The following is a 42,111-nucleotide window of genomic DNA, read 5'->3' as shown; positions in this document are numbered from 1 at the left end:
CCGCCCGCCGTGCACTCTCCCGGCCCGGCTGCTGCGCCAGCCGCGTCCCCGCTCACGCCGGCGCCTGCGCCCGCGGCGTCGGCCGCCGCGCCTGTCTCACCCAGGGTGTGGTCCGCGCCTGCGCCGCCCGCCGTGCGGTCCGCGCCGGCCCTGCCCACAGTCCGCTCCGAGGCTGCTCCGCCCGTGGTGTCGCCGATGGCCGGCGCACCGGTCTTGTGCGCGGTGCGGTCCGCAGCTGCGGCGCCCGCGCTGCCTGCCGTGTGGTCTGCAGCCGCGGCGCCCGCGCTACCTGCCGTGCGGCCCGCGTTCGCCCCGCCCGCCCCGTTGCCCGCGGGCATCCCGCCCACCGTGCGGTCCGCGGGCATCCCGCCCACCGTGCGGTCCGCGGGCACCCCGCCCACCGTGCCGCCCGCCGGCACCCCACTCACCCGGCCGCCCGCGGGCACCCCGCCGTCCGCGGGCGCTGGCGCTGGCCCTGGCGGGAACACTTCGCCCGCCAGTACCCGGCGTCCCGTCAGGGTCGATACCGGCAGGGTCGGGGCGAAGGGGCGGAAGCCGCCCGGGCGGAACTTCACGCCGCAGACTCGGCCGCGCCCCTCCAGCTTCTGTGTGAAGAGCCCGAGTGCGACTCCGGCCACCTCGCCGAACCCGGCGGATCCCACCACCCCGGGGAAATCGGGTGTCCCTTCGCTGAAGCGCTGGAAGACCAGATTCACCGAGGGGTGCGGCACGATGTGCGAGGCGTACGGCTCGGACTCGGAGAGGTCCCAGTCGATCAGCCAGTAGTTGTCGACGTATCGCCGCAGGGTCTCGGCCGCCTCGTACCGCCGGAAGCGTACGTGCGCGAACAGCTCGGCGGCATCGACGATGCCGCGGGTGTCACGTCGCGGGCCGGCCATGCGGCGAGTCTACGACCGCCCACCGACACCGGCCCGGCGAGCGGGAATTGGCCCGTCGGGGCAGGTGCCGGGCCCGGCTCGGCGAGGGGTCCGTCGGGTCATGGCCGAAATCCGTGCCCCGCGGCGCCCGTCCGGAACCCGCCGCCCCCCAACCGAAGAAGGCACGCGCCCCGCTCCGCACGCCCGTGCGGCGGCGCGCAAAGCGACTGACGGCCTCTGCGGACATCGCGCCGCTGACCTGCCGGAACGGCCCGTCACACGGGACGCCGTGGGACGCTCCGGGGCGCCCTGTCGCGTTTGTTCAAGCCACCGCCGTACGGACCGCCCTAGCGTCGGCCGTATGACGCACACCGACACAGGGACCCCCGACACGACGGAGCGGACCCACTCGAAGGAACAACAGCCCATCAGCACCTTGCTCCGCACAGCCGCCGCGCACGCCGTCCCCGTCGTCCGCGGCATCCGGGACGACCAGCTGACGATCCCGACACCGTGCACGGAGTACGACGTACGGCAGCTGCTCAATCACCTCGTCCACGTGGTCGTCGAGTTCCAGCAGCTCGCGGCCAAGCAGAACGCCGACTTCACCGGCGAGACCCCCGACCGGATCGCGGAGCCGGGCTGGCGGGACCGTTTCGCCGAGGAGACCGACCGGCTGATCGCGGCCTGGGCGGAGCCGGGCGCCGAGGAGGGCACGGCCGGGCAGATGGACCTGCCGGCCCGCGTGGTCGGCGCGATGGCGCTGCTCGATCTGACCGTGCACGCCTGGGACCTCGCCCGCGCGACGGGCCAGGAGTACGACCGCCACGGCCCGTCGGCGGAGGTGCTCGCCGGCCTGAACGAGTTCGCCACCGAGATGGCACCCACGGCACGCCAGTACGGAGTCATCGGCGAGCCCGCCGAAGTGCCCGAGGGCGCCACGGAGTTCGAGCGCCTCCTCGCCCTGGTGGGCCGCAGCCCGCACTGGAAACCCTGACGCTCGCCAGGGCCTAGGCGGAGGGGCGGGCACGTCACAGCCACCCCCGCTTCCGGAACGTCCGGTACAGGGCGTACGCCGCCACCGCGATCCCGCCCATGACCAGCGGATAGCCGTACGTCCAGTGCCGTTCCGGCAGTACGTCGAAGTTCATCCCGTACACCCCGCACACCATGGTCGGTACGGCGATGATCGCGGCCCAGGCGGTGATCCTGCGCATGTCCTCGTTCTGGGCGACGGTCACCTGGGCCAGGTGCGCCTGCAGGATCGAGTCGAGCAGGGCGTCGAAGGAGGCGATCCGTTCGCCGGCCTCGGTGAGATGGTCCGTCACATCGCGGAAGTACGCCTGTATGCCGGGGTCGACCAGGGCCGACGGCCGTGTCGCGAGGGTGGTGAGCGGCCGGCCGAGCGGCCCGACCGCCCGCTTGAGCGCGAGGAGTTCGCGCTTGAGCTGGTAGATACGGCCCGCATCGGCGCCGCCCGAACGCGAGCCGCCCGAGGGCCTGGCGCCCGAAGCCGCGCCGCCTGATTCCTTCGCGAAAACCTCGGACTCGACGGCGTCGATGTCCTCCTCCAACGCCTCCGTCACCGACAGGTACTCGTCGACGACATGGTCCGCCACGGCGTGCAGCACCGCCGATGGCCCCTTGGCCAGCTACTCCTGCTCCGCCTCCAGCGCCTCACGGACCGGGCCGAGCGACCCATGACTGCCGTGTCGCACGGAGATCACGAAGTCCCGGCCGACGAAGAGCATGATCTCGCCGGTGTCCACCACCTCGCTGCCCGCGGCGAGTTGGTGGGGCCCGGAATGGTCGTGCCCGGAACGGTCGTGCCCGACATGGCAGACCGACTTGAACACGGCGAACAGGGAATCGTCGTACGCCTCCACCTTGGGCCGCTGGTGTGCGTGCGCCGCGTCCTCCACGGCGAGCGGGTGCAGGCCGAACAGCGCAGCCAGCTCGGCGAGTTCATCGACCGAGGGTTCGTGCAGACCGATCCAGACGAACCCCTCGCCGGCCTCGCGCACCTGCCGCAGCGCCCCGGCCGCCGAAGCCGCACCGTCGCCGGGGACGCGCTTGCCGCCCCGGTACACCACACAGTTGACGACCGCGCTGCCGAGCGGCGATCGCGCCGGATGGCTCAGGTCGACCGCCGCCCTGCGTGTGCGGCGCACCATGCCGCGCAGCTTGCGGATCATCGGCACGAGCGGTTCCCCCTCGACTCCCCGTCGGCCCGGTCGTGGTCGCCGGCCAGTCTGTCATCGGCGTGGGGGCGTACGGCAGTCCGCGCGCGCCGACTACAGACCGCAGACCGCAGACCGCAGACCGCAGGCCGCAGGCCGCAGGCCGCAGACCGCAGACCGCAGACCGCCGACAGCAGGCCGGGCAGACCGCCGTCCCCGCCCCCCGGGGTCCCGTGTACCGTCCGCAACCACCGATTACCCGCGGGTAACTCAACGTAGGGTGCTGCCAGTCGACCACCCGGGCCCGCACGCCCGAGCCCGAGCAACAGACAGGACCCACCGCATGGCCGCCACCCGCCGCAAGCTCCGCGCCGCACTGCTCCCGCTGGCCCTGATGATCTCCACGGCCACCCTGACCACCGGATCCGCGGCGGCCGCGCCGCAGGCGGACGCCCCCCGCACCACCGCCGACCAGCAGCGCCCCACCTGGGCCATCGCCCATCGCGTCCTCACCACCGGCGGCGTCACCCGGGCCCTCGAGAACGGCGCCAACGCCCTGGAGATCGACGCCACCGCCTGGCGCGACGGCTGGTGGGCGGACCACGACGGCACCCTCACGAGCTACGGCGATACCATGTCGGACATGTTCGACCAGGTGGCGAAGGAGTACGAGGGCGGGCGCCATGTCTCGTTCGTCTGGCTCGACATGAAGAATCCCGACTGGTGCGACAGCGAGGACCCCGAGTGGCGCCACTGCTCGGTCGCGGCCCTGCGCGACCTGGCGCGCGAGAAGCTGGAGAGCAAGGGCATCCGCGTCCTCTACGGCTTCTACGGCACGGAGGGCGGCAGCGGCTGGCAGGACGCGCTCGGCGACCTCAACTCCAAGGAGGCCGTCAGCTACAGCGGCTCCGCGGCCGACGTCCGCGACGGCTTCGCCGAGCACGCACCGGACCTCGCCGGCAGCCAACGCATCATGGACAACGGCCTGTTCGACATGTCCCTCAAGTTCGGCACGATCCGCGACGAGCTCACGGCCGCCCGCGCGGACCGCGACGACGGCGCGCTCGCCCAGACCGTCGGCTGGACGGTCGCCAAGGGCGACGCCGACCGCACCGCCACCCTCCTCGACACCTCCGCCGGCGCCCCGGCCGTGGACAGCCTCATCTACGGCAACCGCATGTCCTGCTACCCGGACGGCGTCGCCGGCCCCAAGGGCTGCGGCACCGACGACAAGGCCGTCCGCGAGGCCCTCTCGGGCATCACGACCTACGTCGAAGCGCACCGGGACACCCGCCGCATGGCGGGCCCCGAGGACATCCCCTTCGGAGAGTGATCGAGAGCGTGAGTCCTACTCCGCCCGCACCGTGATGTCCCGGTTGTGCGACTTCGCGGACAGTCGGTGCCGGCTGGACTCGTCCTCGGGGACGTCGACCGAGGCCTTGCCGTTCTTCGTCTCGGTGGACACCGCGTAGCTCGTGCCGCGCGGTACGACCAGGTCGATCTCGCCGTTGTGGGTGGACGCCCGCGCCTCGTCAGGGGCTTCGGCGAAGGCGAGCCGTACGCTGCCGTTGGCGCTGTCCGCCGTCACGCGGGAGGACGTGATCTGCTCCGTGGTGAGGCTGCCGTTGTTCGTGCGCAGCTTCACCGGGCCGCTCGACTCCCGTACCGTCACCGCCCCGTTGGCGCTGCGCAGATCCAGGGCCTCGGTGAAGCCGGCGGCCTCCACCGCGCCGTTGCGCGTGTCGAGCTTCACCGCCGAGCCGCGGGGGACCCGGATCTCGTACCGGGCCTCGCAACTGAGCGAGATGCCACCGCACTTGCTGCGCAGGGTGAGTGCGCCGTCCTTCATGGTCCAGTCGGCCTTGGCGCTGCCGCCGATCGAGCGGCCGGTGAACCATCGGGTGACCTCGACCCGGTCCACGTCCGCGGTGCGGATGTCGACGCTGCCGTTGTCGACGTCGACCGTGAGCCGGTCCTGCGGCAGGGCGAACGAGCGCTCCGCGCGCTCCTCCTCCCCGTCCCCCGCGCCGCATCCGGCGAGCGTGACACCGGCGAGCAGCGCGCCCGACACGGCGAAAAGGGTGCGACGAGACGTACGCATGAAAGGCCTCCGGACTGCGCGCTGAACTCTGCCGAACGGCCCGCGACTCCCCACGAACCGCCGCTCCACCCCAAACGCTACGGAGCCGCCACCGTCACCACGATCCAGCAGCCCACCCAACCGAATATCGGGTTAACCCCCGGATCCCACCCCACCCGCAGCCCGACAGCGCGGGTCACAAGGCGGCGCGTGGATCGAAGATCGCGTAGACCGGGATGCCGAGGAGGGAGTGGCGCAGGACGAACTTGTGCTCCGCCTGGACCGCCGCCACCCCACGCCGCCCCAGCTCCCTGCCCAGGAAGCCGCTGGCGCCGATGAGTAGGGTTTTCATCGTGTGCGCGGGGTGCGGGGAGGTGGTGGGGTCAGGGCCAGACCAGGCAGTACGCCTGGTGGCCCGCCTCGTGCAGGCGGTGGCTGAAGTCCTGCCATTCGTGCAGGAGTTGGTAGACGTTGAACGCGTCGCGGGGGCCGCCGCGGTCGGGGACCGTGGACCATATGAAGGCCGCTGCGCCGACCGATTCCTCGCCGATGCCGCGCAGCGGGTCGACGACCGTCATGGGGAGCTTGACGACCGCGTAGTCCGGGTGCAGGACGACCAGTTCGAGCGGGGGGACCTTGTGCAGAGGTATGCCCTCGATGCCGGTGAGGACCATCGCCGCCATCGTCTCCGGCTTGATCTTGGTGAACATGCCGCCCATGCCGAGCTCGTCACCACCGAGCTCTTCGGGGCGCATGGAAATGGGCACACGAGCAGCCGTCGCGCCGTCCGGGGCGCCGAAGTACTTATAGCTCACCCCCACCCGGCCGCTCCTGTTTCCCGCCTGGGCCCCTGCCGGTGCCTGTGCCTGCGTCTCCGCCGCCGCGCGCCGGTGCTTCCCCCGACGGGCACGCCGCGGGCCGAGGCCGTCGGTCCCCTCGCCCAGTCCGCCACCGCGATGCATATCTCCACCCGACTGCTTTTGGGTCGCGCAGCCCGTGCGACCCGATCATCGTGTCAGTGACCTCCCCCACGGCCGCCCGCCGAAACGTGCACTGAAACACCTGTCCGCAGGATGCCGGGCGCCTCTGACACCATGGCTTGTGTGAGCTCTCCCTGTGACGCCCCAGTTTTGCAGACGCGAGGCGCTGATGCCGTGTCGTAACTACTAGGTGACATACGAGGAGACCGCGCGCCCCGCTCACCGGGGAAGAGGCCCGATCCACCCGTGGCTGAGACTGTCCTCACAGGTGGCCGAGAATCTTCGACGTACCGCCCCCGACCACGTATCGCAGATCAGGACCAAAGTGTCGTACTCATACGAAGCCCCCGTTTCACAGACGCTCTTCGACCGCGCGGCCGCCGTGACGCCCGGCGGCGTGAACTCACCGGTGCGCGCCTTCCGCGCCGTGGGCGGCACGCCCCGGTTCATGGTCTCCGGCACCGGCCCGTATCTGACCGATGCCGACGGACGCGACTACGTGGACCTGGTCGGCTCATGGGGCCCGATGATCCTCGGCCATGCGCACCCCGAGGTGACCGCCGCCGTGCAGGAGGCCGTCGCCCGCGGCACCTCCTTCGGCACGCCCGGCGAGGGCGAGGTGGCGCTCGCCGAGGAGATCGTCGCCCGGATCGAGCCGGTGGAGCAGGTCCGTCTGGTCTCCAGCGGCACCGAGGCGACCATGTCCGCGATCCGCCTCGCCCGCGGATTCACCGGCCGCGCCAAGGTGATCAAGTTCGCCGGCTGCTACCACGGGCACGTGGACGCGCTGCTCGCCGCGGCCGGTTCGGGGCTCGCGACCTTCGCGCTGCCGGACACCCCGGGCGTCACCGGTGCGCAGGCCGGCGACACGGTGGTCCTTCCGTACAACGACCTGGAGGCGGTGCGCGCCGCGTTCGCCGCGCACCCGGGCGAGATCGCCTGTGTGATCACCGAGGCCTCGCCGGGGAACATGGGCGTCGTCCCGCCGGCGGACGGCTTCAACGCCGGGCTCAAGGAGCTCTGCGGGGAGCACGGCGCGCTGTACATCTCGGACGAGGTGATGACGGGCTTCCGTACCTCGAAGGCCGGCTGGTACGGCGTCGACGGGGTACGGCCGGATCTGATGACCTTCGGCAAGGTGATGGGCGGCGGCTTCCCGGCCGCGGCCTTCGGCGGCCGCGCCGACGTGATGGCGCACCTGGCACCCGCCGGGCCGGTGTACCAGGCGGGCACCCTGTCCGGAAACCCCGTCGCGACCGCCGCGGGCCTCGCCCAACTGCGGCTCCTGGACGACGCGGTGTACGCACACCTGGACCAGGCCTCCGCCCGCCTGCGGCAGCTGGTGAGCGAGGCGCTCACCAAGGAGGGCGTGGCGCACCGGGTGCAGAACGCCTCCAACATGTTCTCGGTCTTCTTCACGGACGGACCGGTCCGGAACTACGAGGACGCCCGCGCGCAGGAGAGCTTCCGCTTCACCGCGTTCTTCCACTCGATGCTCGCGGACGGTGTGTACCTGCCGCCGTCGGCCTTCGAGTCCTGGTTCCTGTCCGCGGCGCACGACGACCGCACGCTCGAGAAGATCGCCCAGGCGCTGCCCGCCGCCGCCCGTGCCGCCGCCGAGGCCACCGCATGAGCGCCGCGCAGGGCGGCGCAGGCCGCACGACGCCCGAGGGCGAGGAACTGACCGTCGTGCACGTGATGCGCCACGGCGAGGTGCACAACCCGGAGGGTGTGCTCTACGGCCGGCTCCCCGACTACCACCTCTCCGAGCTCGGCCGGCAGATGGCCGACCGGGTCGCCGAGCACCTCGCGAGCCGTGACATCACTCACGTCGTCGCTTCCCCGCTGGAGCGCGCACAGGAGACGGCGACCCCGATCGCCAAGGCACACGGTCTCGACCTGGGCAGTGACGTCCGTCTGATCGAGGCGGCCAACGCCTTCCAGGGCAAGACCTTCGGCGTCGGCGACGGAGCGCTGCGCCGGCCGGAGAACTGGAAGCTGCTCGTCAATCCGTTCAAGCCGTCCTGGGGCGAGCCGTATGTCGAGCAGGCGGTGCGGATGATGAGCGCCCTCGACGCGGCCCGGGACGCGGCGCGCGGTCACGAGGCGGTGTGCGTCTCGCACCAGCTGCCGATCTGGACGCTGCGCAGCTTCGTGGAGCGGCGGCGGCTCTGGCACGACCCGCGCAAGCGGCAGTGCACGCTGGCCTCGCTGACCACCTTCACCTATCGCGGGGACCGGATCGTCTCGGTCGGTTATACGGAGCCGGCCCGGGACCTCGTACCGCCGCATCTGCTCGCCGGTGCGAAGCCCGTGAAAGGCAAGGACAAGGCGTTCGGTGCGTGAACGGCCGGGCGTTCGGCGCGTGAGTGGATTCCGTTTGTGACCGCCACGCGAATCCAGGTCTCGATGCAGTGACGATTGCCACGGGGCTGTACGGCGTTCGGCCGTACGGCCCCGTCGTGCTGTGCGCTTGGCCTGCAGTGTTCACCGCGTGTATCCGGCACGAGTCAGAAAGTATGTACAAGTTACCGGGAACCCGGGGCATCCTGACGCACTCTAAGTATTTGTCGGCCTCCGCAGGAATCGGGCGGCAGGCGGGACGCGAATGCGGGAGGAAACGGGACGCCATGCGCGATATCAGCAGAAGGGGGCTCCTGGGCATCGGACTTGGGGCCGCAGCCGCCTCGGTGGCCGGATGCGGTGCCCTTGACCACGACGGAGGATCCTCCGGCGGATCGGGCGGAAATCCAGGTGGACCAGGGTCTGGTTCGCCGGACCCGAGCAAGTCGGCGAGCGAGGGGCGGCCCATCGGGGACGGCTCCACGGCGTACACGGGCAAGCAGCCGAAGCAGCCGGACAGTCCTGTTCCGCTTGAACGCGGCGAAAAGCCACCGCAGTTCGTGGTCTTCTCCTGGGACGGCGCGGGCGAGGTCGGCAACGGACTGTTTCCGCGTTTCCTGGAACTCGCCGAGCAGCACAACGCGCACATGACGTTCTTCCTCTCCGGCCTCTATCTCCTGCCGGAATCCAAGAAGCGTCTCTACAAGCCGCCGAACAATCCCGTGGGTGCCTCGGACATCGGTTATCTGACCGACGGTCACATCAAGGACACCCTGAAATACGTCCGCCAGGCATGGCTCGACGGCCATGAGATCGGCACCCACTTCAACGGGCATTTCTGCGGGGGCACCGGATCGGTGGCCAACTGGACGCAGGCCCAGTGGCGTGACGAGATCGACCAGGCGAAGTCCTTCGTGACCAAGTGGCGTACGAACAGCGGCTGGGACGATCTGCCCCCGCTGCCGTTCGACTACGACAAGGAGCTCGTCGGCGGCCGCACCCCGTGCCTGCTCGGCCAGGACAATCTGCTGCCCACGGCCCGCGAGCTCGGCTGGCGCTACGACGCCTCATCGGCGGGCGGCGTCCAGCGCTGGCCGGTCAAGCGCAAGGGCGTGTGGGACCTGCCGCTGCAGGCCGTGCCCTTCCCGGGTCACAGCTTCGAGGTCCTCTCGATGGACTACAACATCCTGGCCAATCAGTCGAAGAACTCCACCAAGGCGCCGCCGGCCAACTACCCGGGCTGGCGCACCCAGGCGACCGAGGCCTACGTCGCCGGATTCAACCGGGCGTACGAGTCGAACCGGGCGCCGTTCTTCGTCGGCAATCACTTCGAGGAATGGAACGGCGGTATCTATATGGATGCCGTAGAGGAAACGATCAAGACCATCGCGGACAAAAAGGACGTCCGCATGGTGTCCTTCCGTCAGTTCGTCGACTGGCTCGACGTGCAGAAGCCGGACGTGCTCGCCGAACTCCAGGGACTCGAGGTCGGACAGGCGCCGGCGAACGGCTGGAAGGCCGCCTGAACTGGCCGTTCTGCCCGGATCGGGGGGCGGGCAAGATCCGCGAAACACCCATGCGAAACTTTTCACATGAGTAATGGCCGCGCCCTCCGCCGCGCCCCCCGCCCCACCCTGCTCGCCGCCACCGCAGCGCTCGCCGCGCTCACCCTGACGGCCTGCAGTTCGGACGGCGGCACCCAGGGCGGCTCCGGCGGCACCAACTTCGTGGTCGGCAAGGACGGCGTCTCCACCGCGGAGAAGGGCGAGCGCGCCGAGGCCCCCCGGCTCAAGGGCGAAGGCCTCGACGGCAAGCAGATCGACCTCGGGGACTACAAGGGCAAGGTCGTCGTGCTCAACGTCTGGGGCTCCTGGTGCGCGCCGTGCCGCGCCGAGGCCCCGTACCTCACGAAGGTCGCCAAGGCCACCGCGGACAAGGGCGTGCAGTTCGTCGGGATCAACACCCGCGACCCCAACAAGCAGCCGGCCATCGAGTTCGAGAAGGACTTCGGCGTCGAGTACCCGAGCTTCTTCGACCCGGCCGGCAAGCTCATGCTGCGCTTCCCCAACGGCACGATGAGCCCGAAGGGCATCCCCTCCACCGTGGTCGTCGACCGCGAGGGGAAGATCGCGGCCCGCGCGATGCAGGCCCTGGACGACAAGCAGCTGCACAAGATGATCGACCCGCTGATCGCGGAGAAGTGATTTCGGTGCAGCCCTCCGCAGCCGACGTGGCGACCGTCACGCTCGCAGGACCCGAGCAGACCGTGCTGCACGGCGCGCTGCTGCTCGCCCTCCCCATCGCCCTGCTCGCCGGCCTCGTCTCCTTCTTCTCGCCGTGCGTACTGCCCCTGGTGCCCGGCTATCTCAGCTACGTCACCGGCGTCGGCGGCGCCGACCTCGCGGACGCCAGGCGCGGGCGGATGGCCGCCGGGGCCGGACTCTTCGTGCTCGGCTTCACCGCCGTGTTCGTCTCCACCGGCGCGCTGTTCGGCGGCATCGGCTCGACGCTGCTCGAGCACCGGGACGTCATCAACAAGGTGTTCGGCGCGCTGACCATCCTGCTCGGACTGTTCTTCATGGGCGCCATGCCGTCCGTCACCCGGCGCGAGTTCCGCTTCCACACCAGGCCGGTGAGCGGGCTTGTCGGGGCGCCGATGCTCGGTGCGCTCTTCGGTCTCGGCTGGGTGCCGTGCATCGGGCCGACGCTCGGCGCGGTGCTGACCCTGGCGGCGAACGAGGCCGACGCCGGCCGCGGGGCCATACTGACGGTCGCGTACTGCCTGGGGCTCGGCGTGCCGTTCGTGCTCGCCGCGGTCGCCTTCCGCCGGGCCCTCGGCGCCTTCGCCTGGGTCAAGCGGCACTACGTATGGGTGATGCGCATCGGCGGCGTGATGATGATCGCGACCGGACTGCTGCTCGTCACCGGTGTCTGGGACAGCATCGTGTCCGAGATGCAGGTCTGGACAAGCGGCTTCACCGTAGGGATCTGATCGATGAGCACAACGGAAACCGACGCGACGGGGCCCGCCGGCGTCGACGAGCGCGAGCTCGCCGCGGGCGCCCAGCTGTCGACGGCGCCCAAGGAGGAGCCGCCGAACGTGGCGTCGATAGGGGTGATCGGCTGGCTGCGCTGGATCTGGCGGCAGCTCACCTCGATGCGGGTCGCGCTGATCCTGCTCTTCCTGCTCTCGCTCGGCTCGATCCCCGGCTCGCTGATCCCGCAGAACAGCGTCGACGAACTCAAGGTGCAGGACTTCAAGGCCGCACACGAGACGCTCACCCCGATCTACGAGAAGCTGCAGCTCTTCGACGTCTACAGCTCGGTCTGGTTCTCCGCGATCTACCTGCTGCTCTTCGTCTCCCTGATCGGCTGCATCGTGCCGCGCAGCTGGCAGTTCGTCGGACAGTTGCGCAGCCGGGCGCCGCGCGCCCCCGGGCGCCTGAACCGGATGCCGGCGTACACCACCTGGCGCACCGAGGCGGACCCCGAGGAAGTGCGCGCGGCCGGGCTCGCGATGCTGAAGAAGCGCCGCTTCCGGGCGCACACCGAGGGTGACGCCGTCGCCGCCGAGAAGGGCTATCTGCGCGAGGCCGGGAACCTGCTCTTCCATGTCTCGCTGATCGTGATGCTGGTCGCCTTCGCCGCCGGCACCCTCTTCAAGTCCGAGGGCGGCAAGCTGGTCGTCGAGGGCGATGGCTTCGCCAACCACCTCACGCAGTACGACGACTTCAAGTCCGGCAGTTTCTTCGACACGGGCGACCTCGCCCCGTTCAGCTTCACCCTGGACCGCTTCGAGGGCAGCTACGAGCCGTCCGGACCCGAGCGCGGCACACCCCGCGTGTACAAGGCGCACGTCACCTGGTCCAAGGGCACCGACGGCGCCGAGCGCAAGGCCGCGATCGAGGTGAACCGTCCGCTCGAGGTGGACGGCACGAAGGTCTATCTGATCGGCCACGGCTACGCACCCGTCGTCACCGTCCGGGACGGCAAGGGCAAGGTCGCCTACCAGGGCGCCGTACCGCTGCTCCCGATCGACAGCAACAGCACCTCCACCGGCGCCATCAAGGTCGCCGACGGCTACCGCGACAAGAACGGCAAGAAGGAACAGCTCGGCTTCAACGCCTTCTTCGTGCCGACCTTCGCCGGCGAGGGCAAGGGCGAGATGTTCTCGCAGTTCCCCGCGCCGGACTTCCCGGTGCTCGCGCTCTCCGCGTACCACGGCAGCCTCGGCATCGACTCCGGACTGCCGCAGAACGTGTACCAGCTCGACACCAGCAAGATGAAGAAGTTCGAGGACGCCGACGGCGAACTCCTCAAGGAACGCCTGCTGCCCGGCGAGACGATGAAGCTGCCGAACGGCGCCGGCTCCGTCACCTTCGAGAAGGACCTCAAGGAGTGGGCGTCCTTCCAGGTCTCCCACCAGTCGGGCAACGGCCTCGCGCTCGCGGGCGCGGTCCTCGCCCTCGCCGGCCTGGTCGCCTCGCTGTTCATCCAGCGCCGCCGCGTCTGGATCCGCGCCACCCGGGGCGCCGACGGCATCACCGTCGTCGAGATGGCGGGCCTCGGCCGCAGCGAGTCCGCGAAACTCCCCGAGGAACTCGGCGATCTGGCCGCCACCCTGCACACCGGGGCACCCACCGCACCGGACACCGCCGACGCCCCCGCGTCTGCCGAAGACGCCGAATCTGCCGAAGACCCAGCCGAATCCGCCGCTGCCCAAGAGGCTGCCGACCACCCTGCCGAAGGGGCTGAGAAATGACTCTCGCCGCCGCCACCAACGAAAACCTGGCGAACATCAGCAATGTGCTGGTCTATTCGTCCATGGCCGTCTACACCCTGGCGTTCTTTGCGCACATCGCCGAGTGGGTCTTCGGCAGCCGCAGCAAGGTCGGCCGTACGGCCGCCGCGCTGACCGGCACGGCCGCGGCCGCACCCGCCGTGCAGGTCACCGCCAGGTCCAAGGGCGGCACCGCGGTCCTGGAGCGCCCCAAGGTCGTGACCCGCTCCGCGGCCGGCACCCGGGACGTCCCGGACGGCCCCGGCGCCGACGGTGGCACCGAACAGGGCGACGTCTACGGGCGGATCGCGGTCTCCCTGACCATCCTCGGCTTCCTGGTCGAGGCCGGCGGTGTGGTCGCCCGCGCCATGTCGGTGCAGCGGGCCCCCTGGGGCAACATGTACGAGTTCTCCATCACCTTCTCCACAGTGGCGGTCGGCGCGTATCTGCTGCTCCTCGCGCTGAAGAAGAACGTCCGCTGGATCGGCCTGATCCTGGTCACCACCGTCCTGCTGGACCTCGGCGTCGCCACCACCTGGCTCTACACCGACAGCGACCAGCTGGTCCCGGCGCTCGACTCGTACTGGCTGTGGATCCACGTCTCCACCGCGATCTTCTGCGGCGCGGTCTTCTACCTGGGCGCGGTCGGCACCCTGCTCTACCTCTTCCGCGACTCCTACGAGAGCAAGCTGGCGAGCGGCGGGAAGCCCGGCGCCTTCGCCACCTCGGTCCTGGAGCGGCTGCCCTCGGCCGCCTCGCTCGACAAGCTCTCGTACCGGATCAACGCGGCGGTCTTCCCGCTGTGGACGTTCACGATCATCGCGGGCGCGATCTGGGCCGGCGACGCCTGGGGCCGCTACTGGGGCTGGGACCCCAAGGAGGTCTGGTCGTTCGTCACCTGGGTCGTCTACGCCGCCTATCTGCACGCGCGGGCGACGGCCGGCTGGAAGGGCCGCAAGGCCGCCTATCTGGCGCTCTTCGCCTTCGCCACCTGGCTGTGGAACTACTACGGCGTGAACATCTTCATCACCGGCAAGCACTCCTACGCGGGCGTCTGACCTCCGCGTACGCAGAAAGGCCGGCCCCGCACGCGGCGGGGCCGGCCTATCTGCGGCGTTCAGCCGCGCGGCGGAGTGTCCTCCGGGCCGTCGTCCTTGGGCTTCTCGGAGCGGCTCTCCGGCTTGTCCTCGCCGAGGGACTTCAGGAAGTCCGGGTTGTCGTCCGGCGCGACCCAGCCACCGCCGCCCGCGAGCCGGGGGCGGACCGCGGTGCGCTCCTTGCCGGCGAGCAGCCACGAGATCGAGCCGACCAGCGGGAAGAGCAGCACCAGGATCGCCCAGAGCGGCTTCGGCATGTGGCGGATGTGCTTCTCGTCGGTGCTGATGCAGTCGATGAACGCGTAGATGCTCAGCGCCAGCGGGACCAGGAACATCAGTACGCGCATGGGCATCCCCTGCAGGATCGAGTGTGGTGGCGGCCGTTCGCCCGCCCCGGTGAAGTGTCCAGGGTAGTCGGTGCCCGATACTGGGGCGTATGGCTTACGACGATCTTCGCTCCCTGCTCCGGGCGCTGGAGCGCGAGGGCGACCTCAAGCGCATCAAGGCCGAGGTCGACCCGCACCTGGAGGTCGGCGAGATCGTCGACCGGGTGCAGAAGTCCGGCGGCCCGGCCCTCCTCTTCGAGAACGTCCGCGGCTCCTCGATGCCCCTGGCGATGAACGTCTACGGCACGGACCGCCGCCTCCTCAAGGCCCTCGGCCTGAAGTCGTACGCCGAGATCGGCGAGAAGATCGGCGGCCTGCTCAAGCCCGAACTCCCGCACGGTTTCGTGGGCGTACGGGAGGCCTTCGGCAAGCTCGGCTCGATGGTGCACGTACCGCCGAAGAAGGTGAAGGCCGGCGCGGCCCCCGTGCAGGAGGTGGTGCTGAGCGGCGAGGACGTCGATCTGGACCTGCTGCCGGCGCTGTTCACCTGGCCGAAGGACGGCGGCTCGTTCTTCAATCTGGGCCTCACCCACACCAAGCACCCGGAGACCGGGATCCGCAATCTCGGGCTCTACCGGCTGCAGCGCCACGACCGCCGCACCATCGGCATGCACTGGCAGATCCACAAGGACAGCCGCAACCACTACCAGGTGGCCGCCCGCAGGGGCGAGAAGCTGCCCATCGCGATCGCCTTCGGCTGCCCGCCCGCGGTGACCTACGCGTCCACCGCGCCGCTGCCCGGGGACATCGACGAGTACCTCTTCGCCGGCTTCCTGCAGGGCAGGCGGATCGAGATGGTCGACTGCCGGACCGTGCCGCTGCAGGTGCCGGCGCAGGCCGAAGTGGTCATCGAGGGCTGGCTGGAGCCCGGCGAGATGCTGCCCGAGGGACCGTTCGGCGACCACACCGGTTTCTACACCCCGCAGGAGCCGTTCCCCGCGCTGAAGATCGACTGCATCACGATGCGGAAGCGGCCGCTGCTGCAGTCCATCGTGGTCGGCCGGCCGCCGACGGAGGACGGGCCGCTCGGCCGGGCCACCGAGCAGTTCTTCCTGCCGCTGCTCAAGATCATCGTCCCGGACATCGTGGACTACCACCTGCCGGAGTCCGGCGGCTTCCACAACTGCGCGATCGTCGCGATCGACAAGAAGTACCCGAAGCACGCGCAGAAGGTCATGCACGCCATCTGGGGCGCCCACATGATGTCGCTGACCAAGCTGATCGTGATCGTCGACGCGGACTGCGACGTGCGCAACATGCACGAGGTGTCCTGGCGGGCGCTCGGCAACACGGACTACTCCCGTGACCTGTCGGTCGTGGAGGGCCCGGTCGACCACCTCGACCACTCCTCGTACCAGCAGTTCTGGGGCGGCAAGGCAGGGATCGACGCGACCCGCAAATGGCCCGAGGAGGGCTACACGCGCGACGGCGGCTGGCCGGAGATGGTCGAGTCCGACCCGGACACGGCGGCCCTGGTGGACCGCCGCTGGAAGGAGTACGGACTGTGAGCGCCGCCGAAGGAGTCCTCGGCGCACCGGAGCCCGCGCCGGCGGGCAAGGTACGGGCCTTCCTGCGCCTGGTGATGATCGAGCACTCGGTCTTCGCGCTGCCCTTCGCGTACATCGCGTCCCTGACCGCGATGTTCCAGCTGGACGGGAACATCCACTGGGGCCGGCTGCTCCTGGTGACCGTGGCGATGGTCGGGCTGCGCACCTTCGCGATGGCCTGCAACCGCATCATCGACCGGGAGATCGACGCCAGGAACCCGCGCACCGCGAACCGCGAGATCGTCACCGGTGCGGTGTCGGTCAAGTCGGCCTGGACGGGCGCGCTTGTCGCGCTCGTGGTCTTCCTCGGGGCGGCCGCGCTGCTCAATCCGCTGTGTCTGATCCTCGCGCCGTTCGCCGTGGTGCCGATGGTGGTCTATCCGTACGGCAAGCGGTTCACGAACTTCCCGCACGCGATCCTCGGACTGGCGCAGGCGATCGGCCCGGTCGGTGCTTGGATCGCGGTGACCGGCAGCTGGTCCTGGGACGCGGTGATCCTCGGCCTCGCGGTCGGAGTGTGGATCGGCGGCTTCGACCTGATCTTCGGCAGCCAGGACGTGCAGGCCGACCGGGCGCACGGGGTCAAGTCGGTGCCGGCGCGCTTCGGGATCCCGGCCGCCCTGTACGGGGCGCGGGCCTGTCACGCCGTGACGATGGCGCTCTTCGTCTGGTACGCGCTCGCCACGGACGCCGGTGCGTTCTTCTGGATCGGTCTGGTGATCGTCGGTGCCGCCTTCCTCTACGAGCACTCGATCGTGCGCCCGCACGATCTGTCCCGGCTGAACCGTGCCTTTTTCACCGTCAACGGATTCATCGGCATCGCGCTCTTCGTCTGCGCCCTGCTCGATCTGCTGGTCCGGGGCCTGACGGTCTGACGGCCCGACTCCGACCGGGGCGCTCCGGACCGCTCACGCCGTGACGGTCCTGGGCCTCTCCCGCCGGAACACGAAGGCCGACGCCACCCCGCCGAGCAGCCCGAAGAGATGGCCCTGCCAGCTCACTCCGGTCGCGCTCGGCAGGACGCCCCACAGCAGCGAGCCGTAGACCAGGCCGACCAGGAGGCCTATCAGGATGTCGCCGATCCGCCGGTCCACGAATCCGCGTATCAGCAGATAGCCGAGCAGCCCGAAGACCACCCCGGAGGCTCCCGCCGTCGTCGAGTACGTGGGTGCCGTGAGCCAGACGCCGATGCCGCTGGTCAGCACGATCGTGATGACCACCCAGGCGAAGGTGCGTATCCCGGAGAGTGCGGCGAGGAAGCCGAGGACGAACAGCGGCACGCTGTTCGCCGAGAGGTGGTCGAAGCCGAAGTGCATGAAGGCGGCGGGCACCACGTCCTGCAGCTCGCCCGCCTGCCGCGGGGTGATGCCGAAGGTGTCCAGGGCATGACCGCTGGCCACGTCGATCAGCTCGAGCGCCCAGAGCAGCGCCAGCCAGGCGGTCATCACCACGGCGGCCGTCTTCGCGCGCTCGCGCCGCGACGGCTGCGGCCCCCACGACCCGCCGCCCCATGTCCCGCTGCCCTGTGTCCCGTACGCCATGACGGTCCCCCTTGCTCGGCGCGATGGCGCGGACCACCGCATGCCCCTTCCTGTCCCCTCAACGTCCGGTACGGGCCCCCGGGTTCCGACCGGACGGGACGGATAGGCTCGGACATGTGGAGCGTCAGCATCGGGATGAGGAAGTCCGCCCGCCGGACGGCACCGGGAGCGGTGCCCCACCGGCCCGGCGCCCCTGGGTGGTGGGCGTCTCCGGCGCCTCCGGCACTCCGTACGCGGCCGCCGTGCTGCGCGCGCTGCTCGCGGCGGGGGAGAGCGTCGACCTGGTGGTGAGCAGGGCCGCCCGGCTCACCCTGCTCGACGAGACCGGCATCTCGTTCCGCGACGCGCACTGGCGGGACGACCTGCGCGACTGGCTGGCCCGCGGCGCCGACGGCAAGCCCGGCACCTTCGGCAGCTCGGCGGGGGTCGTACTCGACGGCGTACGCCATTGGGCCGCGGGCGACCTCGCGGCGGGGCCGTCGTCCGGCTCGTACCCGGCGAAGGGCATGCTGATCGTGCCGGCCTCCACGGCCAGTGTGGCGGGGGTGTCGCTCGGCCTCTCCAAGGATCTGCTGCAGCGCGCGGCGAGTGTGACGCTCAAGGAGGGGCGCCCGCTGGTGGTCGCGGTGCGCGAGACCCCGCTGAGCGGCCAGACGCTGAAGGCTCTGGTGGCGCTCGACGAGGCGGGCGCGGTGGTGCTCCCGGCGTCGCCGGCGTTCTACTCGGGCGCCACCCACATCCAGGATCTGGTGGACTTCGTCGCCGGCCGGATCCTGGACGCGGCCGGGGTGCCGCACACGCTGTACCGCCGTTGGGAGGGCGAGCTCGGCGGCTCACGGGGCGGTGGCACGACATAGGCCAGGCCTGCCCGTTATGCAGAGCCCCACGGCACATCAGTGAATGATTGCAGGGTGTTGACCCTGCGCGCCTTAGATTCTATAAGTTAAGTTGCAGCATTGCTGAACAATGGAAGGCTCCAGGCATATGGATGCGGTCGACAGGCAACTCATTCAGGCTCTGCGCGAGAACGGCAGGGCGTCCTACGCCGAGCTCGGACGCCTCGTGGGCCTCTCAGGTCCCTCCGTCACCGATCGCATCAACCGCCTGGAGGCGGCCGGTGTCATCACGGGCTACCGCGCGACGGTCGACTCCGCCTCGCTCGGCCTCGGCGTCACCGCCCTGATCGGCATCTCCCTGTCGGACGCCGCCGACCACGAGGACGTGGCCGTCCGGCTGCGCGAACTGCACGAGATCGAGGACTGCTGGTTCATCGCCGGCGACGACTCGTACATGCTCAAGGTCCGGGTCGGTGACGTGGACGGGCTCGAGCGGACCATCCGGCGGCTCAGCGGCACCAAGGGCGTCTCGCGCACCCGCACCACGATCGTGCTCTCCACCAAGTGGGAGAACCGCGTCGGCGAACTGCCCGACGAGGACTGACCGCACAGCGGCGGCCGCCCCTTACGCCCCGACGGCGGGGGAGTACCGTGGTCGTTGCCCGATTGGCGAAGGATTGCGAGGCCGTACATGGACGCGGGGCTCAAGCGCGAGCTGGAGGACAAGGTCAGGGCCGGTGAGCGGCTGACCCGCGAGGACGGGATCGCCCTCTACGATTCGGACGACCTGGCCTGGCTCGGCGGTCTCGCCCACGAGGTGCGCACGCAGAAGAACGGCGACGTCGTCCACTTCAACGTCAACCGCCACCTCAACATGACCAATGTGTGCACCGCGTCCTGCGCGTACTGCTCGTTCCAGCGCAAGCCGGGCGAGAAGGACGCGTACACCATGCGCATCGAGGAGGCCGTCCGCCTGGCCAANTACACCATGCGCATCGAGGAGGCCGTCCGCCTGGCCAAGGCCATGGAGGGCGAGAACCTCACCGAGCTGCACATCGTCAACGGCCTGCACCCCAACCTGCCGTGGCGCTACTACCCGAAGTCCCTGAGCGAGCTCAAGAAGGCGCTGCCGTCGACGGTCTCCCTGAAGGCCTTCACGGCCACCGAGATCCACCACTTCGAGACCATCTCGGGCATGTCCGCGTCCGACATCCTCGACGAGCTGATCGAGGCCGGCCTGGAGTCGCTCACCGGCGGCGGCGCGGAGATCTTCGACTGGGAGGTCCGCCAGCACATCGTCGACCATCGCACCCACTGGGAGGACTGGTCGCGCATCCACCGCCTCGCGCACGAGAAGGGACTGAAGACCCCGTGCACGATGCTGTACGGCCACATCGAGGAGCCGCGGCACCGCGTGGACCACGTGCTCAGGCTGCGTGAGCTGCAGGACGAGACCGGCGGCTTCCAGGTCTTCATCCCGCTGCGCTACCAGCACGACTTCGTCGACATGCAGGACGGCAAGGTGCGCAACAAGCTCCAGGCGCGCACCACGATGGCCACCGGCGCCGAGGCCCTGAAGACCTTCGCGGTCTCCCGGCTGCTCTTCGACAACATCCCGCACGTCAAGGTCTTCTGGGTGATGCACGGCGTGCAGACCGCCCAACTGGCCCTGCAGCACGGCGCGGACGACATGGACGGCTCGGTCGTCGAGTACAAGATCACGCACGACGCGGACAACTACGGCACGCCCAACAAGCTCACCCGCGACGACCTTCTCGACCTGATCCGCGACGCCGGCTTCCGCCCGGTCGAGCGCAACACCCGGTACGAGATCATCCGCGAGTACGAGGGCCCGGACCCGGACCGGCGCGAGGCGCCGCAGGCCATGCGGGTCTGACCCATGGCGTTGACCTTCCGCCTCGACCCGCCGGTCGACCCCGGTCTGCGGGACGGGCTGCTCACCCTGTGGTCCGACGTGACGAACGCGGACGGTGCGGTCGGCTTCGTACCGCCCGTCACCACCGAGGACGTACGGCCCGAGCTGGTCCGGCACTTCGTGGCGATGGCCGAGGGGCGCGCCCGCCTCCTTGTCGGGTACGACGAGGAGGGCGCCGTGGCCGCCTCGGCCTTCCTCTCGTACAACGGCCACCGTCTGATGCGGCACTGGCTGTGGCTGTACACGGTGATGGTGCACCCGCGGCACCAGGGCAAGGGGTACGGCCGCGATCTGATGGCGGCCGTCGCGGACGCGGCCCGCTCGATGGACGGCATCGAGGCGATACGGCTCACCTGCCGGGGCGGCAGCGGGGCGGACCGCTTCTACGAGGCCTGCGGCTACAAGGAGGTCGGCCGGGCGCCCGGCATGATCCGGGTCGCGCCGGGCGACGACCGCGACGACGTCACGATGCTGCTGCCGCTGGGGTGAGCGGCGGCTGAGGGGCACCTCGAACCCGAGGGCCCGTTGAACCGGACTCCCGCGGACATGCTTCACTGGTCGGACAGGTCAGTCAGGACGAGCAAGAGAGAGAAGGTCGGCCGTGTCATCGAAGGTGAATGCCACCCTCCGCTACACCGCCGCGCGCATCGGCATCTTCGCCGGCTGCTTCCTGGCCATCTGGGGCCTGGTCGCCCTGGGCTGGCTGCCCTCCGGCCTCGGCTCCTCCAACCTCTTCTGGGTGCTCGTCCTCGCCATCGTGGTGTCGGCCCCGCTCAGCTTCGTACTGCTGCGCAGCCAGCGTGACGCGATGTCCGAGCAGATCGCGCCCGGCATCGACCGCGCGCGCGAGAAGGCCCGCACCAAGCTGGCCGCCAACCGCTCGATGGAGGACGACCAGATCGACGCCGCCGAGCGCAGCCGCGCGCAGAGCCGCCCCTCCACCTCGGAGGCCCAGGGCTCCACCTCGTAACCTTCGTCACAGCAGACCCGCCGGACGCCCCGGTGCGAGCACTCCGCTCGCACCGGGGCGTTCCGCGTCTGGTACGGACCTTTGCAGGTCAACGGCGGTATCCCATACGCGAGTTGAGGCATGCCGGCCGTCCGCCGCGCCGGAGGGCGGCCACCCGCCGGACACGCGGCGGCCCGGATCGCCAGAGGTCCGCCTTTGATCTCCAGGAGAGACTCAAAGAACACCTTTGATGTTCTCAAAGTACGAGTGTTAACGTATTCGACGTGATGACATCAGCCGCGCCCCCGATGCCCATGAGCCCTGCGCTCATGGAGCCGAGCGTCCCGCTCGTGGCGCGCCTGCACGTTGATCTCTGCCGCTGTATGTCGGCAATCTGCCGCTGTATGTCCGCACCGTGTCGCAGCGGATCCCGGCCCGCGACCTGTTGCTGCGCCTGACGAAGCGTCAAACTGCAGTGGTGCCCTGAGGGCAAGCGCCGGGCCCCCGTCCGGGCCTCGCGTACGACCGCCTGCGGCCGTCGCTCCACCTGCACCTGCACGCCCTGCACCTGCACCCCCCTGTCCCTGCCCCCGTGCGTTCCTCACCGGAGTGTGTCCGTGTCCGCGAATTCCACCGCCACCACCGAGAAGCCATCCGGCTTCGGGATACCCAAGATCCCGTTCTGGGCCCAGATCGTGGCCGGTCTCGTGCTCGGCGTCCTGCTCGGCTGGCTGGCCCGTAGCCAGGACATCAGCTGGCTGGTCACCACCCTCGACAAAATCGGCAGCATCTTCGTCCAGCTTCTGAAGCTGGCCGTGGCCCCGCTGGTCTTCTTCGCCATCCTGGTGTCGATCACCAATCTGCGTAAGGTCAACAACGCGGCCCGGCTGGCCGGCCAGACGCTGCTCTGGTTCCTGATCACCTCGCTGATCGCGGTGGTCATCGGTATCACCATCGGCCTGCTGACCAACCCGGGCGCCGGCACCGGCCTCAGCGCGAGCGACGGCGAGAAGCCCGACTCCGCCGGCTCCTGGATCGACTTCCTCACCGGGATCATCCCGGAGAACGTCATCACGCCGTTCACCGACCTGAACGTCCTGCAGATCGTCTTCATGGCCGCCGTCGCCGGCGTCGCCGTCCTGAAGATCGGTGAGAAGGCCAAGCCGATCCTCGACATCAGCGAATCGATCCTGACGCTGCTGCAGAAGGCCCTGTGGTGGGTCATCAAGCTCGCCCCGATCGGCACCCTCGGCCTCATCGGCTTCGCCATCGCCACCTACGGCTGGGACCTGATCGGCGAGTACGCGACCTTCACCGCGGACATCTACATCGGCTGCGCGCTCGTCCTCTTCGGCGTCTACCCGCTGCTGCTCTGGACCGTCGCGAAGCTGAACCCGCTGCAGTTCTTCAAGGGCGCCTGGCCCGCGATCCAGCTGGGCTTCGTCTCGCGCTCCTCGGTCGGCACCATGCCGGTCACCCAGCGGGTCACCGAGCGGCTCGGCGTTCCGAAGAACTACACCTCCTTCGCGGTGCCGTTCGGCGCCACCACCAAGATGGACGGCTGCGCCGCGATCTACCCGGCGATCGCCGCGATCTTCGTCGCCGAGATCTTCGATGTGCAGCTGGGCATCAAGGAGTACCTGCTCATCGCGTTCGTCTCGGTCGTCGGCTCGGCGGCCACCGCGGGTCTGACCGGTGCCACGGTCATGCTGACCCTGACCCTGTCGACGCTCGGCCTTCCGCTGGAGGGCGTGGGCCTGCTGCTCGCCGTCGACCCGATCCTGGACATGATGCGCACCGCGACCAACGTCGCCGGTCAGGCCCTGGTCCCGGTGATCGTCGCGGCCCGCGAGAACATCCTCGACAAGGACGCGTACGACTCCGCCACCGCGTCCCCGGTCGACGACTTCGACACCGACTCGGCCACGAGCGACTCGAAGGCGGTCCCCGCTCCCGCCACCGCCTGACCCGTCCGGGTCCGCCCGGATCCGTCCGGCGCTCGACGGCCGCGCTCCTCCCGTCCGGGGAGCGCGGCCGTCCGTCGTTCCCGGCGGCAGCGTCCGGCCGCCGGGGGCCGAGACGTAGGCTTACCACGGAGTAAATGGGCGGATCGGGAGGGCGACCGGCGTGGGGGCTGTGAAGGGCAAGCGGATGCCGCGTGCCGTACGGGAGCAGCAGATGATGGACGCGGCGGTGCGCGTCTTCGGACAGCGCGGGTACCGGGCGGCGTCGATGGACGAGATCGCGGAGCTCGCCGGGGTGTCGAAACCGCTGGTCTATCTGTATCTGAACTCCAAGGAAGAGCTGTTCACCGCCTGCATCAGGCGGGAGGCTGCGGCCCTGGTGGACGCGGTCCGCGGCGGTGTCACGCCGGGCGAGCCGGCCGACCGGCAACTCTGGGCGGGGCTCCGGGCGTTCTTCACCCACACTGCCGAACGGCCCGATGCCTGGGCGGTGTTGCACAGCCAGGCGCGGACGCACGGCGAGCCGTTCGCCGCAGAGATCGCCGTGATGCGCGAGGAGATCGTGGCCTTCGTCACGCTGCTCATCGCCGAGGCGGCGCGCGAGGCGCACGACAATCCGCTGCTCCCCGAGCAGGATGTGGCGGGTCTGGCGGAGGCCCTGGTGGGCGCCGCGGAGGCGCTCGCCGTGTGGGCGAACGCCGCCTCGGGCGTCACCGCCAAGGAGGCCGCGGCGACGCTGATGAACTTCGCCTGGTCGGGTCTCGGCAATCTGATGGACGGGAAGTCCTGGTCGCCTCCTTCGAGGTGAACTCCCGCTGCATTGAGCCGGGTTCGGCCCTCACCCCCGCTCGACCAGGCCCGTGAGATGCAGGCGCTCCGGGCGCCCGGCGGCTGCCGGGGTGCACAGCGCGAAGGCGCCGGCCCCGGCCGCGTAGGTGACGGTGCCGGGCAGCAGGACCGGCGCCCGGAAGCCGGCGCCGATCCGCACCTGCCCGTCGCTGCCGTACTCCGCGAGGCAGCGGGCGACCGTCCACATGCCGTGCGCGATGGCGCGCGGGAAGCCGAGCAGCCGGGCCGTCAGCGGGTGCAGATGGATCGGGTTGCGGTCGCCGGAGGCGGCGCCGTAGCGGCGGCCGAGGTCGGCGGGCAGCTGCCACTCGGTCACGGTGGTGAGGCCGTCGGGCCGGTCCGGGGTGCCGCCTTCCGTGGCCGGGGAGCGGTCGACGCGGTGCCGTGCCAGATAGCGGCTGCGTGACTCCCACACCTTGGTGCCGTCCACCCGGGCCTCGGTGACCAGGATCGCCTCGGTGCCCCGGCGGTGCGGGACGAGCCCGTCGGCGTAGACGGTGATCTCCGGGCGCTCGGCCGGGTCGAGGGAGCGGTGCTGTGTGATGTCGAGCGTGGTGTGCACCAGGCCGAGCACCGGCAGCGGGAAGGCCCGCGCGGCCATCAGGCGCATCGCGAGCGGGAATCCGAGGATGTGCGGATACGTCACGGGCAGCGGACCGTCCGCGGCGAATCCGCAGATCCGGGCGTACGAGGCCAGCCGCCCGCGGTCGATGGCGGCATCCGCGAGGACGAGCCGCCCGCCGGGCACGCCCTCGGCGGCGGCCGGCCGCTTCAGGGGGGACAGGAGTGCGCCGCGGGCGAGCAGCGGGGTGAGCCGGGGCGCCGATCCGAGACGTACGGTCGTCATGCTCAGGCCCCCAGGAGGCTCTGGCCGCAGACCCGGACCACCTGGCCGTTGACCGCGCCCGACCCCGGGGCGGCGAACCAGGCGGTGGTCTCGGCGACGTCGACCGGAAGTCCGCCCTGGGCAAGGGAGTTCATCCGGCGGCCGGCCTCGCGGATGAACAGCGGGACCGCGGCCGTCATCTTCGTCTCGATGAAGCCGGGCGCGACCGCGTTGACCGTGACGCCGTGCTCGGCGAGTGCGCGCGGGGCGAGCGAGTGCACCAGGCCGATGATTCCGGCCTTGCTCGCCGCGTAGTTGGTCTGTCCGGTGTTGCCCGCGATGCCGGCGATGGACGCGGTGGCGACGATACGGCCGCCGCGGCGCAGGGTGCCGGCCTTGAGCAGGGCGTCGGTGGTGCGCAGGACGCTGTCCAGGTTCACCCGCAGCACCGAACTCCAGCGCTCGGCAGGCATGTTGGCGAGTCTGCGGTCGCGGGTGATGCCCGCGTTGTGGACCAGGATGTCGAGGCCGTCGGGGAGCGCGGCGACGATGATCTCGCCGGCGTCGTCGGCGGTGATGTCGAGCGGAAGCGCGGTGCCGCCGAGGCGGTCCGCGAGGCGGTTCAGATCTTCCTCGGCCGCGGGGACGTCGAGCAGCACGAGCCGGGCGCCGTCCCGGGCCAGGGTCTCGGCGACGGCGGCACCGATCCCGCGCGCGGCGCCGGTCACCAGGGCGGTACGGCCGGACAGCGGGCGGTCGTCGGGGGCGCCCGGGTCCTCGGCGGGAAGCTCCCCGCCCGCCACCGAGATCACCTGCCCGCTGAGGTACGCCGACTTGGGCGAGAGCAGGAAGCGCAGCGTCGACTCGGCCGCATCCGCCGAGGTCAGGCGTACCAGGGTCACCGTGCGCCCGCCCCCGATCTCCTTGCCGAGCGACCGGACGAACCCTTCGAGCGCCTGCTGGGCGGCGGCCTGGTGGTGGTCGTCCGCCGACGGAGGGGCACCGAGTACGATCACCCGGCCGCCGCGCGCCACGGACCGCACCACGGGGTGCAGTGCGGCGTGCACGCCGGCGAGTCCTTCGGCGGTCGCGACGGAGACGGCGTCCACCACGACGGCGGCGGGGCGCGGGGCCGCGGCGGGGTCGGTGGTCCGCTGCAGGCCCGTCCGGTCCAGTACGCCGGGCAGGCCGTCGGCCGGCGTGCCGCCCGCGGTGAGATGCAGCAACGGCCCTTCCAGGGAAGGCCGTTCGGCCGACCAGCGGTGCAGGGCGACGGGCTGCGGGAGTCCGAACTTCCCCGTCAGGAAACGGCCGGGTCCTGTGCCGGTGAAGTTCAGATAGCGGTCCGCCATTGTCCGACTCCCTGCGCGGTCGTAGATTTACTTCGGAGTAAGGTTACTCAAGGGTCAGGAGCTGGTCGAGAGATGACGACATCCGGTGGAAAGACGGCGGCAGCGGAACGCCCGGCGGCAACCGTCAAGCGGGTGGCCGTCGTCGGCGGCAGCCGCATCCCCTTCGCGCGCGCCGACGGCCCGTACGCCACCGCGTCCAACCAGGACATGCTGACCGCCGCCCTGGACGGCCTCGCCGACCGCTTCGGGCTGCGCGGGAAGCCGGTGGGCGAGTTCGTGGCCGGCGCCGTGCTCAAGCACAGCCGCGACTTCAATCTGGCCCGCGAGACGGTCCTCGGCTCCGCCCTCGATCCCCGCACGCCGGCCTACGACATCCAACAGGCCTGCGGCACCGGCCTGCAGGCCGTGATCGCCGCCGCCGACAAGATCGCCCTCGGCCGGCTCGACAGTGCGATCGCCGGCGGCGCCGATACCGCGAGCGACGCCCCGCTCGGCATCAACGACGCCCTGCGCCGCATCCTCCTCGAGGCCCGCCGCGCGAAGAGCACGGGCGCCCGGCTCAAGGCGCTCGCCAAGATCCGCCCAGGCCACCTGGTACCGGACATCCCGCGCAACTCCGAGCCCAGGACCGGGCTTTCGATGGGCGAGCACGCCGCGGTCACCGCCCTGAAGTGGGGCGTGACCCGCGAGGAGCAGGACGAGCTGGCCGCCGCGAGCCACCGCCGGCTCTTCGACGCGTACGAGCGAGGCTTCTTCACCGACCTCGTGGTGCCCTTCAACGGCCTCGCACGCGACCACAATCTGCGCCCCGGCTCGACAGTGCAGAAACTCGGCTCCTTGAAGCCGGTGTTCGGCGTCGGCGGCACGAACCCCACGATGACGGCGGGCAATTCGACCCCGCTGACCGACGGCGCCGCCACCGTGCTGCTCGCCAGTGAGGAGTGGGCCGCCGAGCACGGCCACACCCCGCTCGCGTATCTCACCGAGTGCGAGACGGCCGCCGTGGACTTCGTCGAGGGCGATGTACGGGACGGCGAGGACGGGCTGTTGATGGCGCCCGCGTACGCGGTGCCGCGGATGCTGGAGCGGGCCGGGCTCACCCTGGCGGACTTCGATCTGATCGAGGTGCACGAGGCCTTCGCGTCCCAGGTGCTCGCCACCCTCGCGGCCTGGGAGAAGCGCGGGATCGGCACCGTGGACCGCGACCGGCTGAATGTCGCGGGCTCCTCGCTCGCCACCGGACACCCCTTCGCGGCGACCGGCGCCCGCATCGTCGCGACCCTCGCCAAGCTGCTCGCCGAGCGCGAGGGCCCGGCCCGCGGCCTGATCTCCGTCTGCGCGGCCGGCGGCCAGGGGGTGACGGCGATCCTCGAACGCGCCTGAGCCGTACGGCTGTTGCTCACCCGCACCACCCGCGCCGCCGCCCGCACCGCACCCTCATCCCCTGCCCACACGGAGCCGCCATGTCCCGCAGGACGCCCAACCCGCCGCCGCCCTCGCTCGTCGAGCCGCACACGGTCAGGACAGACGGGCAGGTGCGGGAGGTGTCCGTACCGCCGCTCGCCGGGACCGTCGGCCAGGGGTCGCTCGCCGACATCCCGTTCACCAATGCGGCCGAGGCCCCAAACGAGCCCGTACTCAGCCGCAAGGACGCGACCGGCCACTGGCGTGACGTCACCGCGGCGGCCTTCGCGGCCGAAGTCCGCGCCCTCGCCCAGGGGTTGATCGCACAGGGCCTGGAACCCGGCGACCGCCTCGCGATCATGGCCCGTACGACGTACGAGTGGACCCTGGTCGACTTCGCGGCCTGGGCGGCGGGCCTGGTCACCGTCCCGGTGTACCCGACCTCCTCGTCCTTCCAGACCCGCTGGATCCTGCAGAACTCCGGCGCCCGCGCCCTCGTCGTGGAGACCCGCGGCCAGTCCGCGGCCCTCGGCCCGGAGCGCGACCGCATCCCGGACCTGCTGCATCTGTGGACCTTCGAAGACCTGGGCGGTGTCGCCGAATCGGGCGCCGGCACACCGGACGCCGCACTGGACGAGCGCCGCGCAGCCCTCACCCCCGACAGCATCGCCACCCTCATCTACACCTCGGGCACCACCGGCCGCCCCAAGGGCTGTGTGCTCAGCCACGGCAATTTCTTCGCCGAGGTCGACAACGCCATCGAACTCCTGCACCCGGTGTTCAAGTCGCTGTCCAGGGAGCCCGCTTCGACCCTGCTCTTCCTGCCCCTGTCGCACGTCTTCGGACGGATGGTCGCGATCGGCTGTCTGCGCGCCCGGGTACGCCTCGGCCACGCCCCGAGCATCAAGACCGAGGACCTGCTCGCCGATCTCGCCGGCTTCCGCCCGACCTTCCTGCTGGCCATCCCGTACGTCCTGGAGAAGGTCTACAACACCGGCCGCGCCACCGCGGAGAAGCTCGGCCGCGCCGCCTCCTTCGACCGCGCGGCCCGCATCGCCCGCAGCTACGGCGAGGCCGTCGAGGCACGGCAGCACGGCACCGGACCCGGCCCCGGTCTCGCGCTGCGGGCCGCCCGCGCGCTCTACGACCCGCTGGTCTACCGGCGCATCCGGGCCGCACTCGGCGGCCGCGTCCGGTACGCGATCTGCGGCGGCTCACCGCTCGGCCGCCGGCTCGCCGCCTTCTACGCCGGCGCCGGCATCCAGATCTACGAGGGGTACGGACTCACCGAGACCACCGCCGCCGCCACCGTCACCCCGCCGCTGCGGCCCCGGCTCGGCACGGTCGGATGGCCGCTGCCCGGCACCGGCGTACGGATCGGCGCCGACGGCGAGGTGCTGCTCCGCGGCAACCAGGTCTTCAGCGGCTACTGGGACCCGGAGCTCGGCGCCGCGGTCCCCGCGTACGACACCTGGTTCGCGACCGGCGACATCGGAACCCTCGACGAGGACGGCTATCTCAGCATCACCGGCCGCAAGAAGGACATCCTCATCACCACCGGCGGCAAGAACGTCGCACCCGCCCCGCTCGAGGACTGGCTGCGCGCCCACCCGCTGATCGGCCAGTGCATGGTCGTCGGTGACGACCGCCCGTACATCACCGCGCTGCTCACGCTGGAACCCGACGGCATCGACCACTGGCTGCGGATGCGCAAGAAGGACGGGATGCCCGCCGAGGAGCTCGCGCGGGACCCGGAGCTGCGTGAGACCCTGCAGCGGGCGGTCGACGACGCCAACAAGCTGGTCTCGCGCGCCGAGTCGATCCGCGAATTCACCGTCCTGCCCGGGGACTTCACCGAGGAGGGCGGCCACCTCACCCCGTCCCTGAAACTGAAACGCACGGAGATCGAGCGGGACTTCGCCAAGGAGATCGACGCTCTGTACGGTGCGTGACCGCGGGCGGCGCGCACCCGCCCGGTGACCACACAGCGTGAACAGGCGGCACCCGAAGGTCGCCCCTATCGTGATCCGAGGGGCACGTTCCCGTTCCCCAGGGAGAGCTGCCATGCGCGTACGAGGTGCGATAGCGGGAGCCGCCGCCCTCGGTCTGCTCGCGGCCGGGGCACCCGCCCTGGCCGCCGCCGAGGACGATCCGGACCTGGCCCGCTTCTACCAGCAGAAGATCGAATGGGGCGCCTGCGATCTGTCGGACGCCCCGAAGGACATGCGATGCGGCACGGTCACCGTCCCGCTCGACTACTCCGCCCCGGACAAGGGCACCGTGAAGCTGGCCGTCGGCCGCATCCCGGCCTCCACGAAGCCGAAGGGCTCGGTCCTGGTCAACTTCGGCGGACCGGGCGGCCCCGGCGTCTCCGGCATCGCCGACCTCGCCAAGCCGCTCGGCGATCTCACCGACGAGTACGACGTGGTGGGCTTCGACCCGCGCGGAGTCGGCCAGAGCTCCCCGGTCACCTGCGGCGACGGCGAGGGCCTCCCCGAGCCCACCGACGACGGCGTCCGGGCGGAGATCGAATACCTGCGCGCGGCGTACGAGCAGTGCAAGAAGCTCTCCGGACCGGTCCTCGAGCACATGGGCACGGTGAACGTCTCCCGCGACATGGACGTCATGCGAGCCGCACTCGGCGACAAGAAGCTCACCTACCTGGGTTTCTCCTACGGCACCCGGCTCGGTGCGGTCTACGCGGCACAGTTCCCGAAGAAGGTCGGCCGGATGGCGCTCGACGGGGTGGACACCCTCGTGGAGCCGCTGGTCGAGCAGGGGCTGATCAGCGCGGAGGGCCAGCAGACTGCCCTGGACGACTTCATCACCTGGTGCACCGCCAACGCGGGCTGCGTACTCGGCGACGACGCCCGCACCGCCCGCGAGACCATGGACAAGCTGGTCGACGGGCTGAACAACAAGCCCCTGGAGACCGCCGACGGACTGCAGTTCAGCGGCGACGACCTGGTCAACTCGATCGGTGCCGCGCTCTACCAGCGCGCCATGTGGCCGTACCTCTCGCAGGCGCTCGGCGCCCTCGGCAGCGAGGGCGACCCGACACCGCTGCTCCGCCTCACCGGCTCGGTACCGGCGCAGCAGGACCAGGACTCCGGGCAGGGGCAGCGCGTCCCGGCACAGTCACCGAAGCTCGCCGCGGACAAGATCCCCTCCGACAACGAGACGACCGCACTCGTCACCGTGAACTGCGCCGACGACCCCGACCGCCCGACCGCCGCCCAGCTCGAGGCCGAGGAGACCTCCGGCAAGCTCCTCAAGGAGTACACCGAGGCGTCGGCCGTCTTCGGCCCGTCCCGGCTGCAGAGCGTGATCAGCTGCGCCGGGATGCCCAAGGGCACCGACTACATCCGCAAGATCCACGACGTGGACACCCCGAAGATCGTCCTGGTCGGTACCCGCGGAGACCCGGCGACCCCGTACCGGTGGACGGAGGAGACCGCCGGACGGCTCGGCGACGCGGCCGTCGTCATCGACAACCGGGGCGAGGGCCACACCGGCTACATGTCCTCGAAATGCGTGCACCAGAAGGTCAACGACTATCTGATGTACGGAAATGTGCCGCGTACCGGGGCATCCTGCGGGGCGGACGAGGGTTCGGATTCGTAGATCCGCAAGGAAAGCGGAAGTTCACCCTCCATACTCCTGGTCTTTCCTCGGGACGGGCCGGAGGTGCTGGATCAAAGGCAGGAGCCCTTCCCCGCCGAGGCGGGGAAGGGCTCCTTGGGTACTGCTATCCGTTCCGGATCAGAGAACCGGCCGGGCCGGTTTTCCGGGTCAGGCCGGGGTGACGTTCTCCGCCTGCGGGCCCTTCGGGCCCTGCGTAACGTCGAAGGTCACGGCCTGGTTCTCCTCGAGGGAGCGGAAGCCGGACGCGTTGATCGCGGAGTAGTGGACAAAGACATCCGGGCCGCCGCCTTCCTGGGCGATGAAGCCAAAGCCCTTTTCAGCGTTGAACCACTTCACGGTTCCGGTAGCCATAAAGCCCTCCTTGGGCCAAAGGGTTGCCCTGCTCCAGAACCTGCACGCGTGTCAAGCACATTCGTAAAAGTCTGAAAACGACGAGAGCCTGCGGTCACATGCTCCGCAGGCTCTGTACTGCAAGGGAAACCAAACTGCAACTTGCGGCGAGCCTAGCACGCAGTCACTGGAAAGGGATAGAGGGCAAGATCACGTCACCCGGAAGCTTGAAGACCGTACGGAATGCCCTGGCCAAGCGACTGTTCGGTACCCCGAGGTCGCATCCGGCGGCGAAGGGGCTAGCCTCACGATGTGGACAATTCTCCCCGTACACGCCCGCGCGTCGGGCACATCCAGTTCCTGAACTGTCTGCCCCTGTACTGGGGCCTCGCCCGGACCGGGACGCTGCTCGACCTGGAGCTCAGCAAGGACACCCCGGAAAAGCTCAGCGAACAGCTCGTCCGCGGCGACCTCGACATCGGCCCGGTCACCCTCGTCGAGTACCTGAAGCACGCCGATCAGCTGGTGGCACTGCCGGACATTGCCGTCGGCTGCGACGGGCCCGTGATGTCCTGCGTGATCGTCTCGCAGCTCCCGCTCGACCGTCTGGACGGGGCGCGGGTGGCGCTCGGCTCGACCTCGCGCACCTCGGTCCGCCTGGCCCAGCTGCTGCTCGCGGAGAGCATCGGCGTCACGCCCGACTACTACACCTGCCCGCCCGACCTCGGCCTGATGATGCAGGAGGCGGACGCGGCGGTACTGATCGGGGACGCGGCTCTGCGGGCGAATCTGCACGACGCCCCGCGCCTCGGCCTCGAGGTCCACGATCTCGGACAGATGTGGAAGGACTGGACGGGCCTTCCGTTCGTCTTCGCGGTGTGGGCCGTACGCAAGGAGTATCTGGCCGAGCAGCCGCTGCTCGTGGAGAAGGTGCACGAGGCGTTTCTGGCCTCGCGCGACGTGTCCCTCGAAGAGGTCGCCAAGGTCGCGGAGCAGGCCGCGCGCTGGGAGGCCTTCGACGCGGCGGTCCTGGAGCGGTACTTCACGACGCTCGACTTCCGCTTCGGTCCCGATCAGCTGGCGGGTGTGGAGGAGTTCGCGCGCCGGGTCGGCCCGACGACCGGATTCGCGCCGGACGCGCGGGTGGAGCTGCTGAGTTCCTGACGGTACGGCTCGGTCTTCCCGACGGGGCCCTCCCGTACTTTCCCGGCCGACCACCCCGTGATCCCGTGCCGTACAGCGCCTACGCTCCCTGTACGCGCAGTTCCAGGGGGAGGCACCACGTCATGCAGCCGCTCGAAGCCGGTGAACCGACCGTCATCGGTCCCTACCGTCTGCTCGGCCGGCTCGGCGCGGGCGGCATGGGCCGCGTCTATCTGGGCCGCAGCAGCGGCGGGCGCACGGTCGCGGTCAAGGTCGTGCACCCGCACTTCGCGCTCGACGAGGAGTTCCGCGAGCGCTTCCGGCGCGAGGTCGACGCGGCCCGCCGGGTCGGCGGCGCCTGGACGGCGCCCGTGCTGGACGCGGATCCGGAGGCCTCGGTGCCCTGGGTGGCCACCGGTTATGTCGCCGGGCCCGCCCTGTCGCGCGCGGTCGGCGAGCGCGGGCCGCTGCGCGCGCTGCCGGAGCACTCGGTGCGGGTGCTCGGGGCGGGGCTCGGCGAGTCCCTCGCGGCGGTGCACGGACTCGGCCTGGTGCACCGCGACGTGAAGCCGTCGAACGTCCTGCTGTCCCTGGACGGCCCACGCCTGATCGACTTCGGGATCGCCCGGGCCACCGACGGCACCGCCTCGCTGACCTCGACCGGCGTCTCGATCGGCTCGCCCGGATACATGTCGCCCGAGCAGATCCTCGGCAAGGGCGTCACCGGGGCGGCCGACGTCTTCTCGCTGGGTGCGGTGCTGGCGTACGCGGCCACGGGCGGGGCGCCGTTCGCCGGTGACTCGTCGGCCGCGTTGCTCTACAAGGTCGTCCACGAGGAGCCCGAACTCTCCCTGCCCGACGACGATCTGCACGCCTTGATCGCCGCCTGCCTGGCCAAGAACCCGGCGGACCGGCCCACCCCGCAGGAGGTCGCGTCCCGGCTCGCCCCCGACGGCGCGGCCGCCCTCGCCGCCTCCGGCTGGCTGCCGGCACCGCTGGTGGAGCAGGTCAGCCGCAGCGCGGTCAGCCTCCTCGACCTGGAGGCGACAGGGGACGAGCCGTCGGGGCCGGTGCCGTTCACCAACGCGTCCGTGGCCGGGGGTTCCGACGGCGGTACGAGGGGTTCCGCCGCCCCGGCCGGCGGCATGTTCGGGCCGCCCGATCCGTCGTACGCCCAAGGGCCGGCCGTCGGCGCGGGCGGTGACCCCGCGACCGGGGGCCACCCGCGGACCGAGACCGGCGGAGGGCAGGACGCACCGGCCGCCGCGCACGCCGAGCCGGGAGCGGCGACGCAGACCGGGCCCGGCAAGCTGTCCGTCTCCGTCGCGGCCGGGTCCGCCCGGGACTCCGACGGCCGTGGCCGCAAGGTGAGTTGCACGGTCGCGCTCGCGGTGGCCGGTGCGCTGGCCGCCGTCACGCTCGGCTCGGCGTTCATGTTCGACCTGCTGCCGGGCAGTGGCGGGGGAGGGGGTCAGGACCAGGCCGGTGACCCCCCGGGCAGTGGGGCTTCCGACAAACCGACGGACCAACCGACGAACGAGCCCTCGGGCGAACCCAGCGACGCGGAGCCCAGCGGCGGTGGATCCGGGCCGATTCCGGCGGCGTACCTGGGGACTTGGGAGGGCAACGCGACTGCGGACGCCCTCGGCAGGAAGCTTCCCGCCGGCACCATGAAGGTGGTCGTGAGCCAGGGAAAGAAGGGCGAGCGGATCGGCACCGCAGCGATGACGGACGAACTCGGAGCCAGCACCTGCACCGACATCCTCGAGCTCAAGTCCGTATCGGAGAAGCAGCTCGTCGCGACCGGCACTCCGGCGGACAAGAAGGACTCCCGCTGTTCCCCGAACACCGGGACCGTCACCCTCACCCGAGTCGGCGACGACGGCCTGACGTACGCCCTCAAGGACCCGAAGGCCGGCAATCCGACGGCCCGCCTGACCAAGCAGAACTGAGGCGACCCGCCGGCCCGTTCACTCCTGTGCGAGCCAAGTCCGCCAGGAATGGCGGGTGTTGGGCACCGATGGATGATCCAGCATCCACAGGACGTACGCGCCGTGCTGCCGTGCCCAGGAGTGTTCCGATTCGGTGGCGGCTGCGAGCCGGCGGCGCAGCTCGTCGCTGTCGACGGCCCGGGCGATCCGTACGTACTCGAGATCCTTGCAGCGGTACGGGCGGGCGACGATCCGCTCGACCAGGTCGGTGAGTCGTGCGGTGACCGTCTCGTCGTGGTGTGCGGCGGCCAGGTCCCTGAGCAGGCGTTCCTTGGTGCCCCAGGCCTTCGCCAGGCGCGTCCACTCCTGCGGGTGCTTCGCCTCCCACTCCAGGAAGCGGAGTGCGTAGGGCAGGCCGGGCCAGGTGGTGATGTCCGTGCCGGGTGGCCGGTCCCAGAGCCCTTCGGGCAGTGAACGGCTCCTGGCCTCCGCGTAGTTGACGCTCGCCCGCGTCAGCTCCGTCTCCCGGTAGTGCCGGGTGGAACCCGGCGGCGACTTCCGCCGCCACATCCCGTTCAGCTCCTCGAGGGCCTCCTCGATGTGGTGGCGGGATTCGGTCAGGCGGGTCAGGGCCGTGGTGCGTGCCGCCGGGTCGTCCGCCGTGAGGCCGTGCGTCCAGCCGAGCCGTTCCCGCCACGCCGCGGCCTCGTCGGCGCCGGTGCCGGTGTGCTGCGTGTCCGTCTGCTGTGCGTCCGCTTCCCGATTCGCTGCCACCTGTCGAGTGTGCGCCGGAATCGGCGTGCGGGGGAGGTGGGCGTACGGCTCGGCCCGCTCAGGTCTGTTGCAGAAGCCGGCGGTTGTGGTGTCCCCGGCTCATCCCCGCCGTCACGCTCGCGACGAACACCACGGCCGAGAAGGCCGCGGTCGTGCGCAGGCCGACCGGGGCGGGTTCGGTGAGGGCCGGTGCGGCGTCGTTCTCCGGATCCACGATCACCCTGATCCGGTCCCCGGCCGAGCGCCCGGTGCAGGAGCTGACGCGCTGCGGGAGCGGTTCGCCGTCCGCGTCCTGTACGCCGCAGCTGGTCGAGCCCCGGCCCTTCGGTACCCGTACGTCCGTCACCACGCCGTCGATCCACACACCGCGGTCGGCGAGGATCTGCGCCTCGCCCGCGCCCCAGCCGAAGCCGGCCATGCACAGGCCCGCGATCAGCGCGGGCACGGCGTACCGCCCCCGGTGGTCGTACGCCCCGACGGTGACCGACAGGACGAGCGCGGCCAGCACACCGAGCGCCAGGACGTAGCCGCCGACGAAGGCGGTCGCCGCTGCCGCGGCCGAGAGGAGCGCCGACCCGCAGAGCACGGCCCACGCGGGCGTACGGGCCGTGAACCTGCCGAACCGCGTGTCCGGATCCCTCAGGGACTTCCAGCCGAGCGGCCGCGAGCCGCGCACGGTCGTCGTGTGCCGGGACAGGTGCTCGGCCCCCGGTATCTCGTCGATGCCGGTGAAGCGGACCCGCTGCGCGAGCCGGAGCGCCTTCCAGGTGCCGCGGGCCGCCGCCCCGAGCAGCAGCAGTCCGAGACCGCCGAACCCCACGGCGTGCAGGGCCTGTTCCTCGTCCGCGCCGCGGGCCACCAGGATCAGGCCGAAGAGCGTGGTGAGGGCGGCGACGCAGACCCACAGGCTCCGCAGGGCGTAGTGGCCGGGCGCCCGCGACGAGCTGTCCGGGACGTGCGCGACGGGGGTCGCCTGGACCGCGGGGTGCTGGTGCCAGGCCGCCCAGGCGTACAGGAGGTGTTGGCGCCGGCGGCGTGCCGCCCAACCCCGTGTCAGGGCCAACGCGCAGCCTGCCGTGACCAGTACGCCGACGATCAGGGCGAACACGGCCCGGGGGACGTCGCCCTGATCACGCGTCAGGTCGTCCACCGCGCCGATGAAGGAGAACCACGCCGTGCCCGCGGCGAGGGTCAGCAGTGCGCCGGAGCCGAGCCGGAGCGGTGAGAGGTCGCGGCGTACCAGGATGCGCAGCGCCTCGGCGCGGTGGGCGAGCAGTTCGTAGCGTGTGGGCGAGGGTGCCGGATGGCCGTACCGGGGTCCGTACGGCCCGACTGGGTGAGGGAGTTCCGGCGGGAAGGGTGGCAGGGGTGAGGTACCGCCGGGGCTCGTGGTCATGAGTCGGTCTCTTCTCCAGTCGCTGTGACTGGCCGGATCATGACACATCTAGACTCACCGCTCATGTGGCAGTCACAGCAGTCGCCCGAGCCCTCGCGCAGCCCCCGCAACCGGACCACGATCGTCGCCGTGGCCGCCGCCACCGTGGTCGTGGTGGCCGCCGCGGTCACCGGCTTCCTGGTGCTCGGCGACGACGGGGGAGACGCGGACCGGCGGGCCGACGGGAAGCCCACCCCGCAGGCCTCGGTGAGCGCCGACGACACCGACCGTTCGGGGACGAAGGGCGGCTCCGGCCCCCAGATCTCCGGCTGGAAGACGGTGGTCAACGCCAAGCGCGGCATCAGCTTCGACGTGCCGCCCTCCTGGGCCGTGAAGTCCCCGGACTGGGTGAGCTATGTCGCCGAGGACGACGACCCCGACGAGAAGCCGCTGGTCGCCATGATGGGTCCGGCCGTACTCAAGGCGAAGTGGTGCTCGTCCGACGACGACAAGGACGGCACCGAGGAGCACACGGAACTCGCCTCGACCGGCACCACCGGCAACAACGGCGCCAAGAACACCGCGGAGGCCGCCGAGGACACCGCGAAGAACTGGGTCTACGGCGCCTACACCCAGCCCGACCGCACCCATCTCGAGCTGGGCAGGGCCGAGCCGTACCGGACGAAGTCGGGGCTCGAGGGCAGCCTCGCCACCGTCACCTCTTCCGGAGCGCCCGCCGAGGGCAAGTGCGACAGCGACGGCAAGGCGACCACCTTCGCCTTCGAGAACGCCGAGGGCGACTTCGTGTCCTGGAGCCTCATCGGCGCCCACGGGGTGCCCGACGAGGTGTCCGACGCCACGGTCCGCAAGATCCTCAGCACCGTACGGCTCCTCGAGGAGGGCGACGGCCGTCGGTGATCCGGGCCGCGGGAGGCGCTCCGGTCGGCCGGCCGGGCCTGGCGTACGCTGGATCGGTCGTTGCACACCCCCGCTGAAAGGGACATCCGGTGACCGAGAAGGCCGACCTCCAGTCCGTTCTCGACCGCGCCGCCGATGGCGGGCGGATCACACCGGAAGAGGCCCTCGACCTCTACCGTTCGGCGCCGCTGCACGCGCTCGGCGCCGCCGCCGACGCGGTACGCAGGCGGCGGTACGCGGACACGGTGGACATCGCGACGTACATCATCGAGCGCAACATCAACTACACGAACGTGTGCGTCACCGCGTGCAAGTTCTGCGCCTTCTACGCCGCTCCCAAGGACACCGCCAAGGGCTGGACCCGCGACCTCGACGACATCCTGCGCCGCTGCGCGGAGACCATCGAGCTGGGCGGTACCCAGATCATGTTCCAGGGCGGCCACCACCCGGACTTCGGCGTGGAGTACTACGAGGAGCACTTCTCCGCGATCAAGAAGGCGTACCCGGAGCTGGTCATCCACTCCCTCGGCGCCTCCGAGATCGAGCACATGGCCCGTATCTCCGGGGTCTCGGCCGAGGACGCGATCCGGCGGATCCACGCGGCCGGGCTCGACTCCTTCGCCGGAGCCGGCGCCGAGCTGCTCCCCGCGCGGCCGCGCAAGGCGATCGCCCCGCTCAAGGAGTCGGGTGAGCGCTGGCTGGAGATCATGGAGATCGCGCACGGCCTGGGCGTCGAGTCGACGTCCACGATGCTGATGGGCACCGGCGAGACCAACGCCGAGCGCATCGAGCACCTGCGCATGATTCGCGACGTACAGGACCGGACGGGCGGCTTCCGCGCCTTCATCCCGTACACGTACCAGCCGGAGAACAACCATCTGAAGGGCCGCACCCAGGCCACCCTCTTCGAGTACCTGCGGATGATCGCGATCGCCCGCATCTTCCTGGACAACGTGGCGCACATCCAGGGCTCCTGGCTCACCACGGGCAAGGAGGTCGGCCAGCTGTCCCTGCACTACGGCGCGGACGACCTGGGCTCGATCATGCTGGAGGAGAACGTGGTGTCGTCGGCCGGCGCCAAGCACCGCTCCAACCGCCTCGAGATCATCGACCTGATCCGCAAGGCCGGCCGTGTCCCGGCGCAGCGCGCCACCACCTACGAGCACCTGGTGGTGCACGACGACCCGGCGAACGACCCGGTCGACGAGCGCGTCGTCTCGCACGTGTCCTCCACCGCGTTCGACGGTGAAACAGCGGCGCGTAGCGCCTCCGGCAAGGGTGGTGGTGGGCGACGGGAGGGCGGCACGGCGCATCCCGAGCTGAAGCTGCTCGCCTCCAACTGACGGTCGACGCCGTAGCGCGCCCGAACCACCCCCGACGAGGCCGAGTTGCTCACCATCCACCGCGTGCAGGGCGTCCGCCCGTACGCCGACCACCCGCGCGAGGCGGAGACCGAGCACGGGCACGCCCTCGTGGTCGACAGCAGCCGCATCGCCGCGATCGGGCCGTACGAGGAGCTGCTCGCGCAGTACGGGGACCGGGCCAGGGTCCGCACCTGGGACGGCATCCTCACGCCCGGCCGCTACGAGCCGGACGCGCCCGCGCTGCTCGACGACACCTACTGGCCCGACCCGCGCGAGGCCGACGTGCTCGGCACGGCGCCGCTGACCGGGGACGCGCTCGCCGCCCTCGACCTGACCGGCACCCGCTGGGCCGGCAGCGCCCGCCGTGGGCTGCAGCGGCTGCTCGCCTCCGGGACCACGGCCCTCGCGGGCCCGTTCCGCCGCCCGGAGGTGCTCACCGCCGCGGAGCGCTCGGGCATCCGCCGCCTCGCCGTCGCACCCGAGCGCCCGCTGTCCCGCTCGCTCACCCCGTCCGGCGCGGCGGACTTCGCGGTGTACGCGCCGGACGGCGGCTGCCTGGTGACGGTGCTCGGCGGTCGCCTCGTCCATCGTGCGCGCTGACTTGTGCGCGGCAGCGGGCCGCCGTCGGCCCCGGCGGCCGTACTGCTTGAATGGGACGCGTGACCCGCGCATCCCTGGACAAGCAGCCGCACGAAGTCGCCACGATGTTCGACGACGTCGCGGAGCGATACGACCTCACCAATGACGTGCTGTCCCTCGGGCAGTCCCGGCTCTGGCGCAAGGAGGTCGCGAAGGCCGTCGACGCGCGTCCCGCGCAGAAGATCCTGGACCTGGCCGCCGGTACCGCCACCTCCTCGCTGCCGTTCGCCGCGGCCGGTTCGTACGTGGTGCCCTGCGACTTCTCCACCGGCATGCTGCAGGTCGGCAAGGCGCGGCACCCGCATCTGCCGTTCACGGCGGGCGACGCGACCCGACTGCCGTTCCGCGACGACGTGTTCGACGCGGTGACGATCTCCTTCGGACTGCGCAACGTCCAGGAGACCGATGTCGCGCTGCGCGAACTGCTGCGGGTCACCCGGCCCGGCGGCCGCGTTGTCATCAGCGAATTCTCGCAGCCGACCTGGGCGCCCTTCCGCACGGTGTACACCGAGTACCTGATGCGTGCGCTGCCGCCGGTCGCCCGCGCGGTCTCCTCCAACCCGGACGCGTACGTCTATCTCGCCGAGTCCATCCGCGACTGGCCCGACCAGCCCGCGCTCGCCGCGCGCCTCGGGCAGGCCGGCTGGTCCCGGGTCGCCTGGCGCAATCTGACGGGCGGGATCGTCGCGCTGCACCGGGGGTTCAAGCCGGTCTGAGCGCGGAGCGTGGCCGGGGCCGGAGTCGCTCCTGATCACTCCGGGTTGACGGGAACCACGGTCCGTGCAGGATGTGTCCGTGCGTGTGGCGGATTCCTCCCCACCCGCCGTGCGGTACCCGTCCTGTCGTCCCGTCCCGCCGTCCCCACGGCCCCGGCCGACGGCCCTAGCCAGGAGCGCTCCTTTGTCTCCGTACTGTCCTGCCTGCGGTACCCAGTTTCCGGACGATGCCCGGTTCTGCATGAAGTGCGGGCGGGAGCGGGTCGAACTGCCCGCGGACGGGGGAGAGTCGGACCCGCCCGGCGACGCCGCGCCGGAGGCCACCCCCGAGCCTGCTCCGGACAAGCCGTCCGCGCCGCCGCCTCCCGCACCTCCGCTCGCCGCACCTCCGGTGGGCCCGCCACCACCTGCATACGCCCCGCCGCCCGCCGGGCCGTCGCCGGTCGGTGCCTTCTTCGGGCGGTCCATGCGCGGGCCCTGGGGCGGCTCCGCGAAGGCCGCCGCCTGGCCGCTCGTACTGCTCCTGGTCGCGGCCCTGGCGCTCGCCATCCCGTCGTACGGCCAGGACGACGAGGTCGTCGTCGGCTTCACCGACCGGCTGCGGATCGCGCTCGCGCTGCTCCTGCAAGGTCTCGGCGGCGGCTTCGAGGTCAGCGGCGGGGGCCGCGGCTACGGCTCGTCCTTCGGCGAGCTCGGCTCCGAACTCAGCGGCGGCGGCAGCCTGTCCGTCGTACCGCTCACCGTCACGGCGCTGTGGGCGGCCGCGCTGTTCATCGGCGTCCGCATGCTGCGCGGCCGGCTCGTCGAGTCGGCGGCCGGCACCGCGGGCCTGGAGGCGGCAGTGCGGGTCGCCGTGGTGGCGACGGGCGGGGTGCTGGTACTCGGACTGTTCGCACAGCCCGAGGTGCAGGGCGTGGAGGTGTCCTCGTCGCCGGTGCTCGCCGCGCTCGGGGCACTGGTGCTCGGCCTGCTGCTCGCGGTCGGGGTCCTGAACCGTGCGGACCTGACCCGCTGGCTGGTCGAACGTCCCGGCGTACGGGCCCTGTTCGCCGCCGCCGGCACCGCGGTACGGGCCCTCCTGATCGCCGTCGTGGTGTGCTCGGTGGTCGGATTCGTCGTCCTCGCACAGGCCGACGACATGGAGCAGGACGGGCTGCTGCTCTCGCTGCTCGTCCTGCCCAACATCGGCGCGATGATCCTCGCGCTCGGCTGGGGTGCGGGCATCAAGGCCGAGTTCACCGGCGACTCCTCCGGCATCGGCGGCGGATACGACTCCGAGACCCTCGACCTCGGCGCGCTCGGCGACGAGTTCAACGCCTGGGCCGTGGTGGGCGTCCTGGCGCTCGGC

39 protein-coding genes and 3 pseudogenes (1 of these 42 cut by a window edge) are annotated in these 42,111 nt (G+C 70.9%); 30 read left to right on the top strand and 12 right to left on the bottom strand.

Annotated elements, in window-relative coordinates:
• A partial coding sequence (locus DY218_RS34860) for a DUF6597 domain-containing transcriptional factor (protein WP_233521378.1) occupies positions 1–899 on the bottom strand: 899 nt, incomplete at its 3' end.
• 340 nt (positions 900–1,239) lie between these two features.
• Here DY218_RS34860 and DY218_RS05955 point away from each other — a divergent pair.
• Positions 1,240–1,875, top strand: a complete 636-nt coding sequence (locus DY218_RS05955; RefSeq protein WP_128554839.1) for a TIGR03086 family metal-binding protein — start codon at positions 1,240–1,242, stop codon at positions 1,873–1,875.
• 34 nt (positions 1,876–1,909) lie between these two features.
• Here the strand turns inward: DY218_RS05955 and DY218_RS05950 are convergent.
• Positions 1,910–3,073: pseudogene (locus DY218_RS05950) on the bottom strand (magnesium and cobalt transport protein CorA).
• A gap of 328 nt (positions 3,074–3,401) precedes the next feature.
• Between DY218_RS05950 and DY218_RS05945 the strand changes: the two are divergent.
• On the top strand, positions 3,402–4,391 hold the full coding sequence (locus DY218_RS05945) for a PI-PLC domain-containing protein (RefSeq protein ID WP_199566635.1): 990 nt from the start codon (positions 3,402–3,404) through the stop codon (positions 4,389–4,391).
• A 15-nt stretch (positions 4,392–4,406) separates the two neighbouring features.
• Here DY218_RS05945 and DY218_RS05940 read toward each other — a convergent pair whose 3' ends face one another.
• The 3 genes from DY218_RS05940 to DY218_RS05935 form a co-directional block, all read right to left on the bottom strand.
• On the bottom strand, positions 4,407–5,159 hold the full coding sequence (locus tag DY218_RS05940; RefSeq protein ID WP_128554838.1) for a DUF4097 family beta strand repeat-containing protein: 753 nt from the start codon (positions 5,157–5,159) through the stop codon (positions 4,407–4,409).
• 175 nt (positions 5,160–5,334) lie between these two features.
• Positions 5,335–5,490: a hypothetical protein gene (locus DY218_RS34130; protein ID WP_158573986.1), complete on the bottom strand. Its 156-nt coding sequence runs from the start codon at positions 5,488–5,490 to the stop codon at positions 5,335–5,337.
• A 31-nt stretch (positions 5,491–5,521) separates the two neighbouring features.
• Entirely contained in the window at positions 5,522–5,959 is a 438-nt protein-coding gene (locus DY218_RS05935; protein WP_128554837.1) for a hypothetical protein, read from the bottom strand.
• A gap of 484 nt (positions 5,960–6,443) precedes the next feature.
• Here DY218_RS05935 and hemL point away from each other — a divergent pair, with 484 nt between their 5' ends.
• The 7 genes from hemL (at position 6,444) to ccsB (ending at position 14,299) form a co-directional block, all read left to right on the top strand.
• Complete coding sequence (gene hemL, locus DY218_RS05925) at positions 6,444–7,751, top strand: glutamate-1-semialdehyde 2,1-aminomutase (protein ID WP_128554836.1); 1,308 nt, start codon at positions 6,444–6,446, stop codon at positions 7,749–7,751.
• Positions 7,748–8,464: a histidine phosphatase family protein gene (locus DY218_RS05920; RefSeq protein ID WP_128554835.1), complete on the top strand. Its 717-nt coding sequence runs from the start codon at positions 7,748–7,750 to the stop codon at positions 8,462–8,464. The genes hemL and DY218_RS05920 overlap by 4 nt, the downstream gene beginning before the upstream one ends.
• 284 nt (positions 8,465–8,748) lie before the next feature.
• Entirely contained in the window at positions 8,749–9,987 is a 1,239-nt protein-coding gene (locus tag DY218_RS05915) for a polysaccharide deacetylase family protein (RefSeq protein WP_128554834.1), read from the top strand.
• A gap of 66 nt (positions 9,988–10,053) precedes the next feature.
• Positions 10,054–10,665: a TlpA family protein disulfide reductase gene (locus tag DY218_RS05910; RefSeq protein WP_128554833.1), complete on the top strand. Its 612-nt coding sequence runs from the start codon at positions 10,054–10,056 to the stop codon at positions 10,663–10,665.
• 5 nt (positions 10,666–10,670) lie between these two features.
• Positions 10,671–11,453 (top strand): cytochrome c biogenesis CcdA family protein, encoded by a 783-nt coding sequence (locus tag DY218_RS05905; protein ID WP_233521377.1) that lies wholly within the window; start codon positions 10,671–10,673, stop codon positions 11,451–11,453.
• Positions 11,454–11,456: 3 nt separating this feature from the next.
• A complete protein-coding gene (gene resB / locus DY218_RS05900) occupies positions 11,457–13,223 on the top strand; it encodes a cytochrome c biogenesis protein ResB (protein WP_128554832.1) in 1,767 nt (588 codons plus the stop codon).
• Positions 13,220–14,299 carry a c-type cytochrome biogenesis protein CcsB gene (gene ccsB / locus DY218_RS05895; protein WP_128554831.1) on the top strand — a complete coding sequence of 360 codons (1,080 nt, stop codon included), beginning with the start codon at positions 13,220–13,222 and terminating at the stop codon, positions 14,297–14,299. The genes resB and ccsB overlap by 4 nt, the downstream gene beginning before the upstream one ends.
• A gap of 59 nt (positions 14,300–14,358) precedes the next feature.
• Here ccsB and DY218_RS05890 read toward each other — a convergent pair whose 3' ends face one another.
• Entirely contained in the window at positions 14,359–14,691 is a 333-nt protein-coding gene (locus DY218_RS05890) for a PLD nuclease N-terminal domain-containing protein (RefSeq protein WP_233521376.1), read from the bottom strand.
• Between the two features lie 83 nt (positions 14,692–14,774).
• Between DY218_RS05890 and DY218_RS05885 the strand changes: the two genes are divergently transcribed.
• Entirely contained in the window at positions 14,775–16,232 is a 1,458-nt protein-coding gene (locus DY218_RS05885) for a menaquinone biosynthesis decarboxylase (protein ID WP_128554830.1), read from the top strand.
• Positions 16,229–17,146, top strand: coding sequence for a menaquinone biosynthesis prenyltransferase MqnP (gene mqnP / locus DY218_RS05880; protein ID WP_233521375.1), 918 nt, complete (start codon positions 16,229–16,231; stop codon positions 17,144–17,146). Before DY218_RS05885 ends, mqnP begins: the two co-directional genes overlap by 4 nt.
• A 33-nt stretch (positions 17,147–17,179) precedes the next feature.
• On the opposite strand, the gene DY218_RS05875 is transcribed toward mqnP, so the two are convergent.
• Positions 17,180–17,812, bottom strand: a complete 633-nt coding sequence (locus DY218_RS05875) for a rhomboid family intramembrane serine protease (protein WP_128554828.1) — start codon at positions 17,810–17,812, stop codon at positions 17,180–17,182.
• Between the two features lie 197 nt (positions 17,813–18,009).
• On the opposite strand from DY218_RS05875, the gene DY218_RS05870 reads away from it, so the two are divergent.
• From DY218_RS05870 to DY218_RS05840, 9 genes and pseudogenes are all read left to right on the top strand, one after another.
• Positions 18,010–18,669, top strand: coding sequence for a UbiX family flavin prenyltransferase (locus DY218_RS05870; protein ID WP_233521387.1), 660 nt, complete (start codon positions 18,010–18,012; stop codon positions 18,667–18,669).
• Between the two features lie 127 nt (positions 18,670–18,796).
• Complete coding sequence (locus DY218_RS05865) at positions 18,797–19,252, top strand: Lrp/AsnC family transcriptional regulator (RefSeq protein WP_128554826.1); 456 nt, start codon at positions 18,797–18,799, stop codon at positions 19,250–19,252.
• An 87-nt stretch (positions 19,253–19,339) separates the two neighbouring features.
• Positions 19,340–19,629: pseudogene (locus DY218_RS34855) on the top strand (aminofutalosine synthase MqnE); the annotation flags it as partial.
• A gap of 1 nt (position 19,630) precedes the next feature.
• On the top strand, positions 19,631–20,545 hold a 915-nt coding region (locus tag DY218_RS05860; RefSeq protein WP_233521374.1), incomplete at its 5' end, for a radical SAM protein.
• Between the two features lie 3 nt (positions 20,546–20,548).
• Positions 20,549–21,073: a GNAT family N-acetyltransferase gene (locus tag DY218_RS05855; protein ID WP_128554824.1), complete on the top strand. Its 525-nt coding sequence runs from the start codon at positions 20,549–20,551 to the stop codon at positions 21,071–21,073.
• Between the two features lie 112 nt (positions 21,074–21,185).
• Positions 21,186–21,554 (top strand): DUF4229 domain-containing protein, encoded by a 369-nt coding sequence (locus DY218_RS05850; RefSeq protein ID WP_128554823.1) that lies wholly within the window; start codon positions 21,186–21,188, stop codon positions 21,552–21,554.
• Positions 21,555–21,841: 287 nt separating this feature from the next.
• Positions 21,842–21,931, top strand: a pseudogene (locus DY218_RS35675) (putative leader peptide); the annotation flags it as partial.
• A gap of 219 nt (positions 21,932–22,150) precedes the next feature.
• Positions 22,151–23,500, top strand: a complete 1,350-nt coding sequence (locus tag DY218_RS05845) for a dicarboxylate/amino acid:cation symporter (RefSeq protein ID WP_128554822.1) — start codon at positions 22,151–22,153, stop codon at positions 23,498–23,500.
• A 160-nt stretch (positions 23,501–23,660) separates the two neighbouring features.
• Positions 23,661–24,305, top strand: a complete 645-nt coding sequence (locus DY218_RS05840; RefSeq protein WP_128554821.1) for a TetR/AcrR family transcriptional regulator — start codon at positions 23,661–23,663, stop codon at positions 24,303–24,305.
• A gap of 30 nt (positions 24,306–24,335) precedes the next feature.
• Here DY218_RS05840 and DY218_RS05835 read toward each other — a convergent pair whose 3' ends face one another.
• Both DY218_RS05835 and DY218_RS05830 read right to left on the bottom strand, forming a co-directional pair.
• On the bottom strand, positions 24,336–25,193 hold the full coding sequence (locus DY218_RS05835; protein WP_128554820.1) for a MaoC family dehydratase: 858 nt from the start codon (positions 25,191–25,193) through the stop codon (positions 24,336–24,338).
• Positions 25,194–25,195: 2 nt separating this feature from the next.
• Entirely contained in the window at positions 25,196–26,524 is a 1,329-nt protein-coding gene (locus DY218_RS05830) for a 3-oxoacyl-ACP reductase (protein WP_128554819.1), read from the bottom strand.
• A gap of 72 nt (positions 26,525–26,596) precedes the next feature.
• Here DY218_RS05830 and DY218_RS05825 point away from each other — a divergent pair, with 72 nt between their 5' ends.
• The 3 genes from DY218_RS05825 to DY218_RS05815 all read left to right on the top strand — a co-directional run bounded on the left by DY218_RS05825 (position 26,597) and on the right by DY218_RS05815 (position 31,552).
• Positions 26,597–27,907: an acetyl-CoA C-acetyltransferase gene (locus tag DY218_RS05825; RefSeq protein ID WP_128554818.1), complete on the top strand. Its 1,311-nt coding sequence runs from the start codon at positions 26,597–26,599 to the stop codon at positions 27,905–27,907.
• A gap of 80 nt (positions 27,908–27,987) precedes the next feature.
• Complete coding sequence (locus DY218_RS05820; protein ID WP_128554817.1) at positions 27,988–29,880, top strand: AMP-dependent synthetase/ligase; 1,893 nt, start codon at positions 27,988–27,990, stop codon at positions 29,878–29,880.
• 112 nt (positions 29,881–29,992) lie between these two features.
• Positions 29,993–31,552 (top strand): alpha/beta hydrolase, encoded by a 1,560-nt coding sequence (locus DY218_RS05815; protein ID WP_128554816.1) that lies wholly within the window; start codon positions 29,993–29,995, stop codon positions 31,550–31,552.
• Positions 31,553–31,720: 168 nt separating this feature from the next.
• Here DY218_RS05815 and DY218_RS05810 read toward each other — a convergent pair whose 3' ends face one another.
• A complete protein-coding gene (locus tag DY218_RS05810; RefSeq protein ID WP_016645643.1) occupies positions 31,721–31,924 on the bottom strand; it encodes a cold-shock protein in 204 nt (67 codons plus the stop codon).
• Positions 31,925–32,215: 291 nt separating this feature from the next.
• Between DY218_RS05810 and DY218_RS05805 the strand changes: the two genes are divergently transcribed.
• Together DY218_RS05805 and DY218_RS05800 are read left to right on the top strand one after the other, a co-directional pair.
• Positions 32,216–33,067, top strand: coding sequence for a menaquinone biosynthetic enzyme MqnA/MqnD family protein (locus tag DY218_RS05805; RefSeq protein WP_128554815.1), 852 nt, complete (start codon positions 32,216–32,218; stop codon positions 33,065–33,067).
• A 122-nt stretch (positions 33,068–33,189) separates the two neighbouring features.
• On the top strand, positions 33,190–34,998 hold the full coding sequence (locus DY218_RS05800; RefSeq protein WP_128554814.1) for a serine/threonine-protein kinase: 1,809 nt from the start codon (positions 33,190–33,192) through the stop codon (positions 34,996–34,998).
• 18 nt (positions 34,999–35,016) lie between these two features.
• Here the strand turns inward: DY218_RS05800 and DY218_RS05795 are convergent, their stop codons facing one another.
• Entirely contained in the window at positions 35,017–35,751 is a 735-nt protein-coding gene (locus tag DY218_RS05795) for a hypothetical protein (RefSeq protein WP_128554813.1), read from the bottom strand.
• Positions 35,752–35,809: 58 nt separating this feature from the next.
• Positions 35,810–37,147, bottom strand: a complete 1,338-nt coding sequence (locus tag DY218_RS05790) for a hypothetical protein (RefSeq protein WP_128554812.1) — start codon at positions 37,145–37,147, stop codon at positions 35,810–35,812.
• A gap of 63 nt (positions 37,148–37,210) precedes the next feature.
• Between DY218_RS05790 and DY218_RS05785 the strand changes: the two genes are divergently transcribed.
• From DY218_RS05785 to DY218_RS05765, 5 genes are all read left to right on the top strand, one after another.
• Positions 37,211–38,044, top strand: coding sequence for a hypothetical protein (locus DY218_RS05785; protein WP_128554811.1), 834 nt, complete (start codon positions 37,211–37,213; stop codon positions 38,042–38,044).
• Between the two features lie 89 nt (positions 38,045–38,133).
• Positions 38,134–39,387 (top strand): cyclic dehypoxanthinyl futalosine synthase, encoded by a 1,254-nt coding sequence (mqnC, locus tag DY218_RS05780; RefSeq protein ID WP_128554810.1) that lies wholly within the window; start codon positions 38,134–38,136, stop codon positions 39,385–39,387.
• 45 nt (positions 39,388–39,432) lie between these two features.
• Positions 39,433–40,008, top strand: coding sequence for an imidazolonepropionase-like domain-containing protein (locus tag DY218_RS05775; RefSeq protein WP_128554809.1), 576 nt, complete (start codon positions 39,433–39,435; stop codon positions 40,006–40,008).
• Between the two features lie 59 nt (positions 40,009–40,067).
• Complete coding sequence (locus tag DY218_RS05770; protein ID WP_128554808.1) at positions 40,068–40,763, top strand: demethylmenaquinone methyltransferase; 696 nt, start codon at positions 40,068–40,070, stop codon at positions 40,761–40,763.
• Between the two features lie 64 nt (positions 40,764–40,827).
• Positions 40,828–42,111: the 5' end (the start) of a zinc ribbon domain-containing protein gene (locus DY218_RS05765; RefSeq protein WP_128554807.1), read on the top strand. 1,329 nt of this gene lie beyond the right edge of the window; the window shows 1,284 of its 2,613 coding nt (coding positions 1–1,284); the start codon lies at positions 40,828–40,830; its stop codon lies beyond the right edge, outside the window.

This window comes from Streptomyces triticagri (assembly GCF_003429565.1).
In the GTDB taxonomy this organism is placed as follows: Bacteria; Actinomycetota; Actinomycetes; order Streptomycetales; family Streptomycetaceae; genus Streptomyces; species Streptomyces triticagri.
Note: the sequence above shows the minus strand (reverse complement) of the source record. Positions and strands in the feature narration are given on the sequence as shown.

Excerpts from the sequence above, each read along its gene's own strand:
- DY218_RS05955 (WP_128554839.1), top strand. The coding sequence starts at position 1,240 with ATGACGCACACCGACACAGGGACCCCCGACACGACGGAGCGGACCCAC.
- DY218_RS05945 (WP_199566635.1), top strand. The coding sequence starts at position 3,402 with ATGGCCGCCACCCGCCGCAAGCTCCGCGCCGCACTGCTCCCGCTGGCC.
- DY218_RS05940 (WP_128554838.1), bottom strand. The coding sequence starts at position 5,159 with ATGCGTACGTCTCGTCGCACCCTTTTCGCCGTGTCGGGCGCGCTGCTC.
- DY218_RS34130 (WP_158573986.1), bottom strand. The coding sequence starts at position 5,490 with ATGAAAACCCTACTCATCGGCGCCAGCGGCTTCCTGGGCAGGGAGCTG.
- DY218_RS05920 (WP_128554835.1), top strand. The coding sequence starts at position 7,748 with ATGAGCGCCGCGCAGGGCGGCGCAGGCCGCACGACGCCCGAGGGCGAG.
- DY218_RS05915 (WP_128554834.1), top strand. The coding sequence starts at position 8,749 with ATGCGCGATATCAGCAGAAGGGGGCTCCTGGGCATCGGACTTGGGGCC.
- DY218_RS05910 (WP_128554833.1), top strand. The coding sequence starts at position 10,054 with ATGAGTAATGGCCGCGCCCTCCGCCGCGCCCCCCGCCCCACCCTGCTC.
- resB (WP_128554832.1), top strand. The coding sequence starts at position 11,457 with ATGAGCACAACGGAAACCGACGCGACGGGGCCCGCCGGCGTCGACGAG.
- ccsB (WP_128554831.1), top strand. The coding sequence starts at position 13,220 with ATGACTCTCGCCGCCGCCACCAACGAAAACCTGGCGAACATCAGCAAT.
- DY218_RS05890 (WP_233521376.1), bottom strand. The coding sequence starts at position 14,691 with ATGCCCATGCGCGTACTGATGTTCCTGGTCCCGCTGGCGCTGAGCATC.
- DY218_RS05885 (WP_128554830.1), top strand. The coding sequence starts at position 14,775 with ATGGCTTACGACGATCTTCGCTCCCTGCTCCGGGCGCTGGAGCGCGAG.
- DY218_RS05875 (WP_128554828.1), bottom strand. The coding sequence starts at position 17,812 with ATGGCGTACGGGACACAGGGCAGCGGGACATGGGGCGGCGGGTCGTGG.
- DY218_RS05865 (WP_128554826.1), top strand. The coding sequence starts at position 18,797 with ATGGATGCGGTCGACAGGCAACTCATTCAGGCTCTGCGCGAGAACGGC.
- DY218_RS05855 (WP_128554824.1), top strand. The coding sequence starts at position 20,549 with ATGGCGTTGACCTTCCGCCTCGACCCGCCGGTCGACCCCGGTCTGCGG.
- DY218_RS05835 (WP_128554820.1), bottom strand. The coding sequence starts at position 25,193 with ATGACGACCGTACGTCTCGGATCGGCGCCCCGGCTCACCCCGCTGCTC.
- DY218_RS05830 (WP_128554819.1), bottom strand. The coding sequence starts at position 26,524 with ATGGCGGACCGCTATCTGAACTTCACCGGCACAGGACCCGGCCGTTTC.
- DY218_RS05825 (WP_128554818.1), top strand. The coding sequence starts at position 26,597 with ATGACGACATCCGGTGGAAAGACGGCGGCAGCGGAACGCCCGGCGGCA.
- DY218_RS05820 (WP_128554817.1), top strand. The coding sequence starts at position 27,988 with ATGTCCCGCAGGACGCCCAACCCGCCGCCGCCCTCGCTCGTCGAGCCG.
- DY218_RS05815 (WP_128554816.1), top strand. The coding sequence starts at position 29,993 with ATGCGCGTACGAGGTGCGATAGCGGGAGCCGCCGCCCTCGGTCTGCTC.
- DY218_RS05810 (WP_016645643.1), bottom strand. The coding sequence starts at position 31,924 with ATGGCTACCGGAACCGTGAAGTGGTTCAACGCTGAAAAGGGCTTTGGC.
- DY218_RS05800 (WP_128554814.1), top strand. The coding sequence starts at position 33,190 with ATGCAGCCGCTCGAAGCCGGTGAACCGACCGTCATCGGTCCCTACCGT.
- DY218_RS05790 (WP_128554812.1), bottom strand. The coding sequence starts at position 37,147 with ATGACCACGAGCCCCGGCGGTACCTCACCCCTGCCACCCTTCCCGCCG.
- DY218_RS05785 (WP_128554811.1), top strand. The coding sequence starts at position 37,211 with ATGTGGCAGTCACAGCAGTCGCCCGAGCCCTCGCGCAGCCCCCGCAAC.